Origin of the sequence: Psychrobacter sp. VH5 (assembly GCF_050572635.1) — a bacterium.
Taxonomy (GTDB): domain Bacteria; phylum Pseudomonadota; class Gammaproteobacteria; order Pseudomonadales; family Moraxellaceae; genus Psychrobacter; species Psychrobacter celer.
In genome coordinates, this window is the sequence record NZ_CP192145.1 from 2825901 (window position 1) to 2883571 (window position 57671).

Annotated in this window: 50 protein-coding genes and 1 tRNA gene (2 of these 51 cut by a window edge); 16 read left to right on the forward strand and 35 right to left on the reverse strand. The window is 47.4% G+C overall.

The window, feature by feature from the left end; all coding sequences use genetic code 11:
* The 13 genes from rpoB to ACNFVB_RS11840 all read right to left on the reverse strand — a co-directional run.
* A protein-coding gene (rpoB, locus tag ACNFVB_RS11780; protein ID WP_289055272.1) for a DNA-directed RNA polymerase subunit beta crosses the window boundary here: on the reverse strand, positions 1 to 1018 show its start. It extends 3101 nt beyond the left edge of the window; 1018 of the gene's 4119 nt are visible here — the first part of the coding sequence; the start codon lies at positions 1016 to 1018; its stop codon lies off the left edge, out of view.
* 628 nt (positions 1019 to 1646) lie between these two features.
* Positions 1647 to 2021 carry a 50S ribosomal protein L7/L12 gene (gene rplL / locus ACNFVB_RS11785; RefSeq protein WP_105244189.1) on the reverse strand — a complete coding sequence of 125 codons (375 nt, stop codon included), beginning with the start codon at positions 2019 to 2021 and terminating at the stop codon, positions 1647 to 1649.
* A 126-nt stretch (positions 2022 to 2147) separates the two neighbouring features.
* The gene (rplJ, locus tag ACNFVB_RS11790; RefSeq protein WP_334221434.1) at positions 2148 to 2675 is read right to left on the reverse strand and encodes a 50S ribosomal protein L10; all 528 of its coding nucleotides are present in this window, start codon (positions 2673 to 2675) and stop codon (positions 2148 to 2150) included.
* Positions 2676 to 3103: 428 nt separating this feature from the next.
* The gene (rplA, locus tag ACNFVB_RS11795) at positions 3104 to 3805 is read right to left on the reverse strand and encodes a 50S ribosomal protein L1 (RefSeq protein WP_105244191.1); all 702 of its coding nucleotides are present in this window, start codon (positions 3803 to 3805) and stop codon (positions 3104 to 3106) included.
* Positions 3806 to 4237 (reverse strand): 50S ribosomal protein L11, encoded by a 432-nt coding sequence (gene rplK, locus ACNFVB_RS11800; protein ID WP_105244192.1) that lies wholly within the window; start codon positions 4235 to 4237, stop codon positions 3806 to 3808. It abuts the gene before it with no gap.
* Positions 4238 to 4325: 88 nt separating this feature from the next.
* Positions 4326 to 4856, reverse strand: a complete 531-nt coding sequence (gene nusG / locus ACNFVB_RS11805; protein WP_201584062.1) for a transcription termination/antitermination protein NusG — start codon at positions 4854 to 4856, stop codon at positions 4326 to 4328.
* A gap of 69 nt (positions 4857 to 4925) precedes the next feature.
* Positions 4926 to 5414, reverse strand: coding sequence for a preprotein translocase subunit SecE (secE, locus tag ACNFVB_RS11810; RefSeq protein WP_100750084.1), 489 nt, complete (start codon positions 5412 to 5414; stop codon positions 4926 to 4928).
* Between the two features lie 51 nt (positions 5415 to 5465).
* Positions 5466 to 5541 (reverse strand) — tRNA-Trp (locus ACNFVB_RS11815).
* Positions 5542 to 5955: 414 nt separating this feature from the next.
* Positions 5956 to 7146, reverse strand: coding sequence for an elongation factor Tu (gene tuf / locus ACNFVB_RS11820; protein WP_430737622.1), 1191 nt, complete (start codon positions 7144 to 7146; stop codon positions 5956 to 5958).
* Positions 7147 to 7382: 236 nt separating this feature from the next.
* Positions 7383 to 9509, reverse strand: coding sequence for an elongation factor G (gene fusA, locus ACNFVB_RS11825; protein ID WP_288998208.1), 2127 nt, complete (start codon positions 9507 to 9509; stop codon positions 7383 to 7385).
* 342 nt (positions 9510 to 9851) lie between these two features.
* Positions 9852 to 10325: a 30S ribosomal protein S7 gene (gene rpsG / locus ACNFVB_RS11830; protein ID WP_105244196.1), complete on the reverse strand. Its 474-nt coding sequence runs from the start codon at positions 10323 to 10325 to the stop codon at positions 9852 to 9854.
* A gap of 206 nt (positions 10326 to 10531) precedes the next feature.
* Entirely contained in the window at positions 10532 to 10906 is a 375-nt protein-coding gene (gene rpsL, locus ACNFVB_RS11835; RefSeq protein WP_201573638.1) for a 30S ribosomal protein S12, read from the reverse strand.
* Positions 10907 to 11382: 476 nt separating this feature from the next.
* Entirely contained in the window at positions 11383 to 12573 is a 1191-nt protein-coding gene (locus tag ACNFVB_RS11840) for an EcsC family protein (protein WP_430737623.1), read from the reverse strand.
* A gap of 497 nt (positions 12574 to 13070) precedes the next feature.
* Here ACNFVB_RS11840 and ACNFVB_RS11845 point away from each other — a divergent pair, with 497 nt between their 5' ends.
* Both ACNFVB_RS11845 and ACNFVB_RS11850 read left to right on the forward strand, forming a co-directional pair.
* Positions 13071 to 14306, forward strand: coding sequence for a beta-ketoacyl synthase N-terminal-like domain-containing protein (locus tag ACNFVB_RS11845; RefSeq protein WP_430737624.1), 1236 nt, complete (start codon positions 13071 to 13073; stop codon positions 14304 to 14306).
* Between the two features lie 3 nt (positions 14307 to 14309).
* Positions 14310 to 15953, forward strand: coding sequence for an anthranilate synthase component I family protein (locus tag ACNFVB_RS11850; RefSeq protein WP_430737625.1), 1644 nt, complete (start codon positions 14310 to 14312; stop codon positions 15951 to 15953).
* Between the two features lie 64 nt (positions 15954 to 16017).
* Here ACNFVB_RS11850 and hisC read toward each other — a convergent pair whose 3' ends face one another.
* From hisC to ACNFVB_RS11890, 8 genes are all read right to left on the reverse strand, one after another.
* Entirely contained in the window at positions 16018 to 17160 is a 1143-nt protein-coding gene (gene hisC / locus ACNFVB_RS11855) for a histidinol-phosphate transaminase (protein ID WP_430737626.1), read from the reverse strand.
* 110 nt (positions 17161 to 17270) lie between these two features.
* Entirely contained in the window at positions 17271 to 18566 is a 1296-nt protein-coding gene (gene hisD / locus ACNFVB_RS11860; RefSeq protein ID WP_430737627.1) for a histidinol dehydrogenase, read from the reverse strand.
* Between the two features lie 456 nt (positions 18567 to 19022).
* A complete protein-coding gene (gene hisG / locus ACNFVB_RS11865; RefSeq protein ID WP_075102594.1) occupies positions 19023 to 19715 on the reverse strand; it encodes an ATP phosphoribosyltransferase in 693 nt (230 codons plus the stop codon).
* Between the two features lie 198 nt (positions 19716 to 19913).
* Positions 19914 to 21191 carry a UDP-N-acetylglucosamine 1-carboxyvinyltransferase gene (gene murA, locus ACNFVB_RS11870; protein ID WP_105244203.1) on the reverse strand — a complete coding sequence of 426 codons (1278 nt, stop codon included), beginning with the start codon at positions 21189 to 21191 and terminating at the stop codon, positions 19914 to 19916.
* Positions 21192 to 21345: 154 nt separating this feature from the next.
* Positions 21346 to 21597 carry a BolA family protein gene (locus ACNFVB_RS11875; protein ID WP_100749029.1) on the reverse strand — a complete coding sequence of 84 codons (252 nt, stop codon included), beginning with the start codon at positions 21595 to 21597 and terminating at the stop codon, positions 21346 to 21348.
* 157 nt (positions 21598 to 21754) lie between these two features.
* Positions 21755 to 22768 (reverse strand): alpha/beta hydrolase, encoded by a 1014-nt coding sequence (locus ACNFVB_RS11880; protein ID WP_430737628.1) that lies wholly within the window; start codon positions 22766 to 22768, stop codon positions 21755 to 21757.
* A 398-nt stretch (positions 22769 to 23166) separates the two neighbouring features.
* Positions 23167 to 24027, reverse strand: coding sequence for a BON domain-containing protein (locus ACNFVB_RS11885; RefSeq protein WP_430737629.1), 861 nt, complete (start codon positions 24025 to 24027; stop codon positions 23167 to 23169).
* 264 nt (positions 24028 to 24291) lie between these two features.
* Complete coding sequence (locus ACNFVB_RS11890; protein WP_105244206.1) at positions 24292 to 24777, reverse strand: YraN family protein; 486 nt, start codon at positions 24775 to 24777, stop codon at positions 24292 to 24294.
* A 177-nt stretch (positions 24778 to 24954) separates the two neighbouring features.
* Between ACNFVB_RS11890 and rsmI the strand changes: the two genes are divergently transcribed.
* Both rsmI and ACNFVB_RS11900 read left to right on the forward strand, forming a co-directional pair.
* Positions 24955 to 25854: a 16S rRNA (cytidine(1402)-2'-O)-methyltransferase gene (rsmI, locus tag ACNFVB_RS11895; protein WP_430737630.1), complete on the forward strand. Its 900-nt coding sequence runs from the start codon at positions 24955 to 24957 to the stop codon at positions 25852 to 25854.
* Between the two features lie 58 nt (positions 25855 to 25912).
* Entirely contained in the window at positions 25913 to 26932 is a 1020-nt protein-coding gene (locus ACNFVB_RS11900) for an adenosine kinase (protein ID WP_430737631.1), read from the forward strand.
* A gap of 282 nt (positions 26933 to 27214) precedes the next feature.
* Here the strand turns inward: ACNFVB_RS11900 and ACNFVB_RS11905 are convergent, their stop codons facing one another.
* Together ACNFVB_RS11905 and nfuA are read right to left on the reverse strand one after the other, a co-directional pair.
* A complete protein-coding gene (locus ACNFVB_RS11905; RefSeq protein ID WP_430737632.1) occupies positions 27215 to 28525 on the reverse strand; it encodes an O-acetylhomoserine aminocarboxypropyltransferase/cysteine synthase family protein in 1311 nt (436 codons plus the stop codon).
* A 299-nt stretch (positions 28526 to 28824) separates the two neighbouring features.
* Positions 28825 to 29508 carry a Fe-S biogenesis protein NfuA gene (gene nfuA / locus ACNFVB_RS11910; protein WP_075102549.1) on the reverse strand — a complete coding sequence of 228 codons (684 nt, stop codon included), beginning with the start codon at positions 29506 to 29508 and terminating at the stop codon, positions 28825 to 28827.
* A gap of 812 nt (positions 29509 to 30320) precedes the next feature.
* Between nfuA and ACNFVB_RS11915 the strand changes: the two genes are divergently transcribed.
* The 4 genes from ACNFVB_RS11915 to ACNFVB_RS11930 all read left to right on the forward strand — a co-directional run bounded on the left by ACNFVB_RS11915 (position 30321) and on the right by ACNFVB_RS11930 (position 34918).
* Entirely contained in the window at positions 30321 to 31298 is a 978-nt protein-coding gene (locus ACNFVB_RS11915) for an alpha/beta fold hydrolase (protein ID WP_430737633.1), read from the forward strand.
* Between the two features lie 217 nt (positions 31299 to 31515).
* Positions 31516 to 32562: a bifunctional nicotinamide-nucleotide adenylyltransferase/Nudix hydroxylase gene (locus ACNFVB_RS11920; protein ID WP_430737634.1), complete on the forward strand. Its 1047-nt coding sequence runs from the start codon at positions 31516 to 31518 to the stop codon at positions 32560 to 32562.
* Positions 32563 to 32714: 152 nt separating this feature from the next.
* Positions 32715 to 34109: a nicotinate phosphoribosyltransferase gene (locus ACNFVB_RS11925; protein ID WP_430737635.1), complete on the forward strand. Its 1395-nt coding sequence runs from the start codon at positions 32715 to 32717 to the stop codon at positions 34107 to 34109.
* On the forward strand, positions 34103 to 34918 hold the full coding sequence (locus ACNFVB_RS11930; protein ID WP_430737636.1) for an SGNH/GDSL hydrolase family protein: 816 nt from the start codon (positions 34103 to 34105) through the stop codon (positions 34916 to 34918). Before ACNFVB_RS11925 ends, ACNFVB_RS11930 begins: the two co-directional genes overlap by 7 nt.
* 90 nt (positions 34919 to 35008) lie before the next feature.
* Here ACNFVB_RS11930 and ACNFVB_RS11935 read toward each other — a convergent pair whose 3' ends face one another.
* The gene (locus ACNFVB_RS11935) at positions 35009 to 35287 is read right to left on the reverse strand and encodes a type B 50S ribosomal protein L31 (RefSeq protein ID WP_075102544.1); all 279 of its coding nucleotides are present in this window, start codon (positions 35285 to 35287) and stop codon (positions 35009 to 35011) included.
* A 430-nt stretch (positions 35288 to 35717) separates the two neighbouring features.
* Between ACNFVB_RS11935 and ACNFVB_RS11940 the strand changes: the two genes are divergently transcribed.
* Both ACNFVB_RS11940 and ACNFVB_RS11945 read left to right on the forward strand, forming a co-directional pair.
* Positions 35718 to 36806 (forward strand): GNAT family N-acetyltransferase, encoded by a 1089-nt coding sequence (locus ACNFVB_RS11940; protein ID WP_430737637.1) that lies wholly within the window; start codon positions 35718 to 35720, stop codon positions 36804 to 36806.
* A gap of 879 nt (positions 36807 to 37685) precedes the next feature.
* Positions 37686 to 39209, forward strand: coding sequence for an FAD-dependent oxidoreductase (locus ACNFVB_RS11945; protein WP_430738531.1), 1524 nt, complete (start codon positions 37686 to 37688; stop codon positions 39207 to 39209).
* 342 nt (positions 39210 to 39551) lie between these two features.
* Here the strand turns inward: ACNFVB_RS11945 and ACNFVB_RS11950 are convergent, their stop codons facing one another.
* Entirely contained in the window at positions 39552 to 40235 is a 684-nt protein-coding gene (locus ACNFVB_RS11950; RefSeq protein ID WP_430737638.1) for a TIGR00730 family Rossman fold protein, read from the reverse strand.
* 317 nt (positions 40236 to 40552) lie between these two features.
* On the opposite strand from ACNFVB_RS11950, the gene ACNFVB_RS11955 reads away from it, so the two are divergent.
* Positions 40553 to 41464, forward strand: coding sequence for an alpha/beta hydrolase family protein (locus tag ACNFVB_RS11955; RefSeq protein ID WP_430737639.1), 912 nt, complete (start codon positions 40553 to 40555; stop codon positions 41462 to 41464).
* Between the two features lie 19 nt (positions 41465 to 41483).
* On the opposite strand, the gene ACNFVB_RS11960 is transcribed toward ACNFVB_RS11955, so the two are convergent.
* Positions 41484 to 42191 carry a putative quorum-sensing-regulated virulence factor gene (locus ACNFVB_RS11960; protein WP_227526344.1) on the reverse strand — a complete coding sequence of 236 codons (708 nt, stop codon included), beginning with the start codon at positions 42189 to 42191 and terminating at the stop codon, positions 41484 to 41486.
* A gap of 201 nt (positions 42192 to 42392) precedes the next feature.
* Between ACNFVB_RS11960 and ACNFVB_RS11965 the strand changes: the two genes are divergently transcribed.
* A complete protein-coding gene (locus ACNFVB_RS11965; protein WP_430737640.1) occupies positions 42393 to 43013 on the forward strand; it encodes a M23 family metallopeptidase in 621 nt (206 codons plus the stop codon).
* Positions 43014 to 43078: 65 nt separating this feature from the next.
* Here ACNFVB_RS11965 and phoR read toward each other — a convergent pair whose 3' ends face one another.
* The 3 genes from phoR to dtd form a co-directional block, all read right to left on the reverse strand.
* A complete protein-coding gene (gene phoR, locus ACNFVB_RS11970; protein WP_430737641.1) occupies positions 43079 to 44170 on the reverse strand; it encodes a phosphate regulon sensor histidine kinase PhoR in 1092 nt (363 codons plus the stop codon).
* A 170-nt stretch (positions 44171 to 44340) separates the two neighbouring features.
* Positions 44341 to 45045 carry a phosphate regulon transcriptional regulator PhoB gene (gene phoB / locus ACNFVB_RS11975; protein WP_105244217.1) on the reverse strand — a complete coding sequence of 235 codons (705 nt, stop codon included), beginning with the start codon at positions 45043 to 45045 and terminating at the stop codon, positions 44341 to 44343.
* 187 nt (positions 45046 to 45232) lie between these two features.
* A complete protein-coding gene (gene dtd / locus ACNFVB_RS11980; protein WP_192992906.1) occupies positions 45233 to 45688 on the reverse strand; it encodes a D-aminoacyl-tRNA deacylase in 456 nt (151 codons plus the stop codon).
* 112 nt (positions 45689 to 45800) lie between these two features.
* Here dtd and asd point away from each other — a divergent pair, with 112 nt between their 5' ends.
* Complete coding sequence (gene asd / locus ACNFVB_RS11985) at positions 45801 to 46655, forward strand: archaetidylserine decarboxylase (protein ID WP_430738532.1); 855 nt, start codon at positions 45801 to 45803, stop codon at positions 46653 to 46655.
* Positions 46656 to 46766: 111 nt separating this feature from the next.
* Here the strand turns inward: asd and ACNFVB_RS11990 are convergent, their stop codons facing one another.
* The 6 genes from ACNFVB_RS11990 to fadB form a co-directional block, all read right to left on the reverse strand.
* Complete coding sequence (locus tag ACNFVB_RS11990; protein ID WP_430737642.1) at positions 46767 to 47369, reverse strand: DUF1287 domain-containing protein; 603 nt, start codon at positions 47367 to 47369, stop codon at positions 46767 to 46769.
* A 64-nt stretch (positions 47370 to 47433) separates the two neighbouring features.
* Entirely contained in the window at positions 47434 to 48009 is a 576-nt protein-coding gene (locus ACNFVB_RS11995) for an isochorismatase family protein (protein ID WP_192992908.1), read from the reverse strand.
* A 251-nt stretch (positions 48010 to 48260) separates the two neighbouring features.
* A complete protein-coding gene (locus tag ACNFVB_RS12000) occupies positions 48261 to 49964 on the reverse strand; it encodes a rhomboid family intramembrane serine protease (RefSeq protein WP_430737643.1) in 1704 nt (567 codons plus the stop codon).
* 49 nt (positions 49965 to 50013) lie between these two features.
* A complete protein-coding gene (locus tag ACNFVB_RS12005) occupies positions 50014 to 50919 on the reverse strand; it encodes a hypothetical protein (protein ID WP_430737644.1) in 906 nt (301 codons plus the stop codon).
* A gap of 205 nt (positions 50920 to 51124) precedes the next feature.
* A complete protein-coding gene (gene fadA / locus ACNFVB_RS12010; RefSeq protein WP_334222346.1) occupies positions 51125 to 52297 on the reverse strand; it encodes an acetyl-CoA C-acyltransferase FadA in 1173 nt (390 codons plus the stop codon).
* A 233-nt stretch (positions 52298 to 52530) separates the two neighbouring features.
* On the reverse strand, positions 52531 to 54690 hold the full coding sequence (gene fadB, locus ACNFVB_RS12015; protein WP_430737645.1) for a fatty acid oxidation complex subunit alpha FadB: 2160 nt from the start codon (positions 54688 to 54690) through the stop codon (positions 52531 to 52533).
* Positions 54691 to 55436: 746 nt separating this feature from the next.
* Between fadB and ACNFVB_RS12020 the strand changes: the two genes are divergently transcribed.
* The 3 genes in view from ACNFVB_RS12020 to ACNFVB_RS12030 are tightly spaced (at most 40 nt apart) and all read left to right on the forward strand, a layout consistent with a single transcriptional unit that may run on beyond the window.
* The gene (locus ACNFVB_RS12020) at positions 55437 to 56498 is read left to right on the forward strand and encodes a polyprenyl synthetase family protein (protein WP_430738533.1); all 1062 of its coding nucleotides are present in this window, start codon (positions 55437 to 55439) and stop codon (positions 56496 to 56498) included.
* Positions 56499 to 56538: 40 nt separating this feature from the next.
* Positions 56539 to 57357, forward strand: a complete 819-nt coding sequence (locus tag ACNFVB_RS12025; RefSeq protein WP_430737646.1) for a DUF72 domain-containing protein — start codon at positions 56539 to 56541, stop codon at positions 57355 to 57357.
* Between the two features lie 34 nt (positions 57358 to 57391).
* Positions 57392 to 57671, forward strand: the 5' portion of a protein-coding gene (locus ACNFVB_RS12030; RefSeq protein WP_430737647.1) for a PIN domain-containing protein. 848 nt of this gene lie beyond the right edge of the window; the window shows 280 of its 1128 coding nt (coding positions 1–280); it begins with the start codon at positions 57392 to 57394; its stop codon lies off the right edge, out of view.

The window sequence follows — 57671 nt, forward strand, 5'->3', positions numbered from 1 at the left end:
CATCACTGGCTTCGAACGCACTGAGTTTGACCAACAATTCATGATCGATGAGCGTATTGGCATGAGCAATCACTTCACCATTGACCACGATATCTTCAGCCAAGATGCGCTCGTATAGATATTCATCAGGCACAGCAATTTTCGTCATACCCGCTTGCTCTAACTGACGGATACGGCGAGCATTGATACGTTTGCCCTGCTCGACGATGACATCACCATCAGGTGACACGATATCGAACTGCGCCATCTCGCCGCGTAGACGATCAGCAACCAGATCAATCTCAAACTGCTCTTCACCCTTATAGACTTTTACTTTATCAAAGAACAAATCTAAGATTTCAGAGGTCGTCAAACCAAGCGCACGTAAGATAATAGACGCAAGTAACTTACGACGACGGTCAATACGAGCAAAAACTAAGTCTTTAGCATCAAACTCAAAGTCAAGCCATGAGCCGCGATAAGGGATGATACGAGCGTTGTAAAGCACCTTACCACTTGAGTGCGACTTACCTTTATCATGATCAAAGAACACACCAGGCGAGCGGTGCAACTGTGATACGATGACACGCTCAGTACCGTTGATAATAAAGGTACCGTTATCAGTCATCAGTGGCATCTCGCCCATATAGACGCTTTGCTCACGGATGTCTTTGATCGCCGCTTTACTGTCTTTGTCTTTGCTGTCTTTGTCCTTGATAATCAAACGGATCTTGACACGTATCGGTGCTGCAAACGTTGAGCCACGTAAGATACACTCACGCTCATCAAACTCAGGCTCGCCTAAGTAATATTCAACGAATTGTAGCTCTGCATTACCAGAATGACTCTCAATCGGAAAAATAGATGAAAAGGCAGCTTGCAGACCAGTATTCTCACGAGCTTTCGGCTTTTTGTGCTCTTGCAAAAATTGCTCATAAGAATCTACTTGAATAGACAGTAAATAGGGAATGTCCATTACAGTGGGCAATTCAGCAAAACTTTTGCGAATACGCTTTTTTTCAGTATAAGAATATGCCATCGAGAGTCCTTACAGTAAACGTGGAAACAAATTAAAAGCGTGGCATGCGTGCATAAATACTATGCAAACATAGCAACGTAAACGTTAATATAAAACAGGTGTTCGTGTTCAGTTTATATCTTTTGTTAATGACTACTTTACTACCAGTGTCGGCTTAGCACCCTCATCAAGTTTTGTCATCAGCATCTAGGTATTTTACCTAGACCATCCAGCCAAAACCCCATCAGCTGTCACTCATCAAAACCAATATCGTCGCTGATATCTACCGTCTACAAGCCTACATACTGACAGTACAACCATGCAAAATGAATAACCTAAGATAAACAGCTTATTAGAACTAATAATATTAGGGATAACTATAACTTTTAGAATCAGTGTAAACTATAGCGTTAATGGAAAAGCATGCAGACACAAAAAAACGCCAAACATCTCAAGACGTTTAGCTCATATCACTGATTTTAAAAACTGGCATGTGTGCTTGCATGTATATCGTCTGTCCTTTTGATGGGTATCCACCGTGATGTTGCATACGTATGTTGGCAGACACAAAAGGTCAAGCTACGAATTATAGTAAAAAAAAGCTGGCAATGCAATGCATTACCAGCTTTTTTTTCGTACAGTGTTAAACTTATTTTAGTTCAACAGTTGCACCAGCTTCTTCAAGTTTCTTTTTCAACTCTTCAGCTTCGTCTTTAGATGCGCCTTCTTTGATTGGTGCTGGAGCACTTTCAACTAAATCTTTTGCTTCTTTTAGGCCAAGACCAGTTGCTTCACGTACGGCTTTGATAACGCCAACTTTCTTGTCGCCGAAGCTAGCAAGAACAACGTCAAACTCGTCTTTTTCTTCAGCAGCAGCAGCGCCACCAGCGGCAGCAGCAGGTGCAGCAGCAGCAACAGCAGCAGTTACACCGAATTTTTCTTCCATATCGCTGATTAGCTCAACGATGTCCATTACTGACATTTCAGCGATTGCGTTTAACACATCTTCTTTAGATAGTGCCATGAGAACTCTCCGTTATCTGATAAAAATTAATTGATTTTAATATCGCTTTGGTTGTTTGCCAAATATATAAATAGAGTTGGCAATACAGTACAACCAGCGATGTCAAAGTTACGTTAAAACAAGCAATTAAGCAGCTTCTTTTGCGTCTTTGATTGCCGCTACAGTGCGAACGAACTTGCCAGGAACAGCGTTCATAGTCTGGACAAGCTTGGTCACTGGTGCGTTCATAGTTGCCATCAAGATAGAGATTGCTTCGTCGCGAGTTGGTAGCTTCGATACGCGCTCTAGCTCTTCTGGACCATAAACTTCACCACCGACTGATACTATTTTGGTCTCCAATGCTTTGTTTTCTTTGCTAAAGTCGAAAACGACTCTAGCAGCAGAACCCAAATCTTCCATAGAGAAAGCCAAAAGTAATGGACCAGTCATACGGTCTGACATGCTCTCAAACTTAGTGCCTTCAAAAGCGCGTTTTGCTAGGGTGTTTTTTACCACTTTCAAAACGACGCCTTTTTCACGGGCTTGTACGCGCAGCTTAGTAAGCTGTGCAACACCAAGACCGTGATATTCGGCAGCTACTGCTGAGTAAGCATTAGCAGCAACTTCAGACACTTCAGCCACAACTTGTTGTTTTTGTTCTAGCGTTAATGCCATAAGTTGACTCCTTTAATCTTATCAATCCGCTCAACTTTTAGTTAAAAACGATCAGCTAAGATTGACTTGATACGACACGTTATTCATAACTTCTAAAAATAGAGTTTATTCATAACGACTGATTACGGCACCGTTATCAGACTGACATCGAGTGATAGATTGGTATAAATACCGGTTTATCGGCTCTTATCAACAACTGGGTGGGTCACCGTCTGCGTAGGACAACTAAGATTTTCATCTGTCGTCGATTAACAAAAGCAGCTTACCGTCATCACTAGCTATCAAAAGACCACTTAATAATGACGTAAAACCGCTCTCTACCTACGGTCTTAGACAGCATAGCGTTTGCTACGCTGACCTAATTCTTTAAAACAATATGCACTCTTTATTCAAAATCGTTGAATATCGAGTAATTTTTATACAAAAAACTATTTAGCCACGCGATAAGGAACAGGATCAATAGTGATGCCTGGGCCCATGGTGCTAGACAAGGTGATTTTCTTAATGAATGTACCTTTAGACGTCGCAGGCTTAGCGCGCTTTAGATCTGAGATCAATGCTTGAACGTTTTGGGCAACTTGTTCAGTCGTGAAACCAACTTGACCGATAGTTGTGTGAATGATACCCGCTTTGTCAACACGATACTGTGCTTGACCCGCTTTGGTATTGGCCACAGCTTCCGCAACATTTGGCGTTACTGTACCAACTTTTGGGTTAGGCATTAGGCCACGTGGACCTAGGATAGTACCTAGTTGACCCACCACACGCATCGCATCTGGAGCTGCAATAACAACGTCAAAGTCCATGTTGCCGGCTTTAATGTCTTCTGCTAGGTCTTCAAACCCTACAACGTCTGCACCAGCTTCTTTGGCGGCTTCAGCAGCAGCGCCTTGAGCGAATACGGCAACGCGTTTGGTTTTACCAGTACCCGCAGGTAGGTTGGTAGCACCGCGAACGACTTGGTCAGATTTACGTGGGTCAACGCCCAAGTTTACTGCGATGTCGATAGACTCTTTGAACTTCAAAGGTGGCAAATCGTTTAGGATTTGAACCGCTTCTTCAAGAGTGTATAGCTTTTCGTTTTCAATGCGATCAGCGATTAGCTTTTGACGCTTAGTAAGTTTACTCATTTACACACCCTCCACGGTAATACCCATTGAACGAGCGGTACCAGCGATGGTACGAACAGCAGCGTCAAGATCAGCAGCAGTCAAATCTGCGTCTTTAGTTTTCACGATTTCTTCTAGTTGTGCACGATCAACTTTACCGACTTTTGCGGTGTTTGGCGTACCAGAACCTTTCGTGATACCAGCAGCTTTACGTAGTAAAAACGCAGCTGGTGGCGACTTCATGATAAAGGTAAAAGACTTATCGTTATATACCGTGATTTCTGTAGGAATCGGCAGACCTGGCTCTTGGTTAGAGGTCGCTGCGTTAAACTCTTTACAGAACGCCATGATGTTCACGCCTTTTTGACCCAAAGCTGGACCAATCGGTGGTGAAGGGTTTGCTTTACCTGCAGGCACTTGCAGTTTGATGTAACCATCAATCTTCTTAGCCATGATATTCTCCTAAATGGGTGATAGCGCCAAATCAACATGGTATAAACCTTGTCGAAAAACAGCTCCCCGGTTAATGAACTTTATAGGTTTAGTCTAATTTTTCAACTTTACTAAACTCAAGCTCGACCTGAGTCGGCCTATTAAATACGTTTACGGTCAGATGTAGTTTAGACTTTTCATAATCCACTTTTTCTACCAACCCTTTAAAGTCAGTAAATGGACCATCGATGACCAACAATTCTTCGCCTGGCTCAAAGAGCGTCTTAGGACGTGGGTCAGCTTCAGTCTGATTCAGACGGTTCAAAATACGATCCGCTTCTGCCTGCGTGATAGGTGCTGGCATCTCTGGTGTACCACCAACAAAGCCCATAATACGTGGACAGTCTTTGACGATGTGCCACGTGTTGTCATTCATTTCCATCTGGATCAATACATATCCTGGAAAGAATTTACGCTCACTCTTACGCTTTTTGCCGTCTTTCATTTCGACGACTTCTTCTGTAGGCACCAACACATCACCGAACGAATCAGCAAACTCACTGCGGTTGATACGATCAGTTAATGAACGCTGTACTTGCTTTTCATATCCTGAAAATGCTTGGACAATATACCAACGCATATCACGCTCCTGATCATTATAAATAAGTCGTTATCCGTCCATTTTGGTCTTGCCCACTAATACGTGTGACTAGCCAATAAAGATACCAACGAACCAATTAAAGAAGTTATCCAACAACCAAATAAAGAACCCAACAATCGCAATCACGACAAGCACTTGCCATGTGTATTGAAAGGTTTCGTCTTTACTCGGCCAGGTCACTCGGCGTAGCTCAACCGCAGCGTCTTTTAGTAAAATTTTAAAAGCGCGACCCTGATGGGTTAAGGCCAAACACACCAAAGCAACCACAACCAAAGCAACAATGATACCAATACGCACCCAGACATCGTTGGCTGGCTGCCAATAACCGGGTAAATACTGATTGACCAATGTTGCTGCAATTAATACTACTGCGGCTACAAGCCACAAAATCAAATCTTTGATTGAGCCTGTCTTAGCAACCTCGACCGCAGTGGTCTTATTGCCTGCTGAGACGTGCTTACCTTTAGTCAGCATCGAGCTCGCCGTCGCCTTGGCATCAGATAACTTATTCTCGAGGTTATCTTGATTATTGCTCATAAAGAACTCGCTTCGGAGATGGTGAGGTACAACAAAGATGTGATAAGAAGATGGCAGGCGATGTAGGACTCGAACCTACAACCCTCGGTTTTGGAGACCGATGCTCTACCAATTGAGCCAATCGCCTATGGGTGTAAAGGACAGCATTATACAATATTTAGCATAGAATGCAAGCCCTTAGCGGTAAAATTATCATTTTTACCAAGCTTTGCTCTTAGTCATTTTGCGGCTACATCAGTCTTACTTGAGTAAATAAATAAGTAAAAATCGATGTCCCAACTGACTTATTAAAAGCAGCGTTAATATAGCAAGCTCTCATAAAAAACACAATAGACTAAAAACAAAAAGAACGGTATTTTCACTTACTGCAGTTATTAATAGTTATAGCTTTAAAAAACATACTTTATGAAGTACCACCTTCCCTGCCCCTTTCCAATAAACCCCATAACCCTCTATAAGCGCCCAAAAAAAAGCCACCCTATAAAGGATGGCTTTTCACTACTCAATACTCGGTGTCAGCTTGCGCTGAGATCAGTATCGCTTAGTCTTTTACGTTAGCTACTACACCAGCACCTACAGTACGGCCACCTTCACGGATAGCGAAACGTAGGCCTTTGTCCATAGCGATTGGGTGGATAAGTTCTACGCTCATCTCAACGTTGTCACCAGGCATGACCATTTCTGTACCGTCTTGTAATTGGATTGCGCCAGTTACGTCAGTGGTACGGAAGTAGAACTGTGGACGGTAGCCGTTTAGGAACGGAGTATGACGACCACCTTCTTCTTTTGATAGTACGTATACTTCGGCGTCGAAGTTGGTGTGTGGGGTGATTGAACCTGGCTTGGCTAGTACTTGGCCACGTTGGACTTCTTCACGCTTGGTACCACGGAGTAGTACGCCACAGTTTTCGCCTGCACGACCTTCGTCTAGCAGTTTGCGGAACATCTCAACACCAGTACAGGTGGTTTTTTGGGTGTCTTTGATACCGACGATTTCGATTTCGTCACCAACTTTTACGATACCTGATTCAACACGGCCAGTTACAACGGTACCACGACCTGAGATTGAGAATACGTCTTCGATTGGCATTAGGAATGCTTTGTCGATGTCACGCTCTGGCTCTGGGATGTAGGTGTCTAGGGTGTTTAGTAGTTCTACGACTGCTGGTTCGCCGTATTTGCCGTCGTCGCCTTTTAGGGCTTGGGTGGCACTACCTTTCATGATTGGGGTGTCGTCGCCTGGGAAGTCGTAGTCGTTTAGGAGTTCACGTACTTCCATTTCGACGAGCTCTAGCAATTCTTCGTCGTCTACTAGGTCACATTTGTTCATGAAGACGATGATGTATGGTACGCCTACCTGACGTGATAGCAAGATGTGCTCACGAGTCTGTGGCATTGGGCCGTCAGTTGCTGATACGACTAGGATTGCGCCGTCCATTTGTGCGGCACCAGTGATCATGTTTTTGACATAATCGGCGTGACCTGGGCAGTCAACGTGGGCGTAGTGACGGGTGTCGGTGTCATACTCTACGTGTGAGGTGTTGATGGTGATGCCACGTGCTTTTTCTTCTGGGGCTGAGTCAATTGACGCGTAGTCTTTGGCTTCGCCGCCTGAGGTTTTTGCTGCTACGGTTGCGATAGCGGCGGTTAGGGTTGTTTTACCGTGGTCAACGTGTCCGATGGTGCCGACGTTGACGTGTGGCTTGTTGCGTTCAAACTTGGCCTTTGCCATGGGTAATTCCTCTTTTTTTGGGGTCGGCGCTTAACTGATATAAATATTAAATTTCATATAGATAAAAGCTAAAGCAGTAGAGACCACATTAAAATAATTGTTAAAAGGTTGCACATACTAATGTGCAGATATTATAAGAAAATCACGGCCAATAACAAGTCTTTTAACAAGTTATTGGCGGATTCTTCGCTGACAATATAAAGATATGCTTTATATTGTCATTTTATGAGCGTTATTTACTCGTCATCATCTTTAGAGTTGTACTTAGAGATGATAGATTCTGCAACTGATTTTGGAATCTCAGCATACTTCTGGAATTCCATTGAGTAAGTTGCACGGCCCTGTGACATTGAGCGCATTTGTGTGGCATAACCAAACATTTCTGCTAATGGTACTTCAGCACGAATTTGCTTGGTACCACCAGGCAAGTCTTCCATGCCTTGGACCATACCGCGGCGGCGGTTTAGATCGCCCATGATATCGCCCATATATTCTTCTGGTGTTTCAACTTCTACTTTCATCACAGGCTCAAGTAGTGCTGGGTCTGCTGCCAAGAAGCCTTTACGGAACGCGATTGAACCAGCCATTTTAAATGATAGCTCATCCGAGTCGACGTCATGGTAAGAACCATCGTACAAGGTCGCTTTTACGCCAACCACTGGGTAGCCTGCAAGTACGCCGTTTTGCATACGTTCTTGGATACCTTTGTCGACCGCACCGTGATACTCTTTTGGTACCACACCACCAACAACTTCTTCAGCGAATTCGTACTCAACATCACCTGCTGGATCAAGCGGCTCAAGACGTAGCCAAACGTGACCGAATTTACCACGACCACCAGTCTGACGTACAAACTTGCCTTCTTGTTCAACTGAGGTACGAATGGTCTCACGATAAGCAACCTGCGGCGCACCGATGTTTGCTTCTACGTTAAACTCACGCTTCATACGGTCAACCAAGATCTCAAGATGTAGCTCACCCATACCACTGATGATGGTCTGACCAGACTCTTCGTCTGTGCGAACGCGGAATGATGGATCTTCTTTGGCCAAACGACCTAGAGCAATTGACATTTTTTCTTGGTCAGCTTTGGTCTTTGGCTCAACTGCTAGAGAGATAACTGGATCTGGGAATTCCATACGCTCTAGCGTGATAACGTTGTTTTCGTCACAAAGCGTATCACCCGTGGTTACGTCTTTCATACCTACCAATGCGGCGATATCACCTGTACGGATTTCTTCTAGCTCTTGTTGAGAGTCTGCCATCATCTGTACGATACGGCCAACACGCTCACGCTTCATTTTTACTGGGTTATAAACGCTAGCGCCTTGCTTAACCACACCTGAGTAGACACGAACGAAGGTTAGGTTACCAACGAACTTGTCATTCATGATTTTGAATGCTAGTGCTGAGAACGGTGCATCATCAGAAGCTTCACGAGTCGCTTCAGTTTCATCTTTATCGTTCAAGATACCACTGATTGCTGGTACGTCGATTGGTGCAGGTAGATACTGAATAACCGCATCTAGCATCTTTTGTACACCTTTGTTTTTAAAGGCAGTACCACAAAGCATTGGGATGATTTCGTTGTCGATAGTCAACTGACGAAGTGCGCTGTGGATTTGCTCTTCAGTCAATTCACCATTTTCAAGATACTCATTCATCAATTCTTCTGAAGCTTCAGCAGCGTTTTCTACGAGATACTCACGGTATTCTTCTGCTTTGTCTTGTAGCTCAGCTGGAATCTCACGCTCTTCATACTGCATACCTTGAGATGCTTCGTCCCAATAAATAGCTTTCATGGTGACTAGATCGATAACGCCTTCAAAGTCATCTTCTTTCCCGATTGGGATAACCAATGGTACTGGCTTGCCGCCTAGACGCGTTTTGATTTGATCGATGACGCGATAAAAATCAGCACCAACACGGTCCATTTTGTTAACAAACGCAAGACGTGGTACTTTGTATTTGTTTGCCTGACGCCATACGGTCTCAGACTGTGGCTGAACGCCGCCTACTGCACAGTAAACCATGCAAGCGCCATCAAGAACACGCATAGAACGCTCAACTTCAATCGTGAAGTCAACGTGACCTGGGGTATCGATGATGTTGATACGGTGTTCGTCAAACTGTTTAGCCATACCTGACCAAAAACAAGTTGTTGCTGCTGAGGTAATAGTGATACCACGCTCTTGTTCTTGCTCCATCCAGTCCATAGTGGCTGCGCCATCATGTACTTCGCCAAGTTTGTGGCTAACACCGGTATAGAATAAAACACGCTCAGTAGTGGTCGTCTTACCAGCATCGATGTGCGCTGAGATACCAATATTGCGATAGCGCTTTAGGGGAGTTTTACGAGCCATAGTGTTTTCCTAGGGAAATTCGTGTATATAATAATGTGTTGTGTCTCTGCCTAATACTCTATGACAAAGCGGTGAGCTTCGTGATATTACTTACTGATTATTGAGCCTAATACGGACAACAAAAGAGCAAATACTAAGAATAGTGTGGCATCAAATTCGGGATGTTCTCTAGCAAAAACTGTATTTCTCAGAGAAACATCTTGATAGATGTCCGCCACCTCAGTCATTAATAAATAACATTTATATATGACGGAACGATGATGGCGGCAATCAGTAGAATAAACAACAATGTAGGACTAATGAGCATGAGCCATTAGTCTCAAGCTACTATTAAAAAGCAGCTTAGAAACGGTAATGCGAGAATGCTTTGTTAGCATCCGCCATGCGGTGAACTTCGTCACGCTTTTTCATAGCAGCGCCTTTACCGTCAGCAGCGTCATTCAATTCGCCTGCCAAACGTAAAGACATTGATTTTTCAGAACGCTTAGCAGCAGCTTCGGCTAACCAACGCATTGCCAAGGCAGTACGACGGGAGGGACGTACTTCCATTGGTACTTGATAGGTAGCACCACCCACACGGCGAGCTTTTACTTCGACCATTGGGCGTACGTTTTCTAAGACTTCTTCAAAGAAAGCTACTGGATCTTCGATATTACGTTTTGCACTAACTGTCTCAAGTGCACCATAAACGATACGCTCAGCAGTAGATTTTTTACCATGACTCATTACATGGTTGATGAATTTTGCAACAGTTTGGCTACCAAACTTAGGATCCGGTAGGATCTCACGGGCAGCAACGACGCGACGTCTTGGCATAATAAATTTCCTTGTCTTCAGGAGTGTCCAACATTCACAACATCATACTTGTCATCATAGAGCATAGTGATGAGTTGTCAGTTAGCCTTACTGCATGGTGGTATGTTTAAGGGTAAGTTACATCTTATCGATCTAATTACCATCGACACCGAACCCATGCACAGTTATTGGGTAGTACTAAAAGCTAAGCAAATAACGTTTAGTTATTAAGCTTTAGGCTTCTTAGCACCGTACTTAGAGCGACCTTGCTTACGGTCTTTAACGCCTGCGCAGTCAAGTGCACCGCGAACGGTGTGATAACGTACACCTGGTAGATCTTTTACACGACCACCACGGATAAGAACAACACTGTGCTCTTGTAGGTTATGACCTTCACCGCCGATGTAGCTTGATACTTCATAGCCTGAAGTCAAACGTACACGACATACTTTACGCATGGCAGAGTTTGGTTTTTTTGGCGTGGTAGTATATACGCGAGTACATACACCGCGGCGCTGTGGGCACGCTTCCAACGCAGGAACTTTTGACTTTTCCTTGATGGACTTGCGGCCTTTACGAATCAATTGGTTAGTTGTTGCCATAAGGCATCCTTCTCCCGTTTGGTATAAAACAAAAAAATGGGGAAACACGCCAACTATCTGACATAAATACCAGATTTTGACGCACCCATTTTTAGGACAGTGTATTATAAAGAGTTGTTGCTGCTATTTCAACCACTTATGAATGGTTTCACTTTACAATCTGTGGTAGATATGCATGCAGCTACTTACTATAACATTTTATCTATTTTTCGTTAACTATCATGCAGCGAGAACCGCTAAAGTGTTGGCTAAGCGCCTAACACAACATAGTCGTATGCAAACCAGTAAATGAGCAAAAAATAGACAAAGCAGGCAAGCAAATAAAGCTTGTATAAATAAATGGCGACATCGGCGCGTTTTTCAAGTGTGTGTGAAGCCTCCGCGCTAGGCTTAAACCTCGCTTAGAACCCGCTTAGAGGCCAAGGCCCGCCTGTTATCTCTCTAATGCGCCCCTAAGTAATATATGGCTGCTGCGCCTATTTATCAGCGGACGATTGCTCTGCAGACTTTTTATCAGCCTTTGTCCTGTCTGTCTTGTCGCTATTTTTTGCGTTTTTATCTACTGTGTCTTTATGCTCTTTGCTTTTAGTATCTTTATTTTCAGCGTCCTTCTTCGCTGACTCTTTTGCTGTGTCTGTGTTTTTTGCGTCTGTTTGCTCAGCCTGCTCATCTGTTTTTTGCGCATTATCGCCGGCTTTATCGACCTTAACTTCACTACTGCTGTCATCAGTGATAGCACGGTTTGCCAATTTGGCTTCTGGGGCAAAGGTTGCTTGCGCCACGCCTATGACCTCATCAATCAGCTGGCTGTTGTAACGCATACCGATAACGACAGCGGTAGCGGGCAGTAAGCGGCGCACCCATGACAAGTTAACCTGGTCTAAATCAATACCCACTTGACTGGCGACGCGGTCTACTTGCTCGGCATAAAAATTGACGTTTTTATTTTTTAAGCCGAGGTTTTTTAGCTCATTATGCAAGCCGTTGTTTTGTGCATTGTCTAGCAGCCCTTTACCAATGCCTATACCCGCCAGCAGCGCTTGTTTTTCTTGCATTTTACTCAGGTCGGCATTGGCAAGCAGCTCATAAGCCATCTTGATGCCTTGCGTGCCGGTCAGCGGTTTGTTGTATACAGCCGCCAGCTGATAAACGGTACGTAGAGAAACCAATAGCAACCATAAAGTGTCGGCAAGCAGTCCTGGCAATCCTGCCAAGCCTGTCAGACCGCCCATGGTCGCAAGTGCGCGGTTTTGGTTGGCGATATCTGTCGCTAAGGCATAACGCTGCTCGTCATCTAAGCTCTCGATATTGGCAAAGCGATGCTCATGAGGCAAATCAATCTGACTCCAGTTAAAAGCGAGCTTGGCCACTTGCGCAAATGCGCCATCAAGGGTCGATTGAAACAAGCTATTGGGCACCACTCTTTTGGCGTATTTACCATAAGTAGCAAAACGTGGGCCAAGCAACTGCTGAGTGGCCTTTAACGTCTGCTCACGAAACAGGTCTTGCTGATAGTCGTTGTCCCCTAAATTTACGGCTTTGTATTGACGCGGCTTGCTGGTTTTGGCATTCATGCCATCAATCACAGCGCCCATACGCTCTAAATTATTGCGGGTAAATGCGCCGATACTGCTGACGCCCTTCGAGAGAGTGCTACGCTTTGCCATCTGGTTGTCCTTAATATTATGATAAATCGTCATATATGATAAATAGTATTTGAAGATGTGTCATCTTAGTCAATTATCTGTCTGTCTGTCAGTGCCAACAATGTTATTGCCGTCACCAGTTTTGTATCTAAAAGTATAACGTGTTTATAACTGTTTTTGTCTCTTATGATGACAGATGAGCATGGGTTTAAGGGTTTAATAAGTGTACTGTTGGCCGCTTTTGCTGATAGCTGTAGCGCTATTTGGTGCTTGAGGCAGTTTTGTGATTATTTTGCACTTGTACAAAGATTTTGGGGCACTGATACGGTATCATATGCGCTGCCCTCAAGTGCTATACTCTCAAGCTTATCGTATCACTTACTTACTATTATTATCAGCACCATTATCTAGAGCCTGCTCATCTCAAAGATGAGTTTTAATAAAAACCCGCCCTAGACGGCCTATAAGTAAAATATAGGGACAGCAATTAAAAAATTATTACTCAGAAGGAATAGAATATGCGCCGCGTTGTTATCACTGGAGCAGGGATTGTCTCTTGTATCGGACATGATTTGGCCACTGTCACTGCTGCACTCAAACAAGGACAGTCTGGCATCACATTTAACGAGTCTTATGCTGAGCACGACTTTAAATCGCAGGTCAGCGGCAGTATTGATCAGTCGACGCTAGATACCAGTGGCATCGACCGTAAACTAAAACGTTTTTTTAGTGACGCCAGCCTTTATGCTTATGTCAGTGCATTGAGCGCCATCGAGCATGCAGGCTTGTCACTCGAGACCATCAATAGCAACCCGCGAGTTGGGGTGGTAGCAAGCTCGGGCGGTGCATCGACAGAAAACATCGTCAGTGCCATCGATGCGATGCGCGCCAAAGGTCTGCGCGGCGTCGGCGCGATGGCGGTACCAAAAACCATGGGCAGCTCGGTATCGGCCGCACTGGCCACAGGACTTAAAATCCAAGGGGTGTCTTACTCTCTTAGCTCAGCTTGTGCCACCTCGACACATTGTATTGGCCATGCCGCCGAGCTGATTCAACTTGGCAAAGCCGATGTGGTACTCGCTGGTGGTAGTGAGGCTGAGCACTGGACCCAGTCTTGTATGTTTGATGCCATGGGCGCGGTCAGTACTCAATATAATGACACACCAACCCTTGCCTCTAGAGCTTATGACAAAGACCGTGACGGCTTTGTCATCGCGGCAGGTGGCGCGATGGTGGTGGTCGAAAGCCTAGAACATGCCGAGGCACGCGGCGCCAATATCTTAGCAGAAATCGTTGGCTACGGTGCCAGCTCTGATGGCGCTGAGATGGTCGCCCCTAGCGGCGAAGGCGCAGTGCGCTGTATGCAACAAGCCTTGGCAGACGCGGGGCTAGAGAGCGTCGACTATATCAATACCCACGGCACCAGTACGCCACTGGGCGATATCACCGAGCTCAAAGCCATCGCGCAGGTGTTTGATGGTGATATCAGCAAAGTACCTGCGATCAGCTCTACCAAGTCGATGACTGGTCATAGTCTCGGCGCTGTCGGCGCGCAAGAGCTGATTTATTGCCTACTTATGCTACAAGAAGGCTTTATCGCCCCAAGCATCAATGTCAAAGCGCTAGACCCTGCTGCTAAAGGCTTTGATATCGTTACTGACAAGCGTGATGCATCACTTGAGACCATCATGAGCAACAGCTTTGGCTTTGGCGGTACCAATGCCACACTAATCATCAAAAAGTTTGACGCCTAAATAATGCCTGTAAACACTCATTCTACCAATCACATAAACCCTACCCCATCGCCAGCTACTCACCCTAGCTGGCGTTTTGGTGCGCTGGGTGCGGCTGAGCTGTTGCCAAAGCTGCAGCGCCACTTACTCAAGCAAGACGCTCAGGCCAACTGGCAACTGGTTTGGCTAAACAATGCTGGACGGCCAGTGATTGGCTTGCTGCCTAAAATGGCTTGGTCTGTCTATGCGACCACGCCCGAACCCAGACAGCCTGCCGCTTATACTATCGTTGGCCGCCGCCGTGGCGACAAGCATGCGGCCACTTACCGCTCCATGAGCTATGAAGCATGGCAAGAGGTGCTCATTGCCTATGGTCAAGCCCATCAGACCGACATAAATAGCCAAGCAGATCCTAGCGCGCCACCGAACTATCACCACGGGCTGATAGGATTTATCGGCTATGACATCGCAGCTCACGAGCTGAGCCCAGCGGGTGCTATCGAGCTGGCGGCGCAGCCCTGTGCGGTATTGGGGCATTACGACATATATCTGACGCCCTGCGATAGCGGTCATGGCTGGGCACTGCGTACTATAGGGCTATATACAGTAGCAGATGAGACGGACCCAACGCTTGACTCGCTGATATCCTGCTTAGACTCACTAGAGCAACAGCTATCTAAAGCAACTAATAGCATTGCAAAAACGCCTGCGCCATTATACCTACAGCCGCGCTGGCACCAACATGACTATCAAGCCGCTTTTGATAAAACCCAATACTACCTAGAGCAAGGCGACTGCTATCAGATCAACCTGACCCAAAAATGGACAGGACAGCTGTCGAGCGAGAGTAAATCTACTCAGACCACGAGTCTGATCGATTATTTGCCAGCGCTCCATCAAAACACCCAAGCGCCCTTTGCAGGGTACTTACAAACCCAGCCGCATGATGACGATAGGTTTGATAATAGCGACAATAGCCTCGATGCTCGTGACCCGCATAGCGTTAACGCTCAATTTGAGCTATTAAGCTGCTCGCCTGAGCTGTTTTTTACCTTTACCAAAGAACCTAATAGCGGCAAACATCATATCATCACCAAACCCATCAAAGGCACCATGCCACGCAGCACCAATCCCACACAAGATAATGCCTCTAAGCAGCAGCTGATCGATAGTGAAAAAGATCGCGCCGAAAACGTCATGATCGTCGACTTATTGCGTAACGACTTGGGCAAGTATGCCAAAATCGGTAGCGTCAAAGTGCCCAAGCTGTTTGCTATCGAGAGCTTTAGCAATGTCCATCATATGGTCAGCACCATTCGCGCCGAGCTAAAAGACGACACCCATCCGCTTACGGTATTGTTTGGCAGCTTGCCAGCAGGCTCTATCACCGGCACGCCCAAAAAACGCGCTGTCGAAATCATCTCTGAGTTGGAACAAGCACCGCGCGGCGCATACTGCGGTACCATGGGCTATATGAATTTTGATGGCAGTGGACAGTGGAATGTACTGATCCGCACGCTACAAGCGCGCCATGCGCCGCAGCAAGACACGCAGGTCAATTTATGGGCGGGCGGCGGTATCACGGTGGCCTCTGACTGCGATGCTGAGTATCAAGAGTGTCTGGATAAAGTGGGCAATCTATTGGACGTGCTGGCGAGAAAACCCTGACATAAAAAAGCCTGCACAGTATGATACTGACAGGCGTTATGATACTGACATGAGTTGACGCTACCTACTCAGCAGCGCTATCTATCGTATTGCTATCTGCATGCAATACCGTCAGCGCCGCTATCAATCTTTGGTGCTGCTCGGCGGTACCGACCGTGATACGTAGATACTCATTGATGCGCGGCTTATCAAAATGACGCACGATGATGCCTTGCTCACGTAGGGCGGCGGCGACCTCGCTGGCATTACCCTCTTTAGGACGCGCAAACACAAAGTTGGTATGCGAAGGCAACACCTCATAGTCCAATGCGTGTAAGCCTGCCGTCAACGACTCACGTAAATCAATCACTTGCTGACGCGTTTGCTCAAAATACTCTACATCTAACACACTCGCCGTCGCCCCAGCTTGCGCCAATTTATCGAGCGGATAGCTGTTAAAGCTGTTTTTCATGCGTGTTAAGGCTTCAATTAATGAGGCATTACCAAAGGCCATCCCAACGCGCAAACCTGCCAGTGAGCGCGATTTGGAAAACGTTTGGGTGACCAAAATATTATCACACTCGTTGATAAGACTCACAGCTGAAACCTCAGTCTCCAAACTACCCTCTTCTACTTGCGCAAAGTCGATATACGCCTCATCAATCACAATCACCGAGTTTGAATGCTCGCTTGCCAATTTACGAATATCCGCAAGCGATAATAGCAGTCCTGTCGGCGCATTGGGGTTGGCGATAATGATGCCACTACAAGGCTGACGATAAGCATCCGGATCGATACTAAAATCGTCTTCTAGCGCAATTTGCACCAGCTCTATACCAAAAGTATGGGCATACACTGGATAAAAACTATAGCCAATGTCAGGCGAGAGCACAGGGCGCTCTTTTAAGAAAAAACTGGCAAATACCAGCGCTAACACTTCATCTGAACCATTACCGACAAACACTTGATTGGCATCAAGGTCATATAGCTGAGCCAAAGCGGCGCGCAACTCATCAGACTCAGGCGCTGGATATAAGCGCAAATCATCCGCCTGCTGCGCTAAGACCTGAGCAATGGCCTCACCGACTTTAGGTGAGGGTGGAAACGGGTTTTCGTTGGTGTTTAATTTACATAAATTGTCGTGTTGCGGCTGCTCACCTGGTACATAAGGTGACAAGTTACGTGCTTTGGATGACCAAAGTCTGGTATCTATCTTTAACTCATTCATAAGTTATCCTACTATTAGCCACAAAGACTATCAAAGTTTACAGACCTAATATTTAAAAAAACTAACGCTTGCTCGTTGGCGTAAAAACATACGCCACTCTGACACGCCAATTATTGATAACGATAACGAGCTGAGCGCGCGTGGGCTTCTAAGTCCTCACGCTGCGCTAAAATATCTGCCGTTTCGGCCAAAGGCTTACTGCCCGCTTCGCTACAATAGATGATAGAGGATTTTTTTTGAAAATCATAAACACCAAGCGGTGAAGAAAAACGCGCCGTCCCCGATGTCGGTAGTACATGGTTGGGGCCTGCACAGTAATCACCGATGGCCTCAGGGGTGTGACGTCCCATAAAAATCGCCCCAGCATGACGAATATTAGCGAGCAAAGCATCAGGCTCATCGACCGACAGCTCTAAATGCTCAGGCGCCACGCGGTTGATCACTGCCATGCCCTCAGCACGGTCTTTGACCAAAATCAGCGCGCCGCGGTTTTGTAATGAGTCGCGCGCGATATCCGCTTTTGGTAGCTCGCTCAAGGCTTTTTCGATTTCAGCTGCCACCGCGTCGAGCTGCTCGCGACTGGTCGTTACAAAGATAGCTTGGGCGATACGGTCGTGCTCTGCTTGTGACAACAAATCCATCGCCAACCAGTCTGCGCGATCTTGCGCCTGCCCTTCTGCGTATACCAGCACCTCAGAGGGGCCAGCAATCATATCGATGCCCACTTGACCAAATACCGCGCGCTTGGCCGCAGCGACGTATTTATTACCAGGGCCGGTGATTTTGTCCACGGCTGGTATCGTCTCGGTACCATATGCCAACGCAGCAACCGCTTGGGCGCCGCCGATGGTAAAGACTCGGTCCACTTGTGCCAAGTGTGCCGCGGCCAGCACCAATGGATTGAGCACACCATTAGGTGCTGGCACGACCATGATAACGTCACTCACGCCAGCGACTTTGGCTGGGATGGCATTCATCAGAACCGATGAGGGATACGAGGCCAGACCACCTGGCACATAGATGCCGACACGATCCAGCGGGGTGATTTTTTGCCCCAAACGGTTGCCCAGCGCATCTTCATACTGCCAACTGTCTTGGACTTGGCGCTCATGGAAGCTCTGTATGCGCGCAGCTGCCGTGCTTATGGCGGTTTTCACCGTATCGTCTAATTGCTCAAAGGCCTCAGCAAGTGCTTCCTTAGATAGCTCTAGCTCTTGCATGGTAGTCGCTGGATGCTGGTCAAATTGCTGAGTCAATGCCAGTACCACGCTATCACCCTGATGACGCACTTGCGCGATGATATCATCAACAGTCGTTAACAAATCGGCATCATTGACCGTCTCAAAAGCAAGCAACTCGGTCAACTGGCTATCAAAATCGGCATCTTGGGTACTTAACTGGCGCATGAGCTAATCCTATATCTGAGCATGTATGCTACGGAACATTAACGAGTAAAAACAAGCGAGTCTGATACTGTGATACGTATCTGTGGCTAGGGCGTGTCCTCATTTTAAAAATGGCGATAAAAATGAGATAAATCGCCGTCAAACAAGGAAAATAGCGCAGATAATATTGAGATATTAGTCAGCTATTTGACACCGTTTGGCCAGATTTAACCATTTTTAGCCCATTTAGATGGCTATCGATTGAATTGAGGACACGCCCTAGAGTCCGGTTTAGATTATACTGGGCTTTTATGTTTTGACAAACCCATACAATAAAACCAGTTTAGCACGCTATGCTTATCATAGAGCGCCAAACTGGTTTAAAAATTTGCATCACTGTACTTAATATTACCAATGAAGCACATTGTCTTTGCAAGTATGGATGAGTGACACACCAATGCATCAAGCACTGAGCTGTTAAGCACTCGCAATGCTGTCTTTAAAGCTGTCCAAAATTGGCTCAAGCAAGGCAAACTTACGCTTGTAACTGACTTGATTGACAATAAGGCGTGACGATACATCGCAGATATGGTCACGGGCTTCAAGGCCGTTGGCACGCAAGGTGTTCCCTGTATCAACCACATCAACGATAAGGTCTCCGAGTCCGACCAGCGGTGCCAGCTCCATCGAGCCGTATAGTTTGATCACATCGACCTGCTGGCCTTGGCTGGCAAAATACGCCCGAGCCACATTGACGTACTTGGTGGCGATACGCAGACGACGATTGGGCAATGGCGCGTCTTTTACGCCTGCGGTCATCAATTTGCACTGGGCAATCTGCAAATCCAGCAGCTCATACACATGGTTGGCACCGTGCTCAAGCAGTACATCTTTACCCGCCACACCAAAATCCGCAGCGCCATGCTCGACATAGGTCGGTACATCACTGGCACGCAAGATTAAGACGCGTACATTGGGGTTTGAGGTTGGAAAAATAAGCTTACGCGAGGCTTCAGGGTCTTCTAACAACTCAACGCCCGCTGCGCGCAGCAAAGGCATGGTCTCTTCTAAAATACGGCCTTTAGATAAGGCCAGCGTTAAGCCTGAAAATTCCTCATTGACTTGGTTTAATAAACCATCATTTGATTGGCGGGTGCTTGCTTCGGTCATAATGACATCGTGTCCATGTACAGTTGGCATCCCCGATAGCGGGGCGTGAATTTATCATTGCTAAGCGATGGGGTAAACCTTCATGCGCCAATCATTGAAGTGCTTGACGCATAAGGGCTTACTGAGTCGTTCAGTGTCTGACTGACTTAAGGCATGGTTTTATGTAGTTGCTGACAAAAACCAGCAAAAAACTGCCGCCTAGTCGTTGCTGTTGTTGCTATTGATACGTTCGATATTGACGCCGAGCGCACGCAGTTTGCTTTCTACGTTTTCATAGCCGCGATCGATATGGTAAATACGATCGATCAAGCTCTCACCTTCGGCGGTCGCCGCGGCCATCACCAAGGACATCGATGCGCGTAAATCGGTCGCCATCACGGGCGCGGCGGTAAAGTTTTCGACGCCCGTAACTACGGCAGTATGACCGTCCACCTGAATGGATGCGCCCAAACGATTGAGCTCTGGCACGTGCATATAGCGGTTTTCGAAGATATTTTCGATAAAGGTACTGGTGCCATCGGCCAGACAGCTAATCGCCATGAGCTGCGCCTGCATATCTGTTGGAAAACCAGGATGCGGCTGAGTGCGAATATTGACAGGTCTTGGTCGACCCGTCATTTGCGCGCGAATCCAGTCATCACCTGTGGTAATCACCGCGCCCATATCTTCAAACTTCTCTAGCACAGGGGTCAATAACAGCGCAGAGGTGTTTTTGGCCAATACATCACCGCGAGTCATCAGCGCGCCTGCCAGATAAGAGCCTGTCTCGATACGATCCGCCACTACTGAATACTCACAACCATGCAGACGCTCAACGCCTTCGATGGTCATGGTCGAGGTACCGATGCCGCTTATCTTGGCACCCATCGCGACCAGCATGTTGGCCAAATCCACCACTTCTGGCTCCAGCGCGCAGTTGCCAAGCACTGTAGTACCTTTAGCAAGGGCAGCCGCCATGATGACGTTTTCAGTGCCGCCGACCGTGATCATATCAAACGAGAAGTTACAGCCGATTAGTTTGCCGCCTTTTGGCGCTTGCGCTTTGACATAGCCGTTTTCGACGCTAATAGTAGCGCCCATGGCTTCAAAGGCTTTGAGATGCTGATCGACAGGGCGCGAGCCAATCGCGCAGCCACCTGGCAATGAGACTTCTGCTTCGCCAAAACGTGCCAGCAACGGCCCCAATACCAAAATCGATGCGCGCATGGTCTTGACCAGATCATAGGGCGCATAAAAATTATCGATGGTTTTGGTATCGCACGTGACCGTATCACCTTGTTTTTGAATGTGGATGCCCATACCACCGATCAATGCAATCAGGGTACGCACATCTTGTAGCGATGGCACATTATGTAATGTCGTTGGGGTCTCAGCCAATATCATGGCCGCAAGTAACGGCAGCGCGGCATTTTTGGCGCCTGAAATCGTAACTTCCCCTGCAATACGACTACTACCCGTGATTAAAAATTGATCCATAAAAGTGGCAACCTAGCGATGAGTATAAAAAGATGAATATAAAAAATAAAAACCAAACCACCAAAACCCGCGATTTAGACAATAAATGAAGCAGCAGGCTTGAGGCGTCTAATTAACAGGCTTAAGCATAACGTCTCATCATAAAGAGTGACGTTTAGCCTTTTGATTGAGCGTCCCACTCAGCGGGCGTCAATGCTTGAATATTGAGCGCATGAATATCTCCGCTGGCAATCTTGTCATTAACCAGCGCATATACCGCTTGCTGACGCTGAACGCTGCGTTTGCCTTCAAAGCTGGCATCGACCACGCGCACATCAAACTTATTGCCTTGATTGGCCGCTTGAATAAAAGCGTCTGGAAAATGAGTCTGTAAAAATGCAATCAAGTCGTCAGCGTTCATGCTCATAAATCTCTCTGCCTTAAATATAAAATAGGGTATAAATATAAAGTGAAGACATTATAACAAGAGTTTGGCTATCTTACAGTATTGTCTTGCTTTACCATGCTTTATGATGCAGTAGCGACCAATCAGTCGTGCCCACAATGCCTTTCACCCTTTATCGTTATTTAAGGGCGTCATCTAGGTGGCTAAGCACTTGCGCGCGTACGTCATTGACCCAGCGTAGCGGCGGTGCCATCGCCCCAATACTGGTCGCATGGCTGGCACCTGCTATTTCACCGTTTTTGACAGAAACGCCAGCTGCTTTTAGTGCTTGCGTCATCTTGATGGTATTGCTGTCGTGGACGATGTCGTCTTTTTCGGCCGTCAATAATAAATAAGGCGGCTGCTTTCCTTTGATATGACGATCGGGCATCACCTCATCTGGCGTGGCAGCGGCGGCAAAGGCCGATGCGCTATCAAACTTACGAAAGTCATAACTATATGGCCCCGCGATGCCGACGACCGTCCCTACAGCGCTTGGCTTGATATGATAAGGGGCCAAAAACTCCTCGTTGGCGACCGCTGCCACGGCGTTGAACGCTCCAGCCGAGTGCCCAATCACCGCCACACGAGCAGGGTCAGCATACAAGCTGGCCGCGTTGTTTAGGCTCCAAGCGATCGCCTGCGCAGTGTCTTTGACATAAGCGGGATAGACATGCTCAGGCGCCTTACGGTAATTGATCACCGCTGTGACATAGCCTGCCTGCGCCAAACTCTGGCCGACAAAGGCGTATTGCTCTTTGCTCCCGCTCTCCCATGAGCCGCCATGGACAAACACCACCATCGGATAACGATCACTGATCGCGCTTTGTGCCGTCATGGCACGGGTCAACGGCTTGGGGTAATAAATATCTAAATCCTGTAAGGGCTGATCGCCGTACAAGATGTCTTTGCTGACCCCAACACCGCCGCCTGAGGTAATTCCATTGACGAGAGTCAAGGGTGATAATGCCTGCGCGCTTTGGCTTGCCAGCACCGCGCCGCCAATTGCCAACAACGCCGCGCCCGTCACTTTTAGCACCCTCTTACTTGCCGCTTGAGTATCAGCGCTTTTTGTATTCATCTTGTGACTGTGTTGGCGCTTGTGGCCATCATCATGGTCATGATGCCGCTTGCGTGTTTTGATATCCTTCATCGCCAGTATCCTTTATTTATCACCAATTATTTATCGCTCGCCACGTACCATCAGTCGCTTACCGCGGATTATTTATAGCCATCCATATAGTCACTCATCTAGCCATTCATTTACAGAGTAATCAGTTTACTGGCTGCCAAAAGATTTCTCGTGTTTTTGCTGTTACTCGTGTTTAGGCTTCTTGTCATCAGCGGCGGCTATATCAGCGCCGAATACAATCGAGGCACTGGCTCATGATGAAATGAGGTATAGTTAGCTGAATGTAAAACTGTTATGGCTTTAAACGCGCTACTGGTATAAATTTTACTTGCGTGCTGCGTTCCCAGAGGCTGCGCAACCTACGTTTAAAAATAGCATCCCAGTAGCGCTATGACATTTTTAGAGTGTATCGACTATATTTACGGGTTTTGATAAATATCGATATTCTCACTAACAGAAGCCTCACTAGCAGAGGAGTCGATAGGCGAACCCTCTTCAGTCACCACTATAGGCGTGGTGGCTCGGGCTGGGCTGGGTGCGACTGCACTACCCGGCTCATCAGCAACGCGCGCGGCAGCCGAGCGCTGCACAACTGGCGCTAACACCGGATTGGCCAGATTGTCCTCATACATAATATCGTCTTCACTAATCTTTACCCCTCTATCGTCGACAACGGTCGTCAATAGCACAAGCTCGGTCACTCCTACGGTGTCGTTGGCGATATCGATTAAGTGGCTTTGCTGCGTCGGTGTCACACGTCCCATGACATAGACCACGCCGTTGTTGCTCACCACCTTGATTTGGGAGGCTTTGACGCCGTTACTTGTCGCGACTTTTGCCAGCATTTTTGAGGTGATATAACCATCATGGACAGTCGAGCTATAGCCCTTTGAGGCACTGACGGTCAGCTCATTATAGACACGTCGCACGTCTGGCATGGAGCTGACGACGTTTTCTATCTCCGTCTTGATCGCAGCACTTGGCACCTCACCGGTCAGCAGTACTTCACTATTAAAGCTATCGATACTCATGCGGCTGGTTTGCTGCAAGTCTTCTTTTAGGCCATAAACATTGATTTTGGCAGTGTGTTCGATGCTACGATCCAGCAGGCGCTGCGGAATGGTACGCTCAGTCATGGGCACACCATAAGTCCCTTGTGTACTGTTGGTCAGATAATTGGTGGTACAACCCGTACTAATGACGCTTGCCAGCAGCACAGCACCTATCGTCATGCGGTATGATGAGCCAAACATAGCAGTGCGCAAGTGCATCCGTGTCATGATTTACCTCTTAGAGCCTGATGAAATAAGTAAGATATTGGCGATGATTGATGAGCAAGGCATGCCATCGCTTTTTTATTGAGCTACTTTACTCAATTTTTTGGGTGAGCGCTTAGGCTTTTGGTAACGATAACTCAACCGACAAGCACCTTGGCATCGCTCGCGCACGCTCAGACTCATTAATACAATAAGAATCAACACCAAGCGCGCCAAGTGCACTCAGTAATTATGCTCAGTCATATAAGTAAAAAAGCCAAGCCCGCCTTACCAAGCATTTGCCATAAACGCGCCTATCAGCCACTGCGGCGACTCAGACATGTGGGCTTCTGCGAGTTTGTGCTTGCCTGCGGTATCATAAGCAATGACATCAAACCGGCAATCAAAATCTCTATACTCAGGGTGCTGCTGCAAAAAATAGCGCGCCGCCTTGATGAGTTTGTTTTGCTTGGATTTGGTGACGCTCAGCAGCGCATCGCCAAACCCTGATTGGCGCCGTTGACGCACTTCGACAAACACTAGGGTCGACCATGCCGCGCCCGTCTCTAGCATGACCAAGTCAAGCTCGCCGATTTTGGGTTGTTGCCAGTTTTGTGCAATCAGCGTCAAGCCTTGCGCCTGCAAAAACGCACAAGCGCGCTGCTCAAACAAGCTGCCTTGACGCTGCTTGGGCGAGCTAAGGCGTAAGGGTTTGTGATGGGTCATAAGAGCAAGATACCTGCTGAACATTTCAGAATTATCATAGCACAACATGATAAACTAACCACTTTTGCGCCTTGTCTATATATTTGGTCTGTCACCATGGCCTGCATTCATGGGGTTGTTACGGTCTTTATTATGATTATGATGTTGTGTTAAAGACCACACACCAAACGCCAAGATAGAGCGTGGCGCTATATTGTATGCCCGACTTTTATAACAGAGGTTTTCATGTCCATCCCTACCGCGATGCCAGCTTGTTTATATATCGTTGCCACGCCGATTGGTAATCTGAGCGACATGACGCCGCATGCCATCGATGTCTTAAAACAAGTGGCCATCATTGCCTGTGAAGACACCCGCACCTCCGGCAAACTGCTATCGCACTTTGGTATCCATACCAAAGACAACAGTAGCGAGGCTGACGCGCCCAAAGCGCATAATAAGCTATGGGCCTATCATGAGCACAACAGCGCCATCCAAACGCCAAAGATTATCGAGATGATCCAGCAAGGCCATTCCGTCGCTTTGATCAGTGATGCTGGCACACCACTGGTCAGTGACCCAGGCTATCAGTTGGTACAAGCGGCGCATGCCGCTGGCGTGAGAGTATCACCTGTGGTGGGTGCATCGGCTGCCATTGGCGCGTTATCGGTCGCAGGGCTGCCATCAGATCGCTTTAGCTTTATTGGGTTTTTGCCTGCCAAAACTCACGGTCGCCAAAAACAACTGACCGCCTTAACGACACGCACCGAAACCTTGATATTTTATGAAGCGCCGCACCGCATTCTGGCAAGCTTAGCGGACATGGCGGCGATATTTGGCGCTGATCGTGAAGTGGCGTTTTGCCGTGAGCTGACCAAAACCTTTGAGACTGTGCACAAAAGCACGCTTGGCAACTTGATTGAGTTTGTCAAAGCCGATGACAATCAGCAGCGCGGCGAAATCGTCTTGGTAGTCGCAGGTGATCATATCACACAAGACGCCGACGACATCAGTGTGCACGATGCGTTACTACAACGCCTACTGGAGGATTTATCGGTCAAAAAAGCCGCCGCCTTGGCCGCTGATATCACTGGCTTGAAAAAAAACGCGCTCTATCAGCGCCTGCTTGAGCTACAAGCGAAATAGCTTGTGGTTATAAAAAATACTATACCAACAAATTAATCATTGAGTGAGGAGAGAGCAAATGTACGATGTAATGGCGATAGGCAACGCCCTGGTGGACCACGAGTACCTACTGTCCGATGCTGCCCTAGAAGAGACGGATCTGACCAAAGGCAATATGACGCTGGCGGCTATCGAGGAGCAGCAGCAGCTACTGGCGTATTTCAAACTGGCAGAAATCGCACCCTCAAAACAAGCTGGTGGCGGCTCAGCGGCCAATACCATGTACACCTTTGCCAGCCTCGGTGGCAAGCCGTTTTATGCTTGCCGCGTCGGTGATGATGCTCAAGGTGAGTTTTACCTAAAAGACTTGCACACTGCAGGCGTCGCTACTTCAAAAAAATCCGTACATACAGGCGGCGTCACAGGCTCTTGTGTGGTAGCGGTGACCGAAGATGGCGAGCGTACCATGCAAACCTATCTTGGAACCTCAAGCGACATCACAGCAGAAAATGTCGACTTTGACGCGCTGACGCAAGCCGACTGGCTATATCTAGAAGGCTATCTGGCGATGACTGAGAGCATCCAACCTGCGATGACCAAACTGCGCCAGCAAGCAGGTCTTCATAACGCCAAAATCGCGGTGAGCTTCGCCGACCCTGCGGTGGTGAAGTTTGCCAAAGACGGCCTACTCAATATGCTCGGCAATAAAGTTGCAGTGATATTCTGTAATAGCGAAGAGGCCAAGCTATTTACTGACAAAAAACAAATCAAAGCCGCCGCCCGCGCGCTCCTTGAGTATTGCCAGACCGCAGTCGTCACCGATGGCGCGAATGGCGCAATCATCGCTCATAAGTCAGATGACCACTCAGAGCTGGAGATTTATGAAGTCGCCACGCCAGCGGTGGCCAATGTCATCGACACCAATGGCGCAGGTGATAACTACGCGGGCGCTTTTTTATATGCGCTATCGCAACACTATAGCCTGCCTGAGTGTGGTCGTCTGGCAAGCGCTGTCGCCGCCCAAGTCATTCAGCAATTTGGCCCGCGCCTTGCCTCCCAAGACTATAAAGAGATTGCGCAGCGCGTATTATCCGCTTAATAAGCATATAGGGCGTGTCCCTAATTCAAGCGTTTATGACTAAATGGGCTAAAAATGGCTAAATCTTTGGCAAACGGTGTCAAATAGCTGGCCAATATCTTGATATTACCTGCGCTATTTTCCTTGTTTGCCTGCGATTTATCTCATTTTTATCACCATTTTTAAAATAAGGACACGCCCTAGTCTAAGCGATATTTCGTGCCAAATAAAAGCCCATATCTTATCGATATGGGCTTTTTTGTGACGTATAAATAGCGTACGGATATGACCAGTATGACGATATTAAGCCGCAGCCAATGCTTGTGCCAGATCGGCTTTGATGTCGTCGATATGCTCGATACCGATAGAGAGACGCACCATGTCAGCACTGACCCCAGCGTTGGCAAGCTCTTGCTCATTGAGCTGGCGATGGGTGGTAGTCGCTGGGTGACACGCCAACGATTTGGCATCACCGATATTGACCAAGCGCGTGATCATCTGCAGCGCATCGATAAAGCGGGCGCCAGCCTCCAGCCCGCCTTTTACCCCAAAGGTTAAAATAGCAGAAGGCGTGCCTTTCATGTATTTTTTGGCCAGCTCGTGCTCAGGGTGGTCCGATAGACCTGCGTACTTAACCCAAGCGACTTTGTCATGGTCGCGCAGATACTCAGCGACGGCCTGGGCATTTTGTACATGGCGCTCCATACGTAGGCTGAGCGTCTCCATACCTTGCAAAATACCAAAGGCATTTAATGGGCTGATTGCTGCCCCAGTGTTGCGTAGCGGTGCCACACGGGCACGAGCGATAAACGCCGCAGCGCCGACGTCTTTGACAAAGTTGACACCGTGATAGCTCTCATCTGGGGTATTGAGCAGCGGGAAACGCTCAGGATAGTCGCCCCAAGGGAACGTGCCACTATCGACAATCGCGCCGCCGATCGAGGTGCCCGTACCGCTCATGTACTTGGTCAATGAATGAATGACAATATCCGCGCCAAACTCAAACGGGCGGCAGAGCGCAGGCGTCGCCACCGTACTATCGATTACCACAGGCACGCCATACTCGTGAGCGATATCACTTAGCGCTTGGATATCTACGATATTGCCCAGCGGATTGCCGATACTCTCAGCAAACACCATTTTGGTCTTATCATCGATAAGATCGCGAATTGCTTCTGGCTCTTTGTGGTCAAAAAAACGTACTTCAATGCCTTGACGCGGTAGCGCATGGGCAAACAAATTATAAGTACCGCCATATAGCGTCGATACCGCAACGATATTATCACCCGCTTCACAAATCGTCTGAATGGTATACGTGATGGCCGCCATACCTGACGCCACCGCCAGCGCTCCGATACCGCCTTCTAATGCAGCCACCCGCTCTTCTAGTACCGCATTGGTTGGGTTCATGATACGGGTATAGATATTGCCTGCGACCTTGAGATCAAACAAGTCAGCACCGTGCTGGGTGTTGTCAAACGCGTATGAGCTGGTGTGATAAATAGGTACGGCGACCGCTTTGGTCGTTGGCTCAACTTGGTATCCGGCATGGATGGCCAAGGTTTCAAGACGCGGTGTATTTTGGTTTTGCTGGTCTGGTTGTCCGTCACTCATACTGTGCTCCTGTGTAGGTATTTATGATTCAATAAGGATATCATGATAAAAAATGTCAAATCGTTATCTTTACGCCGCTGTCGCTAAACGCCATCTACAAAAACGATAGGCATAAAAAAAGCTGAGTTAATCATAACTCAACTTCTTTATGAAAAGAATAGCAAATCATTCATCTCTTAATGACAAAAACTCATAAGCAACCATACTATTTGATCTAAGTAGCTTTGTTTAAGTAACTTTATTTAAGATTTAAGTAGCGTTGTCTAAGCTGAATGATTTGAGCAACTTTGCCGCGCCGATTATTTATAATACGCATTTTCAGTACGGCTGTGGTCGGTTTCGTCAACCACTTGCGTCAGCTCAGGAATCTGCTGCTTAAGCTGGACTTCGACACCTTGGCGTAAGGTCATATCCACCGCTGAGCAGCCCTGACAGCCACCACCGAACTTGAGCACGGCTGTCAGACCAACGCCTTCTTCGTCGATCAGCTCTAGCAAGTCCACCATACCGCCGTGCGCGGCCAAGCCTGGGTTAATCTCTGATTGCAAGATATAGTTGATACGCTCTTCGACACTGGCATCAGCACCGACCTTTGGTACTTTTGAGTTTGGCGCACGGAAGGTGAGCTGCCCACCAAAACGGTCTTTATTATAATCAATCACCGCATCTTCTAAGTACGGCACTGAAGCCGCCTCAATAAACGCCGAAAAATCGTCATACGTGAGCACCAAATCCGCGCTGTCTTCTTCGCCTGGCTGATTGTACGCCATGCAGCACTCGGCGCGCGGCGTACCTGGATGCTCAACAAAAATACGGACACCGATACCGTCGGTGTCTTGCTTAGCCAACAAATCGGCCAAATAACCTTGCGCCGACTCTGTGATAGTGATGTTACTTTTTACGTCCGCTTGCTCAGTATCTAGCGCTGACTCATAGTCTGCTGACTGATCCAACTGATTAGCAGCTTGATTGTGCTCACTCATAATGTTTCCTATGTGTTATGACACAAACGCGATACCTGTCGTGGCTACTGTGTCGTGAATGTAGAGTGTGTAACGATAAGGGGGTACCAACTGCACCGATTTATCATCTGATGGGCGTGTCTGTCACGGGTTGCTCACGCCGACCAAGGCTTTGTGGCACTTATACTCATTATTATAGCGTATTCAGGCGACAATTCCGACTGCCCCACTGTGAATTAACACCGCTTGCAGACAGCCTTGCCCTGTATCTAATCGTTGATATGCTCTCCTTTATATAAAGACGACTCTCATATTTATCAAGCAGCACCTCCGAGGTTGTTTCTCAACGCTTGACGCTTTGGCCTCTGATGCTCTAATTCTTGATGCTCTAATTCCTAGCGCCTTATTTCTGATGCCTTTATTAGGGCGTGTTGAACATTCGCAAATAGGCACTGCTGATCGCTAAAATTGTTCCAGACAAGGCACAAAGCGACGATAATGCAGATGCCTTAGCGAGATTTGTAACGCAGTATGGGGCAATTTTAGCATCAGCCCGCAGGGACAGGACTCTTTTTTGCCGCTTCATCGTTAAAAATAAGCACTTAGAATGACTAAACTTATTATTTTTAACATCGAATCGCCTAAAAAATAGTCGCTGTCAGTGCCATGGTCGAATGTTCAACACGCCCTATTTATCGCTCAATTTGCTTCATTCATATACTCATTTGGCTAGGTTGGTCACAAAACGGCCATCAAAGACTCATCAATTATGGTATAACTAAGCGGCAGTTATAGGGATATTGTGATAAAAACTGAGGGTAAAAGAGCGCTTTATGATGACACGGACGCGGCATATCGTGACGACCAAGGACGGCGAGCAAATAGCCGTTTGGCGGGTAGCAAACAGTATCAAACAACACGCGGACGCAACGGCTGGCGCACCTTGCGCCCCTGACACAAGCGTCAAGGCACAAAATATATTTTTGACCCATGGCACCTTTTCAGACAAACAAACCTGTCTAAAAATCGCCGAGTATCTGGCCGGTCTGGGCCATCAGTGCTACATCATGGAGTGGCGCGGCCATGGCGACAGCCCAGCGCCTAAAGAAGCGTTTGATTTTGAGACCGTCGCAACCTATGATTATGAGGCGACTTTTCGCTACTTTTTTGATGAATTACAACTCAATAATCTACACTGCGTCACCCATAGCGGCGGCGGCTTGGGCCTGACGATGTTTTTGATTCAATATCCAGATTATATCGATAAAATCAACAGCGCCACTATGTTTGCCTGTCAAGCGTTTGGGGCGGCCGCCAGCCCTATCAGCTACGCCAAGATACTTGCCGCCAAGCTTGTGACAAAAGCGGTCGGTTATATCCCTGCCAAAAAGCTCAAACTGGGGCCGATCAACGAAAGCTATCACACCATGAACCAGTGGTTTGATTGGAACTTGCAACAAAACTTTAATAGCAGCCGCAAACAGTTTGCCGACAATGCCCCTTTTGATTATCGACAGCACATGCCGATGGTTACGATGCCTATCTATGCCATCAGTGCCAAGGGTGATAACTTCATCTCCCCAACCGCTGGCTGTCGGCGGTTTTTTGATGCCCTTAACCGCGCTACTAATAGCAGCCCTTCTTCTGCCCCCACCTCTACTAATAATAACGCTACCAATATCTTTCGAGAGTATGCGCGCAGCTATGGTGATTTAGACGATTATACCCATAGCCGCATTATGATTAGCCGTCATGCAGCGACAGAGATTTGGCCAACAGTCGCCGCTTGGATCGAACAGCACGCCAGATGACTTGATCGTTATAGCGCCAGATGATCACCACCGTAAAGGCGTTAGCGTCTGCTCGCTCCTTTTTTGGTAAATCAGCAAACCCATACTCAGCAAACCCATACACGGTATAAAACATCTTTGCACTTGTCAGTGGCGCTGCTGCTGTGTCAGTATTGGCAGTATGGTTTTTAGCCTTTATTTTTATTAATGACATATCAATGGCAGGACAGTGGCACATATGGGTGATTCAGTAGAGCAGCAAACAGATAAGCGCAGACACTATCATTATCTGGTCTTTATCGGACGTTTTCAGCCTTTTCATCGAGGGCATAAAGCAGTCGTCGACGAGGCGCTACAGCGCGCTGATGAAGTGATTATGCTGATTGGCTCAGCCAACCTACCACGCAGCCTACGCAATCCTTTTAGCGTCGCTGAGCGTGCCGCGATGATTAAGGGCGCGTACTCATCTGCTGATGCCGCGCGCATCCACTGCGTGGGGTTAGATGATGCACTATATAATGACACGCGCTGGCTTCAATACGTACAAGCCGGTGTCAAATCTGTCACAGGTGATTTGCAAAGTGATATCGGCCTGATAGGCCACTCAAAAGACAGCTCATCGTATTATCTATCATTGTTTCCCAACTGGGATTCTGTCTCCGTTCCCAATTATCACAACCTATCAGCCACGCCTATCCGCGACAGCTATCTGATGGGGGCAACGCCAATACCTGAGCGTACGCCTGAGTCCACCCGTCAAGTGCTCGATGATTTCAAAAAAACTGAAGACTATCAACAGCTGCACGAAGAAGCCGATTTTATCGATAAATATAAAAGACAATGGCAGGCTGCGCCCTATCCGCCCACCTTTATGACTGCTGATGCGCTGATTGTACAATCAGGCCATATCTTATTGGTAGAACGCCGCAGCATGCCAGGACGTGGGCTTTGGGCGTTGCCCGGTGGGTTTGTGAACCCAAAAGAGACCTTGTTTGATGCCTGTATCCGTGAGCTACGCGAGGAGACACGGCTCAAAGTCCCTGAGCCAGTATTACGCGGCTCTTGCCATAGTCAGCATACCTTTGACGATCCGTACCGCTCCGCGCGCGGTCGTACGATTACCCAAGCGTTTTATTTTCAGCTAAAAAACGACCCGAAAGGCTTGCCCAAAGTCAAAGGCGGCGACGATGCGGCCAAGGCTTTTTGGCTACCGCTGGCTGAGCTGGACGCCACCATGATGTTTGAAGACCACTATGCGATCATTACCAAAATGGTAGGGCTATAATAGGCAAACAGCGCGCTGAGTCTTTATGATTATTGTGTTAAAAGCAGGCTAAGTAACGTTTTTATGCCGGCACCGATAGACGGTAACGGCTCACCGCCGCAGCTGTCATATAACAAGGCAGCCGCGGTATCTCAACGCAGAGGAGTTCTGTGATGTACACTAGCAATCTGAGCAACTTAATCTTAAATAGCGACAGCTACAAGACCTCACATTGGATGCAATACCCAAGCGGTAGTGAGTATCTGTCAAGCTACATTGAGGCGCGTAAAGGCAACTACGACGTGGTGTTTTTTGGTCTGCAAGCTTTTATCAAAGAGTACCTTAGCACCCCTATCACCTATCAAGATATCGATGAAGCCGAAATGGTCATTCAAGCGCATGGCTTGACGTTTAACCGTGCAGGCTGGGAGCGTTTGGTCGATAAACACGGTGGCTACCTGCCACTACGTATCGAGGCCGTCCCTGAAGGCAGCATCATCCCTGTCTCAAACGTCGTCTGCCAAGTCATCAATACCGATCCTGAGTTTTACTGGCTACCAAGCTATATCGAGACCGCACTGCTACGCGCTATTTGGTACCCCTCCACCGTCGCTAGCGTCTCGCATTACTGTAAAGGCATTATTCGTCAGGCCCTAGAAAAGTCTGCCGACAATAGCGACTCGCTTACGTTTCGGCTGCATGATTTTGGCGCGCGCGGTGCCTCTAGCCAAGAATCAGTCGCTTTAGGCAGTTTGGCGCATTTAGTAAACTTTGCAGGGACTGACTCAATGACGGCGCTGGTCGCCGCCAGCCGTTGGTATCGGATGGATAAAGACATGCCAGCGTTTTCGATTCCGGCCGCCGAGCACAGTACCATGACCGCTTGGGGCCGCGATGGCGAGACAGCTGCCTTTGCCAATATGCTTACGCAGTTTGGCGGCGCGGGCAAAAGTGTCTCTGTGGTCTCTGACAGCTATGATTTATGGAACGCCATAGATAATATCTGGGGCGGCCGCCTCAAAGACGAGGTTCAAAACATGGGCGGCACGCTGGTCATCAGACCAGACAGCGGCGAGCCTGCCAAAGTGGTACGCGAAGCTTTAGAGCGCTTGGCTGTGAAGTTTGGCACCACCATCAATAGTAAAGGCTATAAGGTATTGCCAGATTATGTGCGTATCATCCAAGGTGATGGTATCAGCCCAAACACTTTGGGCAGCATCATCGATGTGGTGCTAAAGGCTGGGTTTAGCGCGGATAACATCACCTTTGGGATGGGCGGCGGATTATTGCAGCAAGTCAACCGCGACACCATGAGCTGGGCGATGAAAGCCAGCGCCATTTGTATCGATGGCCTTTGGAAGGATATCTATAAAGACCCTGTGACCAGTCGCTCAAAACGCTCAAAAAAAGGCCGCTTGGCGTTGATCAATCAGACCCAAGGCCAACCAAAAACCATCAAACTCGACGACTTATCGACTGCTGACAACCTACTACGCGATGTGTATGTCGACGGTAAGCTGTTGATCGACGACAGCCTGACCACCATTCGGGAGCGTGCAGGATGGTAGCTTCTCTAAACTTATCCAAAAAAGATATGCTGCTTGCGCCAATTTATCTGTATCAAGGTATCAAGGTCAAACGTGATACGGTACGCCTCCCTGAGCCTACCGGTGAGAGATGCGGCCGGGTCACTCTAGTGTCAGCGACTAAGACGCTCGCCCAAGCATCGAAGCCTGCGCTACAGTTGATGATCGTCGGCGACTCCGCAGCAGCAGGGGTCGGGACGTTGACACAGCAAGAAGCGCTGGCAGGCAAGCTAATCCCCATTCTGCAGCAACAGCCAATTATTCATAGCCAGTTTGCTGAGATTGTCTGGTCGTTGCAGGCGACGACGGGGCACACCAGCTTTGATATTTTGCGGCGATTGTATGTGCTGTCTGCGCCCAGCGAGCCTGTTGATATCATGGTTTTGAGCGTCGGGGTCAATGACACCACAGCGAACGTCTCCCCCGACCAGTGGCAACAGCAACTCGAGCAGATCATCACCATTGCTCAGCGCAAATTTGGCGCGCGCAAGATTGTCTTCTCAAGCCTACCACCGATGGCGCAAATGCCAGCACTACCCGCGCCGCTCAACGCCTTTATCGGTGCCAAAGCCATGGCACTCGACAAGGTGTTGCAAAACGTGTGTCAGGCTCAGGGCGGTGTACACTACATGGCCGCTGACTTTGCGATGATGGCCGAAATGCACAGCGGCAGTAGCCCCATTGATAGCGCGGCGATGTTTGCCAGTGATGGCTTTCACCCCAGCAGCTTGACTTATGGCTTGTGGGCGCAGCAGCTGGCGGCGCTAATCGCACAGCTCCTTGAGCGCTAACAGATGCTGGCTGATTTGACATAAAAAAACCGCTGATTATTCAGCGGTTTTTTTATACTGCGCCATATAACATGACGCGATAAGCGCATATTACTCAGCAGAGTCAGCCGCTTTTTTGCTACGGCCACCGAATGCACCAAAGCGTTTGTTAAAGCTAGCAACACGGCCTTCAGTAGAGGTTTTACGCTGCTCGCCTGTATAGAATGGGTGCGATGCACTTGAGATATCAAGTGGGAAGTATGGGTATTCTTTACCTTCGTACTCACGAGTGGCTTTTGTGCTGACCGTTGAGCGAGTCAAGAAAAACACATCAGCGTTGGTGTCGTGAAACAAAACTTCTTGGTAGTTAGGATGGATATCTTTACGCATAATAATCTCTCTATGTCCGATGTATGTATCAGGCGGCTTGATGAGCAATCAAACACATGCTGGCATACGTAACTGAGGCACTAAGGACATGTCTAAGAGTGGCAACTGCATCACTGGCTTATTCCAGCACCCAACACCACGCCTCTGTTCACTTAGCCTTTCCCCAGCGGGAAAATCAAACCGCGATTTTAACGGTTTTTGGCATTTGATGCAAGAGCGTGTCCCAACTTTGCGCGGCATCTTTTACCCCCACTAGAGCCGTGCTGGCACTTCTACGCCGCTCCCTGCTAAATTAAAAACCTGTGCTCATACTTTTATATTCAATATATTACATAAAAGCCTTTCTCTTCTTGTTTACCCCTTGGTTTGTTGATATATTCGTACATACGGATTTATGAATATATCAACAAACCTCTGAGGGAGCAGAAGGATGGATACCGTACAGATAGATTTTCTTAATATCGATCAACAGTGGGACAAAAAGATAAAACACTGTCATTTTGATATATATCATTTATCAGGCTGGGTGGCGGCTTCGGCGATAGTCGATAAAGGCACACCGATGGGACTGATGGCCACCTATAAAAACAAACAACTTTTTTTGCCCATTATCATCCGCAAAATAGACTCAGCATACTGGGATGCAACCACCACTTACGGCTATGGTGGCCCACTGATGGACAAGTCGCTTAGTGATGCGGAGGCAGATTATATGCTGCAAGCAGTGAAGGAGCGGCTTTTTGCTAAAGGCTGCGTGTCGTTATTTATGCGCCTGCACCCTATTATCAATAAAGACTGGATACCGACGGTTGGTAAGGCTTTGACTCATGGCCTTACACTGATGTCTGATCTGAGTCAGTCTGAGGCCGCGCACTGGAGCGAGACGCAAAACCGTCATCGCCGAGGCATCAAAAAAGCCATCAAGCATAATGTCGTGACCAAAATTGAGCGGTTGACCAAAGCCAGTGCGCTGGTGTTTTCTACCATTTATAAAGAAACCATGGCGCATGTGCAGGCCGATCAATACTATTTTTTTGATGACGATTACTTTTTTAATCTGCTAGAAAACCTACAAGACCGGATACTACTCATCACCGCCTATCAAGACGATACGCCGATTGCGTCTGCTATTTATACCCTCTGCCGAGAGTCTGGCATCATGCAGTTTCACCTCGGCGGCACGTGCGGTGCCTACTCTCATCTGCAGCCCTCCAAGCTAATTACTCATACCGCCCGCAGTTGGGGTAGAGAAAATAACTATCAAATTCTCCACTTAGGCGGCGGTGTGGGCGGGGCGCTGGATTCTTTATACGAGTACAAAAAAGGCTTTAGCTCACAAGAGTTGCTGTTTAAAACCTATAGGCTCATCATCAACCCAGATAAGTATGCCAAGCTGGTAGCTGCGCGTAGCCTGACCCCAGATGAGTCAGATTCAGACTTTTTCCCCTTATATAGAAAACCTGCCACCACTGTGCCTGCGGTAAAAACCGCACCAGCTGAAGCGCTCGCAGATATATAGAGCGCCCTTGTCACGTCCGTCTTTTATACGACCATCATCTTAATCACCATCACCCTAACCGTCATAAGCCAACACAAAAAGCAGCCACCATCATGGCTGTTCTTGACTAGGGCATATCTTTATTTTAAAAATGTGGATAAAAGTAAGACACATTGCTGTCAAATAAAAAAAGTGAGTACCGGTAGCGCTGTCGCTGTTTTAAAGTTTGTTCAGTATATATAGTTAGCTGAATGTAAAACTGTTATGGATTTAAACGCGCTACTGGTATAAATTTTACTTGCGTGCTGCGTTCCCAGAGGCTGCGCAAAATTCATCCCAGTAGCGCTATGACATTTTTAGAGTGTATCAACTATAGCGCAGGCTAAAAACGCGGCATTTTTCTTAATGTGTACTGTTACAAAAGCCGGATTATTTTACAAAAGTCAACGCTACTTGCAGCGGTCACCCTTTATCGTTTGAGCTAATTTTTATTCTAAAACCACCAGACTGCCTACCTTTTATACCACGGCGCCTTATCGCTTTATACAGGCTTTGGGTTGTCTTGCTCTCGGCTCTACTGACAAAACTCATGCATGTACTTACGTATTTGTCATCTTATGCTCGCCTCAACTTTCGTAAAATATCCCCTATATTAAAACAGCTTTATACGAATGATCAGCATTGACTAACAATGACGATAAGATGTTGAAGTTGGCGATAGGCGCACGCATATCAAAAGCGACCGACCCTATAATTAATAAGTGCAGCCTAAGCGCGGCTCAGGCTATTAAGGATATGACAACGACAATGACACAATCCGTTTATCACAACACCAATTCTAGCCATAGCGGCATACCAGCCAATACAGCCACTGATGAAGCATCGGCGAAGACGGCGGACATGCCGCGACCGGCAAAGCGTGTGGGTATCTTAGGCGGCGGCACGGCAGGCGCGACGATTGCCATTCGCCTGGCTGCATTGGGGCTTGAGACGTATGTGTTTGAAAAAAAACAATCTCTCATCGACGGCCCACCGATGTGCCACTTGCATGCCGGCGGCAACTTGTATCGCGAAATCCCTGACGAAGACTGCGTCGCCTTACTCAAGCAGTGTATCGATATTTTGCGCTTATACCCTTACACCATCGATGTGCGCCCCACCGTGTTTGCCGTCCCAACACGCGATGAGGGCTTGCCTGAGGATTTGTTACCACGCCTTGATATTTTGACAGACGCCTATCGCGAGCTGATCGCGCAGGACCCAAACAATAAAGTCTTGGGCGAGCCTGAGGACTACTATCAGCTCTATAACCATGAGCAGTTGCTGGCGCTGGCCGAGCGTGAGCAAGTCGCCATTCCTCGCAGCGTCGATGAGTGGATGATACCAGTTGCCAAGTATCTGGATTTAAACAAAGTCAAGTTCCCGCTTATCGTCGTCCAAGAGTACGGCTGGAATATCTTTCGCCTCGCCGCGTCAACACAGCTGGCATTGGCAGAGTATGAACACGCTCATGTGTTTACCGATACGACGGTGACACAGGTCATGCCTGTCGATTGTGAAAACTGTACAAACGCCGATCACCATGTGACCAAATGGCGCATCGACTACCAATCAGCAAGCAGCTCGACAGAGGCGGTGCAAAAAGACGCTATCGAGGTCGACTACCTGATCAATGCGTGCGGATTTCGTACGGGCATCATCGATGATATGGTCGGTGTCGCCGTCACCCGTATGGTCGAATTTAAGTCCTCCTATATCACCCACTGGGGCGAAGCTGGTGGTCAGATACCCGAGATCATCGTCTACGGCAATCGCGGCACCCCTGAGGGGATGGCGCAGCTGACGCCTTATCCTGATGGTTATTTCCAGATTCATGGCATGAGTCATGCCATTACTTTGTTTGATGATGGGTTGGTGGCGTCGAATACTGACAGCGCCCAGCCCAAGCTACCGCAGCAGTACGTACACTACATCGAGGATGGCTGGGACAAAGCGCCGCTACAAGCGCGTAGCCAACAAGCCATCGAGTATGTGGCGCAGTTTGTACCGACCTTTCATAGTGCTCGTAGCGTTGGCAATGCCCTATATGGTGGGCAGCAAATCCCTGGAGAAGACGATACTTTGCGCGTCGCTGACGTCAGCTTGTACGCCGATATCCGCTATGCCCGTGCAGAAAACGTCAAAGCCTCCTCGACCTTGATTGCAGCGGATCAAATCGTCAATGAGCTGGCTGAGCTGGGTTTGGTGACAACAGATACGCCCGCAAACCGTCACCGCTATGCTCATAAATGGCCATATCTGGCGCACAACGATAGCTTGACCATCGATAGTGTGGCTCGCGAGCTGGCTGAGCAGCGCGGTTTTCCGGTGGCCATGGCGGGAGTAAACCATGGTATCCGTGAGGCCATACTGTCTAGCTTATGAGGCATCGCTTATCTTGGCTTATTTTTGCTTCTATAGTCGATACACTCTAAAAATATCATAGCGCTACTGGGATGCTATTTTTAAACGTAGGTTGCGCAGCCTCTGGGAACGCAGCACGCAAGTAAAATTTATACCAGTAGCGCGTTTAAATCCATAACAGTTTTACATTCAGCTAACTATATCCCGCTCACAGCGCAGACGAGGCAAAACTCCGACTCAATAATTCAATAAAAAAAGCGCAGACCACCGATATTAGATGGTCTGCGCTTTTTGGCCTCTGAGCGTCTTGCTCTCTGAGAGCTTTAATCTCTGAGTTTGGCAGTCTGTGAGACTTTGCACATTTTAGCTGTCGCTGCCCGCCATTTTTTCGGTATCGACAGCATCGTCGATGGTGACCACCGTCTTTAGCATCTCAATCGCTTCACCGATGGTATTACACACCACCAGACGCGCCAAATCTTCTTGCTTCATAAACCCTTGCTCAGCGGTATAGGCCAAGTGCTCTATCATCCGGTCATAAAACCCATTGATATTCAGAATAATCATGGGTTTTTCGTGCTGATAAAGCTGACGCCATGTGGCAATCTCCATGATCTCCTCGAGCGTGCCAAGCCCACCTGGTAAGGTGATAAAAGCATCGGCATACTCTGCCATGACGGTTTTGCGCGTATGCATGGTGTCGGTCAAATGTAGGCGCGTCAACTGATTGTGAGCGATTTCGTGTTTGAGCATAAAGGTTGGAATCACACCGACCGCTTGAGCGCCGCCGTTGACGACCTCATCCGCCACCGCCCCCATCAGCCCGATGCTAGCACCGCCATAGACCAGACCCATGCCGTTTTTTGCCAGCGCAAGTCCCAGCTCGCGAGCGGCTTGCTCATACACCTCATGATTACCTAGGCGCGAGCCGCAATACACCGCAACCAACGGCATGGTCAGTGAGGATTTATCAACGGCTTTTTCGATATTGGTGATATCTTGACTGGTGATGACTTCATAAGTGTCGTTATTGATTTTCATTTGCATAGTGCTTCCTTAATTTTTATATTATTGTTTTTAGGTGAGTGCTCAGTTGACTGATGACGATAAAAATGTGACAAAGCGCCGCTCCAGTCATAGCGTATAGAACTTACAAGTCATCATTGCCCGCCTCAGCTACCCTCATTTATCTTAACATAAGCGGTGCTGTTACATGAGCTTGATATCATCAAAGCTGCGCATCAGAGTTTCATAACGGACTGACCATCACGCCGTTAGAGCCAGCAGAGCTGCCCAAACCTTGTAGCCGCCACAACCATAAAACACCAGCCCCCACACTATAGATCAGACCATAAGGCCAACTCATGGAAGAACCGCAAAACTCCCTACCAACAGACAGTCATGTCATAAAAACCGATGCCCTGAGTATCATGACTGAACGCAATCAGCCGCTAGCCGCGACAGTATATCGCCCGCAACATACAACAAAAGCGGCGGTCATGATAGCGCCTGCCACTGGTATTAAACGTCAGTTTTATCACCATTTTGCCACTTATTTGGCCACGTGCGGTTTTGGTGTATTGACCTTTGACAACGAAGGTATCGGCGAGTCGTTAAGCACTGAGCTGTCCAAATGTGACGCCTCATTGATCAGTTGGGGGCGTCATGACCTGCCAGCCGTGCTTGATGCCCTGCAAGATGAGTTTGCCGATACCACATATCATATCATCGGTCACAGTGCCGGCGGTCAGCTGATTGGCTTGATGCCAAACTATCAGACCGTACAGTCTGTATTCAATGTCGCCTGCTCGTCAGGGCAAATCAAAAACATGGACATGCCCTATAAGCTCAAGGCCATGGGTTTTATGGATGCTTTTATTCCACTTAGTAACTTGGTATTAGGCTATACACCAGCGGATAAAATCGGTATGGGCGAGCCATTACCACGCGGCGTTGCTCGACAGTGGCGCGAGTGGTGCAATGGCGCAGGCTATATCAAAACCGCCTTTGGTCACAGCATACATACTCATTTTTACGATGAGCTTAGCATGCCCGCTTTGTGGTTAGGGTTTAGCGACGATGATATCGCCAACAGCGACAATATAGACGACATGATACGTGTGTTTACCAAGATGCTGGTCAAAAAGCGTTTTTATACCCCGCAAGATTTTGGTTTAAGTCATATCGGTCATATGCGCTATTTTAGTCGCCGCACCCATGCAAAAGCCCCAGCACTATGGCAAATGGCGGTGGACTGGTTGGAGCAGCAGCGTTAGAGCATGGCTTTTTAAGGCGTCAATCTTTTTGCGCATCTTCTGCTTTGACACGTTGACGTAGAGCAGAGTACAGCGACGGCTGCAAATTATGGATATTACCTAGCATCCACTTGATATAGCCAATGGGGACTTCGGTGATAAGTCGGCCTTTATATTTGCCAAATGGCATCCTACTGGCAGGATTGGCTTGATTGGCGATGGCATGAGCCGCGGCAAAGTCTGTCGGCGCGATTTGTAAACGCGTGCAGCATGCTTGATACAGCAAATAACACATACGGGCGTCACCCAGCGCATCATGGGCGGCGCAGGTCAGCTCACTCGCTGCAGACTTACCCAGCAGTTGCTCGATACATTTAGACTGACCGTAGTAGCGCCATTCTGGGAAGGCCACACGGGCGAGCCGCACCGTACAGATCAGCTTGGTAGTCGGACGGCCTATCACGCGCCAGTCAAAGCGCACATTATGGCCGATGAGGTAGGTGGGCAAATCAAACGCTTGTAGATCAAAACGCTCAAGACCCGCCACATCATCGTCGGTGATACCGTGTACTTTGATGACCACCGGTGAGATGGCACGGCCACTATTAAAGTACTTCATCCACTCAAACCCCGTCGCTACGTTGATGGTAGCAACCTGAATCGGTCTTGGGTCACGGCCTTGATCGGTTTCGGTATCGATAACCAAAGCAGTATCAGTCAGACTTGGCATATTGAGGCAATCAGTCATAAAGCTCGCTGTAGCACGTTGGATATCCATAATCGATAACAGTCTGTTTTATCCAGCGCAAACAACGCACGGTATCCCACAGACTGCCTTGTTGTTTATGGGGCTAAAAGCCAAAGATAACAAGCAGATATAACAATGCGATACAAACCCGCTAGCGCAGGTCTCTTATAATATCTATGACCATACTGACAAAGGATCGCTATGATTGCCGATGGCAACAAGCCACCACCAAGGCCCAATCCACCACCGCGGCCTAGGTTTTTTCGCCGCCTACTCAAGCTGCTGATTAAAGCAGCAGTATTGTTGATGTTATTGTTTGTATTAGACAGATTATGGCCCAGCATCAGCCAGCAAGCCCAATCCTTTGTCATCGCCAAATGGCAACAGCTCAGCTTATTGCAGCAAGATCTGCCAACAGAAAACAGCCTGCCCTCGCCACTGCCTCAGCAAAACCTAAGCGACACGTGGGGCGCAGCGCGCAGTCAAGGCCGCACACACGAAGGGATCGATATATTTGCCGCGCGAGGCACACCGATACAAGCGACGACAGCAGGCATCGTCAGTAAGGTTGGCGAAAACACCCTAGGCGGGCGTGTGGTGGTCATCGTCGGTCCTGGCGGCGCTGGCCACTACTATGCGCACTTAGAGGAGTATGCCGATATCGCCCCCAATGACTGGGTCGATGTGGGTGATATCATCGGCTATGTCGGCGATAGCGGCAACGCCAAGGGCACACCGCCGCACGTACATTATGGGATTTATATCCAAGGCAATGCGGTCAACCCCTACCCGCTTTTGCAAAAATCCGAGCCTGCCCGGTAGCCTGTCATGATAAGCACGACGATTGCTTGCGTATCCATCTGACATTGGCTAATAACCATCAAACCTCAGCTAATGGCAGCAGAGCGCACGTAATTTGGCGGAAACACCGCACTAAATGTCGAGCCGCTGCCTTCTACCGACTTGATTTGTAGGTTGGTTTCATGCTGGTATAAGACGTGTTTGACGATAGCCAGCCCTAAGCCTGTGCCACCTGTGGCACGGCTACGACCCTTGTCGATACGATAAAAACGCTCTGTCAGGCGGGCAATGTGCTGCGGCGCAATACCGATGCCATTGTCCTCGACGGCGAAACGGCAACCCTCTGCTGTTTTGGTCCAGCTGACGGTGATATCGCCACCTTTTGGCGTGTATTTAATCGCATTGATCACCAGATTGGATAAGGCACTGGTCAGATATATCTCTGAGCCGTACAGCCCATCATAGGTATCTATCTGTAGATGGATGCTATGACCGTACTCTTGATTGTAGGCCTGTGCATCATCATAGATATGAGTCAGCAGCTTGATCATATCGATATAATGCAGCTCATGAGCCTCTTCGATTTCGATACGCGATAGCAGCAATAAATCATTGACGATTCTATTCATGCGCGCTGTCTGCTGGGTCATCAGCTCAAAGCCGCGCTTCCAGTGCGGCGGCATGTCTGGCTGATCCGAAAAGTTCTCTAAATACCCCATCATCACGGTCAGCGGCGTACGCAGCTCATGCGAAACGTTGGCCACAAAGTCGCGGCGCATCTCTTCTAGATGATGCAGACGCGTCACATCGTAGATGATCAATAGCTTTTCGTCGGCAAATGGGGTCAGCTCACACTTTAAATAGCGCTCAGGCGCGCGCCATGACTTTATATGTACGCCTTCGTCAGCCAGCGTCGGCGCTTGATAGTACTGACGAAACTCAGATGCGTCAATAAAGTCAAAAATACATCGGCCTTTATCTGCTGCCTGCAATAATAGTAAATCTTCAGCGGCCTGATTCCACCACTCCAGACCATCACTGTCATTGAGTAAAATCACCGCATCGCGCAGCGCCCGCAGCGCACTTCTTATTTTTTTTAATTGATCGGTGGTGTTTTGTAGCGCTATCGGCTCTGAGATATCTTGTTCGGTACATTGCTTTGACATTATGTTACTCATCCATTTTTCGTGACCTATTTTTTTGCCCTACTTGTTATCTCGTTATCATTATGATGATTATCCCTATCTGCTAATTGGCCCTTACTGATAATCACTTACTGATAATTATGGTGATTATAGCTGGACTGGCAACAGAATTGCGGTGGCTATTTTGAGAGTATGAGCGCCGATCATTTGGCCTCAACAACGCTTGAGAAGCGATAACCAGTACCGCGCACCGTTTGTATCAGCTTATCGCAGTCATGAGGGCGCAGCAGTTTGCGTAGGCGTTTGATATGCACATCGATGGTTCTGTCTTCGATATAGACATTGCCGCCCCACACTTGATCAAGCAGCTGGGTGCGCGTATAGGCACGCTCAGGATGGCTCATAAAAAACGCCAACAACCGATATTCGGTCGGTCCGACATCGATGATTTGCCCAGACGCCATGACTCGCTGGCTTTTGGGGTCGAGGCTTAACTTTCCTATCTCAATATTCTTGTCGGCGCTCAAAGCATTGCTACGGCGCAACACCGCTTTGATCCTTGAGATCAGCTCGCGCGTCGAAAAAGGCTTGGTCATATAATCATCTGCACCCGCATCCAGACCGTGCACCTTGCTGTCCTCTTCGCTTTTGGCTGTCAGCATGATGACGGGTATCTCAGCGAGTAGCTCATCACTTTTGAGCATACGACAAAAATCAATGCCGCTTTTGTCCCCAGGCAGCATCCAATCTAGCAAAATCAGCGCTGGCCGATGGTCGACCACTTGTTGGTGCGCCTCTGGTACGTCCGTTGCCTGCAAGCTATCAAAACCAGCCATCTCTAGCGTCATTACGACCATCTCGCGGATTGCAGGTTCGTCTTCAACAATCAAAATTTGCTCATTATACATAGGGTATTCTCAGTGATAAGGGACAAAACAGACGTATAAAAAAGAGCGATAATCACTCGCCACTGCTTGCCTATTAAACGCGGTAATTGTGACAGTTTGATGACATTTGTCATTTAAGCGGCTGCTATAGACCAAGCCACTTCCCTTAAACAGATGGCACTCACCATCATGATTCACATTTGATGCTTTAGCTCACGTCTAATATAAAATTCAGTGGCCCATCATTGATACTCGCAACCTGCATGTCTGCGCCAAACTGACCCGTCGCTACCTGAGGGTGCTGACTATTGGCATAGTCGACTAGCTGAGCAAACAGCACGCTCGCTGCCTCTGGTGGCATGGCACCGCCAAAATCAGGACGCCGGCCTTTGTCGGTCTTCGCCATCAGGGTGAACTGTGATATCAGCAGCAGCCCGCCAGCGACTTGCTGGACGTTTTTGTCCAGTTTGCCATATTTGGTAGGGTCATCGTCGTTTTCAAAAATACGATAGCCAAGGATTTTATCAATCATTCGCTTGGCCGTTTGTAGGTCGTCTTCAGGCCCCAAACCGATATATGCCAGCACGCCGCGCTCGATACGCCCGACACAATCCCCATCGACGCTGACGCTCGCACCATGTACCCGCTGTATCAATGCTTTCATTTATGCTCCCCTTTACCAATTATGCTCATACAAACTTAGGCTGTCCATGATAAAATATCATCATTTATTTGCCTATTTATTACTCTCTCACCTTTATTTTGGTCGCCGTATTATGAATGTATTCACCACCTTGCAGCAGCTTGTCCCGCAACAAAAGCTCAGTAAAATCGCTGGCCGTTTGGCTGCCAGTCGCCATCCCTATGTCAAGCGCACCTTTATTCGTAGCTTTGCAAAAGCCTATCATATCAGCTTGGATGAGTATGAGCGCCAAAACTTAGGTGCTTATGAGAGCTTTAATGACTTTTTTACTCGTGAGTTAAAAGCAGACGCGCGTCCTATCGATGCCACGCCGCAGGGGATTGTCAGCCCAGCTGACGGCATCATCTCGCAGCTCGGTCAGATTGACGATCATAAGCTTTTGCAGGCCAAAGGGCGCTACTATGATATCGGCCAACTGCTGGCTGATAGCGAAGATGGGCATTATTTTGCCGATGGCAGTTTTGCCACAGTCTATCTGGCACCCAGCAATTATCACCGCGTGCATATGCCATTTGCTGGTACCTTGACCAAAACCCGCTATGTGCCGGGCACACTGTTTTCTGTCAACAACACCACGGCTGCCAACATACCTGACTTGTTTGCGCGAAATGAGCGTTTGGTGTGCCTGTTTGATACCGCCTACGGCAAAGCTGCGGTCGTGATGGTCGGTGCGATGATTGTCGCGGGTATCGAGACAGTCGCCACTGGCAAAATCAGCCGTACCGACGATATTCAAGAGGCCGAGCACGATATGAAGCTTGAAAAAGGCGATGAGCTTGGACGTTTTTATTTAGGTTCAACAGCAATAGTAGTGTTGCCAAAAGGCGCAGAAGCAGCATGGCAAGACAGCCTGCAAGCCAATAGTGTGGTAAAAATGGGACAGCTGCTAGGCTTAGCAAACCCTATTAATATTGAAGAAACTGTGTAAGCTACAAAGCAAACTCTAAAAAGCTAAGCAATAAAAAGGGCCAATAGTATCATTCATACTATTAGCCCTTTGTGTAACCAGACTGTGAGAACTGATAGCGAGAATGGAAAACTAATAGCGAAAGTGCTTGGTAATAGGATAAGCAAACAGAATATTTTCTTCTTGCGTCCCACGGCCAATATTATGAATAATAAGCGGCGTGCCGTCGGCGGCCTTATTATCGGAGACGATACCGATATGGGGTAAGTTACTATTTGGCAGCCGCCACGTCACAATATCACCAGCTTTAAAACTGTCTTTATCCGTAATCGATAGCGCCTGCCCGTGATGCTCAAAGTAAACTTCAAGGTTGGGCACACGGCGATGATCAATGTTTTTATCGGTTGATTTTAGACCCCAATGCTTCGGATACGTTGACCAGTTCGATTTCATGTCATGATTGACCAACTGCTGCAAATCGATGTTTTGCAAGCGATACGCACGTACTATCACGTCAGTGCAGACGCCGGTCTCTATTGGCACATCTCCGCGAGGAAACGCCAACTTGCGATACGCAGGATCGTAGCTGACAGTGACACCGATTTGCTTTTTGGCATCCAGCGCCAGCTTATTACCACTACTAATAGGACTGGCAGCAACGGTTGGTTGTATGAGCATGACTGATAATAAAACTGCTAGAAGACTCTTTGAACCGTAGCGCTTGTTCCTATTCATTCATTCTGCCTTGTTCTGATGGATATTTGGGTCATGTCATAGTGATCGAGATATTCATTAGATACTATTTAATTAAGTTGCTAATGGTTTTAAACGCCGGATCTTGACTACTGCGGCACAGCTCAAACAAGATAGACTCAACCGTGCTGATCACTCCACCTGCGCGGCGAATACGGCGAATGGCTTGTTTTTTGTCATACGGAAATCTAGAACCGACAGCGTCCCCGATGATGACCGGCTGCATACCGTTGTCTAATAAATCAAGCGCCGTTTGCATGACGCATACATGCGCCTCTGCCCCAAACAGCAACACAATACTGCGGTTTTGCTGCGCCAAATGGTGCCATGACTCATCGTTATCACACGCACTAAAGGTCACTTTTTCAAAGCTTTTGGCATTGTTATCTGCAAGCACCTCACGAATCTCAGGTAAGGTATCGCCAAGGCCTTTTTTATACTGCTCGTTGAGCATGATAGGGATATCAAGCGCCTGCAACCCCTTAATCAGTGTCACGGTTTTTTTGACGATATTTTCATGATCATAGATATGCGGGGTGAGTCGCTCTTGGACATCGATCAGCATCGCTTGGGTATTTTCGCGGGCGATACGATACGTGCGGTCGGTAATCATGGTAGACATAGTACACTCCTTGTACGACTGACAATGATAGCTATATTATAGTGCTGGCTTATAGATTTTATTCATTTCATACGCTTGTTCGCTTCACTGTTATTTAGTCATAGATTTGTAGGGGCGTCAATGCAGATAATTTTTATTAACAATTATGAACAGGATATTAGGCTTGATTCATACTGTTTAGCTGGGGCGTATCATTAATCTGAGCATAAAACTTTAAATGGGTTAGTCTTTTAATAATGAACACCCCATTACTACATGTAATGACGTCTAGCATTACGTAATAAAGACTGCTTTTGAGTTATGACCATGACCACACCGAGAACAATACCAAAACATAAGGTTAGAAGATAATACACCATATAGCTCAGCGTATTTATGAATGCAAAAAACATGCTGTTTAAAGTAATGATTAATATCGCAGCGATAGTACCGCCAAACAGCTCTCGATATTTTTTATTAAAAATCTTAAAGGCCACCAACGGTATCGCGATACCAAATAAGCCAAATATAGCACCCCAAATACCTGCCATGTCCATATCAAAATATAGTAGCCCTAAAATATTAGAAAAAATACCACATATAAAAAATATCATTAAAAAACGTAAAGAACCCAATACTTTTTCTAAAATATAACCTGTCGCAAAAAGCATTCCTAGACTCATTACTAAATGCATAATTCCTACATGCACAAAAAGTGCTGTGACTACCCGCCAATATTTGCCAGCTTGCAGCGCGTCTATCGTCAACCCACCTACACTATTTACCTGTCTAGATAAAGGGTCAATGATATCCATACCCATGAATACGGTCATTATAAATGCACCGATACAGCTCAGTATCAACACCAACGTCGCAGGCCGCTCTTTATTACTTCTAAAACAAACTACTAGGCTTTTTGATACATCACTTACTGGTGCTCGTTTTTTTACAGGCTTTTGTTTTTGTATATGTTTTTGCCTAGCTTTCTTTTCTTGATTATCAAACTCTGCTGCGAGAATGAGCAACAAGCACAGCACCATACCAATAAAAAATGAGCCAAACCCCCAAACGAAATCACGATCTAAACTGTCAGCGAATATATTTGATTCAGGGACTAACACTAAGGCTGGTAAATTAGACTGCTTATTAGCTGTAGAAATCGTGTATAAGTAAGCACTTCTATCATTTGATGACTTTAGCTTTCTAAAAAAGTTGATATTAGAGAAATCTTCGGCGGCATACTTATGGCGCGACTCGTTAATAAACGCTGAGTATTGACGGTCTTTGATGTTTTGCTCTTCTCGATTGTCGTAGCTTGTATAGTAGCTAGAACCTAGCCAGACATTCTCAGCGCCTATAAATGGCGTAACAACGTAATAATAAATATGCAGTGTTGAGTCAAAGTATCGTCTATTGGCTACTCGTGTCTCTATATAAGCAATTCTCTCTGACTTTAGTGGTTCAAAATCGTCCACTCTGAAGTATTTTTGTTTTGGATAATGACGAATATCATTCAAGCTGGCTACTTCAATAACCTTGTAAGCAGCCTTAGACAAATAGTTTTGGCTAATCAAAAGCGGTATCACTAATGCTAAAACCATCGTTATAAAAAAGTAGCCTGAACTACTACGTTTAACCCACTTTAAGGTCAAATGCTCGTACCTCGGCCACATCCAAATACCTACGACTGAAATAGATAAAAGGAGCGGAATGCCAAAATTCCAGTAGCCTTCCTTTAAAGGCAGAATATCTAGATAAATATCAAGCAACCAGCGTAAAGCCCCAAAAAGCAGAATGGTCAAGATACTAAGACCTAAATATGGTAAGAATACTTGCTTTAGTTTTAGCTTGATCGATTCTTTAGCACTTAGGCTTTGTGTTCGCTTTTGCTTGGCGCTTTTGCTTACTCTCTTTTTGTTTCTGCTTCTGTTTTTATCCTTATACCTGTACTGGCTTTGCTTGTTATTATCTCGCATGTACCATTACCACTTGTTTAGATTAAATAACACCCTAAATAGACGATGCTCAATATGATTTTTTCTTCATATTTTTTAAGAACGTTTTATCAACTTCAGCCCGTAAAATCATTGCCAAGCAAATAGCCATACCAATTATCAAAAATCTAATAGCTTTTATCAGCTCTTCAGTAGCAGCCTCTGAGAGTGTGCCAGCTCTAGCAACCAATATTAAAGGCTCACATTCGACTTGTTGACACGTTGACTTGATAGCTTGTAAGTAACCAGCTTGAAGGTCTGAGTTTTTTAATTTTTCAAAATAATCAATTGATGATAAGTCCGAATTTATGTACTCAGGAATTTTGGAGTTGATAAAATCATTAATTTGCTGATGTTGGTCTTGTTCTGAAAGATTATTGTCAATATCTGTTGAGAATCGTTCTCCCAGCCAAATATTTTCACTAGCTAAAAAAGGTAGTGCTATATATAAATATACTCTTAAGATAGTCTTAGACTTGCTAGGTACTCTCGTATCTATACTAAACTTAACTTCTTGCTTACTAACAGGAAAGGTAGTTATCTGAAAATAAGTTTGTTTTGGATAGCGTCGAACCTCCTCGACATGGCTCACCTCAATCGTATCGTGAGACACTTTAGATAAATAGGCTTGACTCGTAACTATTGTAGGAAATAAAGACAGTATCATTATAAAATAAAATACATTTGAGCTCTTCTCTTCAAATAATTTAAAACGCAATAGCTTTATTTTGGGTCTCATGTAGGTAAAGACGATAGCGCTGCTTAGTATTAGCGCAATTATTCCGTCCCAGAAAGTGTCCTTTAATGGCCAAATATTTAGGTGAATGTCTAATATCCAGCGTATTACACAATAAAGAAAGATAGTTGACAGACTTGACCATAAAAAAGGGAAGAATACTAGCTTAAGCTTTATGCTAGTGAGCGCTTTATCCAACATAATTTAATACCATCCATCTAACCCTTATTAGTCTCATTGCCAAGAACACCTTTTTACCATTAGCACTTACTACCGGTAAAATTTTATTCTTTATAAGCACAAAAAAATGCCCCTAACATAGCGTTAGAGGCAACCATTATACAAGACGAAAGTCAAACTAATAAACAAATATCAGCTTTATTCATACCTAGACATTAGGTGAAAATTAAACACGCTCAATCACAGTCGCGATACCTTGACCAAGACCGATACACATGGTTGCAAGACCAAGCTCGGTGTCAGACTGCTCCATAGCGTTTAGCAAGGTAACCGTGATACGAGCACCAGAACAACCTAGTGGATGACCCAGTGCAATCGCGCCACCATTGATGTTGACGATATCTTGCTTGTCCGTCAGGTTCAAGGCTTTGAGTACAGATAGACCTTGGGCGGCAAAGGCTTCGTTTAGCTCGATGGTCTGCATGTCATCGATGCTCATGCCAGCGCGCTTTAAGGCTTTGTTGGTCGCAGGTACCGGACCGTAGCCCATGATAGCCGCATCACAACCAGCGACAGCCATACTACGAATACGAGCGCGAGGCTTTAGACCAAGATCTTTGGCTTTTTGCGCGCTCATGACCAGCATCGCTGCGGCACCATCAGAGAGTGCAGATGACGTCGCGGCAGTTACTGTACCGCCTTTAGGGTCAAAGGCTGGGCGCAGTTTTTGCATTTGCTCCATGGTCGCATCAGGGCGAATCACTTCATCGACGGTACATAGCTGCAGACGGCCATCTGCATCATGACCTTCGATGCCGATGATTTCATTGTCAAAACGGCCTTCAGTGGTCGCAGCCCATGCACGGCGATGTGACTCAAGACCAAAGGCGTCTTGTTCCTCACGCGTGATGTTGTTCATACGGCCTAGCATCTCAGCGGTCAAACCCATCATGTTTGACGCTTTTGCATAATGCTTGGAGGCTGCTGGGTTGAGATCGATGCCATGCATCATACCAACGTGACCCATGTGCTCAACACCGCCGATGATAAAGGTATCACCTTGGCCGGTCATAATTTGCGCAGCTGCGGTGTGCAGAGCTTGCATAGAAGAGCCGCACAGACGGTTGACCGTTTGGCCGCCAGCGGTTTTTGGAATACCTGCCAATAGACCGATATTGCGACCGATGTTCATGCCTTGCTCTAGTGTCTGGTTGACACAACCCCAGATGATGTCTTCGACATCGTTGGTGTCAAAATCGTTGCGCTCTACCAAAGCACGCACCAATTCTGCTGACAGATTATCAGCACGAACATGGCGGAACATACCGTTTTTAGATCTTCCCATCGCCGAGCGTACGCCATCTACGATGACCACATCTTTTGGACTTAAAGTTGTCATACTATCTTCCTTTTCAATTTTTATTGTCAGTGTTGTCGATTTAATCGGGCTCTATAGCCATCTATCACACGTTCCGTACATCAGTACGACAACTATCTGAATACTGTCGCGCTGGATATTATCGCGGCAGGCCAGACCTGATAAAACCGACCAAAACGGTGCGTCTGCTATTTTTTTATCACCGATAACGATGTCAGCAAACGCACCCCACTTATCCTAATACGGTATGCTCGTTACGCTGTGGCGTAAAAAGTCTCGCCAGCGGCTGCCATGTCGCGAATCTTTTGCGGCGCTTCATAGGCTTTGCCAAGGTGTGCGTATTTTTCGCATAGTGCCAAGTAGTTATCGAGACCCATTTGGTCGATATAGCGACAAGGACCACCGCGGAACGGCGGGAAACCAACGCCCATAATCATCGCCATATCCGCCTCACTTGGCGTGCTGACGATGTTGTCTTCTAGGCAGCGTACGGTCTCATTACAGAAAGCAAGCATGGTGCGGTCGATGATGGTTTGATCATCAAACTCTTTTTTGTCGCTATCTGTCGTGGCTTTAAGTAGCTCATAAGTGGCATCGTCAGCGACTTTCTTTGGCTTACCGCGCTTGTCGGTTTCGTACTTATAGAAACCAACGCCATTTTTCTGACCTAGGCGCTCGTTTTCATATAGATGCTCGATCGCCCCTTTATAATCAGGCTTCATGCGGTCAGGGAATCCTTCTGCCATCACTTCTGCGCCGTGCACACCTGTGTCTAGACCGACGACGTCGATGAGATAAGCAGGACCCATCGGCCAGCCGAATTTTTCCATGACTTTATCGACATGGGTAAAGTCCGCGCCTTGCTTAAGTAATAAGTCAAAAGCACCAAAGTATGGGAATAGGACACGGTTCACTAAGAAACCTGGGCAGTCGTTGACGACGACAGGCACTTTACCCATTTTAGTTGCGAGCGCAACCGTGGTGGCAATCGCTTCTTCAGATGATTTCTCACCGCGGATCACCTCTACCAGTGGCATACGGTGTACTGGGTTAAAGAAGTGCATACCGACGAAGTTTTCTGGGCGCTCAAGCACTTCTGCTAAATGCGTAATAGAGATCGTTGAAGTATTCGAAGCCAAAATCGCGTCTTCTTTGACTAAGCCTTCGACTTCTTTGAGTACCGCGTGCTTCACTTTTGGATTTTCTACTACGGCTTCGATAACGATATCCGTCTCAGCAAAATCACCATAGTTCAAAGTCGGACGGATACGGCTTAGCGTTTCGCCCATTTTCGCTGGGGTCATCTTGCCGCGCTCGACCATTTTGCCAAGTAGCTTGCTGGCCTCGCCCATACCCAAATCTAACTGCTCAGATTTGATGTCTTTCATGATGATTGGTAAGCCTTTACTAGCGGCTTGATACGCGATACCACCGCCCATGATGCCTGCACCTAATACTGCGGCTTCATTGATTTCATGCGCTTGTTTGCTGTGTTTTTTGGCCAGTTTCTTGACCAACTGATCATTTAAGAACAGACCGACTAAGCTCTCAGCCTGCGGGGTTTTTGCCGCTTTGGCAAAACCAGCTGCTTCGACTTCGATCGCTTTGTCACGTGGCAAATTGACGTGCTTTTCGATCGCTTCGATCGCGAGCGCTGGCGCTGGATACTGCTTAGGATTGGCTTTTGAGAAGATCATGCCTTTGGCGCTATTGAACGCCATTGCTTGCTCAAGCTGGTTTAATTTAACAGGATTTAGCTTCTCTTCACGCTTGGCTTGCCAGTCAAGCTCACCTGAGATACATTTTTTGACTAGGTCAATCGCAGCGTCTTGCAGATCATCAGCAGGGACGGTCGCATCTACCAGACCAAGATTTAGCGCCTCTAGTGGTTTTTTTGGTTTACCAGTAGCGATTAGCTCAAGCGCATTGTCGATACCGATGACACGCGTACTACGTACCGTACCGCCGAAGCCTGGGAAGATACCGAGCTGCGTCTCTGGCAGCCCGATGATGGCTTTTTCGCTCATGACGCGATATTCACACACCAAGGTCATCTCACAACCACCGCCTAGCGCTGCGCCATTGATAGCCGCTACTTTTGGAAATGGCAGATCTTCAAAACGGTTAAAGGTCTCATTGATACTCACCACCCAGTCTTTGATCTCGTTTTCTGGGTTTTTAAATGAGCCAACAAACTCTGTGATGTCAGCGCCCGCGATAAACACGCCTTTGCTTGAAGTGACAATAAGGCCTTTGACATCGTCGGCTTTTTCTAGTGCGCTCACCGCTTCACCAAACTGTTTGTTGGTCTCGGCATCAAACTTGTTCACGCTCTCATTTTCGGCGTTGTATTGCATGTTGGCGATGCCATCTTCTAGCATTGTCACCGTGATGCGATTTCCTTGGTATACCATTTGAAACTCCTTGCTATATAACGAAAGCTACGTTTTGGATTACAATCAATAGCCAGTTACTGTTAGTAAAATGGGTAATAGCACTGTGCGCCGCCTTCAAGACAAACATCGTCTTGACGACAAACCACTAGCGGGCGCACAGTGAAGATATCTTTATTATCCAGCGCTCATAGTAATGTACTTATTTTTACGTCGCTTGTACAACATCGTTTGGCGCTTTGTTTATATATTACAGGTATCTACTACGGCTGTCGGTGCTGATTGGGGAGCGCCATCGCATGTAGATGCAGCGATGACGGTTTGGGCAGTCCGGCTCACTCACGCCGGCGACTGCCTTTATCAGCCCATTTCCACGGCAATTAGTGTAGGGGATTATGCCCCTCACTGTCACAAGCTAATACCATACTCACAAGTCACTCTTAAGTCGAGACTCGCCTTTACCTAGTGGCTAACGTGCTTTAAGTGACCAGTTGTATACTCAGTGGACAGTCGCCTCATCACAACACATTCAATCACTAAATAACACGGGCAATACGTAACGAGGATTAGTTGCAGGGCGTACTGCATTACATATGGCATTGTCTCTTGTGTTTTTTAGCGTGTTTTTTGACAAAAAACTGCCAAAAATTTGGCGCGGATATTACGTGCTTCATAAGCAGGGCCTGCTATCATGCTACACTATCGCTATTTTTCTCGTTTCTCTTATAAATGGTTGGATTATGACTGTTTCTCCTACTTCTGGCTTTATGTCTTTTTTGCGTATAAATGACGGCGCGCATGATAATGCTGATCACCATATCAATAATAAAACCAAGCAGTTTCATCAGATTGTGCGCACGCAGATTGCCAAAGATATCGAGGTGTTATTTGCGTATGCCAAGCTGCCAAGCCCGCTGCTGGATGCCTGCCAATATGTGATGACGGGGCAAGGTAAGCTGGTGCGTCCGCTACTGGTCGCTAGCGCCTTTGCCAGCGTGAATGATGACCGCTGGCAAAGCGAGGCGCAGCCTATCAGCCCAGATATCTCTGAGACCATGACGCAAGGCAACACGGCAAACCCTCTATTAGAAAGCCTGTTAGAAAACGACTCCGATTATGATATGGCGCGCCGGGCGGCATTGGCCGTCGAGCTGTTGCATACCTATTCATTGGTACATGATGACTTGCCCTGTATGGACGATGACGCGCTGCGCCGTGGGCAGCCAACCGCGCATATCGTCTTTACCGAGGCAACTGCCCTACTAGCAGGGGACGTGCTCCAAACCCTCGCCTTTGAGGTACTGACCGCAGAGCTGCCGACTTTTGCGCCATTTGATGCCGCGATTGCCAGTCAGCTGCTCGCGGTATTTGCGCCGCGTGCTCGCCGTATGGTCTCAGGGCAAACGCTGGATCTCAATGCCGAAGCCAACCCCGATATTACCCAAAGCCAATTAGAAGCCGTTCACCGTGATAAAACCGGCGCGCTCATCGAAGCGGCGATGCTGATGGGCGGGATTTGTGCTGGTTCGACCGCGCAAGAGCGCATGGCGCTACAAGAGTGCGCCCAGCATATTGGTCTGGCTTTTCAAGTCCAAGACGATATCTTGGATGTCACCACCAGCACCGACACCCTTGGTAAACCTGCTGGCAGCGATGAAAAACTGGATAAATCCACTTATGTCAAACTGATGGGGGTTGAGCAGGCGACCAGCTATGCGCAGTCGCTGTTTAATGACGGACGCGCCGCCATCTTGCGTGAGTTGAGCGGCAGTAAGGACACCAACGCCTTATTGGCACTCATCGAATGGCTATGGTCACGTAAAAAATAAGCTGAGCAATAAACATTAAAAACAATAAAGGGTGGTCAACATGGACGGTACCCCGACACCGCGCATCTACCTTGGCACCGGCGGCTATAGCGATACCGACTTGCTTGGTACGCTATATCCTGAAGGCACCAAAAAGACAGACTTTTTGCGCGAATATGCTCGTCAATACGGCGCGGTCGAGATCAATAGCACCTTTTACGCGCCCATCGGCCAAAAAGCCTTTGCTGGTATGATCGATAAGGCCTATGTACAAGCCGATAGCGAGTTGAAGTTTGCCGTCAAGCTGCATCAAGACTTTACCCATGCGCGCAAAGGCACAAGCGAGCATGCACAAGCATTTTTAAACGCCCTATCCCCACTCATCGAAGCCGATGCGCTCGCGCCCCTACTATTGCAATTCCCCCATGGCTTTGATCGTACTCGTGAGCATCGGCTATATCTGGCCAATCTGGTCAGCTGGTTTGGCGATTATCCGCTAGCAGTCGAGTTTCGTCATAACGCATGGCACACCCCGCAAGTGGTCGATAGCTTTAAACAGCAAGGTCTCATTTGGGGTAGCGTCGATTATCCTAAAGTCAGCGGTCTACCGCCATCACGATTGATATTCACCGAGCGCACCGGCTACCTACGCATGCATGGCAATAATCTGAACTGGTGGGATGCCATGAGCGCCAGCGATCGCCATGATTATCGCTATAGCGAGGCGGAGATGCAGGACTGGGCGCAAGCCATTAATAATCAGCGCCAGCACTTTGATACGCTCTATATCTTTTTTCAAAACACCGTCAATGCGCATGCGTATTATAATACTGCGATGTTACGTGAGGCGTTGGGTAAGTTTGGGTTTGAGGTCCTTTAACATTGAATACATTAAACAAATTTGAGGTCAAAAAATGAGTTCTGATGATGATAAGGTGTACGATGCAATCCTAGTAGATACGTCTATTTTTGATAGATATGGTTTGAGATTGGAAAAAGGTCTACTAGGGAAATTAAAACAGTTTAAAGATAGTGATATAGATTACCTTTTGCCTGATGTCATAAAAGGTGAAATTAAAAGTCACTTAGAAAAGAAAGTTAAAAGTTCTCGTGCATCTTTGGAGAAAGCTCTTAACGATGCTGAAGACCATCTATTTTTTGATGATAGTAAACTTAATAGCGCAAAATCAACTT

Coding starts and splice junctions, on each gene's coding strand:
- rplL (WP_105244189.1), bottom strand. CDS start 2,021: ATGGCACTATCTAAAGAAGATGTGTTAAACGCAATCGCTGAAATGTCA.
- rplJ (WP_334221434.1), bottom strand. CDS start 2,675: ATGGCATTAACGCTAGAACAAAAACAACAAGTTGTGGCTGAAGTGTCT.
- rplA (WP_105244191.1), bottom strand. CDS start 3,805: ATGAGTAAACTTACTAAGCGTCAAAAGCTAATCGCTGATCGCATTGAA.
- rplK (WP_105244192.1), bottom strand. CDS start 4,237: ATGGCTAAGAAGATTGATGGTTACATCAAACTGCAAGTGCCTGCAGGT.
- nusG (WP_201584062.1), bottom strand. CDS start 4,856: ATGCGTTGGTATATTGTCCAAGCATTTTCAGGATATGAAAAGCAAGTA.
- secE (WP_100750084.1), bottom strand. CDS start 5,414: ATGAGCAATAATCAAGATAACCTCGAGAATAAGTTATCTGATGCCAAG.
- tuf (WP_430737622.1), bottom strand. CDS start 7,146: ATGGCAAAGGCCAAGTTTGAACGCAACAAGCCACACGTCAACGTCGGC.
- fusA (WP_288998208.1), bottom strand. CDS start 9,509: ATGGCTCGTAAAACTCCCCTAAAGCGCTATCGCAATATTGGTATCTCA.
- rpsG (WP_105244196.1), bottom strand. CDS start 10,325: ATGCCAAGACGTCGCGTCGTTGCTGCCCGTGAGATCCTACCGGATCCT.
- rpsL (WP_201573638.1), bottom strand. CDS start 10,906: ATGGCAACAACTAACCAATTGATTCGTAAAGGCCGCAAGTCCATCAAG.
- ACNFVB_RS11840 (WP_430737623.1), bottom strand. CDS start 12,573: ATGGCAAAGCGTAGCACTCTCTCGAAGGGCGTCAGCAGTATCGGCGCA.
- ACNFVB_RS11845 (WP_430737624.1), top strand. CDS start 13,071: ATGCGCCGCGTTGTTATCACTGGAGCAGGGATTGTCTCTTGTATCGGA.
- ACNFVB_RS11850 (WP_430737625.1), top strand. CDS start 14,310: ATGCCTGTAAACACTCATTCTACCAATCACATAAACCCTACCCCATCG.
- hisC (WP_430737626.1), bottom strand. CDS start 17,160: ATGAATGAGTTAAAGATAGATACCAGACTTTGGTCATCCAAAGCACGT.
- hisD (WP_430737627.1), bottom strand. CDS start 18,566: ATGCGCCAGTTAAGTACCCAAGATGCCGATTTTGATAGCCAGTTGACC.
- hisG (WP_075102594.1), bottom strand. CDS start 19,715: ATGACCGAAGCAAGCACCCGCCAATCAAATGATGGTTTATTAAACCAA.
- murA (WP_105244203.1), bottom strand. CDS start 21,191: ATGGATCAATTTTTAATCACGGGTAGTAGTCGTATTGCAGGGGAAGTT.
- ACNFVB_RS11875 (WP_100749029.1), bottom strand. CDS start 21,597: ATGAGCATGAACGCTGACGACTTGATTGCATTTTTACAGACTCATTTT.
- ACNFVB_RS11880 (WP_430737628.1), bottom strand. CDS start 22,768: ATGAAGGATATCAAAACACGCAAGCGGCATCATGACCATGATGATGGC.
- ACNFVB_RS11885 (WP_430737629.1), bottom strand. CDS start 24,027: ATGACACGGATGCACTTGCGCACTGCTATGTTTGGCTCATCATACCGC.
- ACNFVB_RS11890 (WP_105244206.1), bottom strand. CDS start 24,777: ATGTTGTGCTATGATAATTCTGAAATGTTCAGCAGGTATCTTGCTCTT.
- rsmI (WP_430737630.1), top strand. CDS start 24,955: ATGTCCATCCCTACCGCGATGCCAGCTTGTTTATATATCGTTGCCACG.
- ACNFVB_RS11900 (WP_430737631.1), top strand. CDS start 25,913: ATGTACGATGTAATGGCGATAGGCAACGCCCTGGTGGACCACGAGTAC.
- ACNFVB_RS11905 (WP_430737632.1), bottom strand. CDS start 28,525: ATGAGTGACGGACAACCAGACCAGCAAAACCAAAATACACCGCGTCTT.
- nfuA (WP_075102549.1), bottom strand. CDS start 29,508: ATGAGTGAGCACAATCAAGCTGCTAATCAGTTGGATCAGTCAGCAGAC.
- ACNFVB_RS11915 (WP_430737633.1), top strand. CDS start 30,321: ATGATGACACGGACGCGGCATATCGTGACGACCAAGGACGGCGAGCAA.
- ACNFVB_RS11920 (WP_430737634.1), top strand. CDS start 31,516: ATGGGTGATTCAGTAGAGCAGCAAACAGATAAGCGCAGACACTATCAT.
- ACNFVB_RS11925 (WP_430737635.1), top strand. CDS start 32,715: ATGTACACTAGCAATCTGAGCAACTTAATCTTAAATAGCGACAGCTAC.
- ACNFVB_RS11930 (WP_430737636.1), top strand. CDS start 34,103: ATGGTAGCTTCTCTAAACTTATCCAAAAAAGATATGCTGCTTGCGCCA.
- ACNFVB_RS11935 (WP_075102544.1), bottom strand. CDS start 35,287: ATGCGTAAAGATATCCATCCTAACTACCAAGAAGTTTTGTTTCACGAC.
- ACNFVB_RS11940 (WP_430737637.1), top strand. CDS start 35,718: ATGGATACCGTACAGATAGATTTTCTTAATATCGATCAACAGTGGGAC.
- ACNFVB_RS11945 (WP_430738531.1), top strand. CDS start 37,686: ATGCCGCGACCGGCAAAGCGTGTGGGTATCTTAGGCGGCGGCACGGCA.
- ACNFVB_RS11950 (WP_430737638.1), bottom strand. CDS start 40,235: ATGCAAATGAAAATCAATAACGACACTTATGAAGTCATCACCAGTCAA.
- ACNFVB_RS11955 (WP_430737639.1), top strand. CDS start 40,553: ATGGAAGAACCGCAAAACTCCCTACCAACAGACAGTCATGTCATAAAA.
- ACNFVB_RS11960 (WP_227526344.1), bottom strand. CDS start 42,191: ATGACTGATTGCCTCAATATGCCAAGTCTGACTGATACTGCTTTGGTT.
- ACNFVB_RS11965 (WP_430737640.1), top strand. CDS start 42,393: ATGATTGCCGATGGCAACAAGCCACCACCAAGGCCCAATCCACCACCG.
- phoR (WP_430737641.1), bottom strand. CDS start 44,170: ATGAGTAACATAATGTCAAAGCAATGTACCGAACAAGATATCTCAGAG.
- phoB (WP_105244217.1), bottom strand. CDS start 45,045: ATGTATAATGAGCAAATTTTGATTGTTGAAGACGAACCTGCAATCCGC.
- dtd (WP_192992906.1), bottom strand. CDS start 45,688: ATGAAAGCATTGATACAGCGGGTACATGGTGCGAGCGTCAGCGTCGAT.
- asd (WP_430738532.1), top strand. CDS start 45,801: ATGAATGTATTCACCACCTTGCAGCAGCTTGTCCCGCAACAAAAGCTC.
- ACNFVB_RS11990 (WP_430737642.1), bottom strand. CDS start 47,369: ATGAATAGGAACAAGCGCTACGGTTCAAAGAGTCTTCTAGCAGTTTTA.
- ACNFVB_RS11995 (WP_192992908.1), bottom strand. CDS start 48,009: ATGTCTACCATGATTACCGACCGCACGTATCGTATCGCCCGCGAAAAT.
- ACNFVB_RS12000 (WP_430737643.1), bottom strand. CDS start 49,964: ATGCGAGATAATAACAAGCAAAGCCAGTACAGGTATAAGGATAAAAAC.
- ACNFVB_RS12005 (WP_430737644.1), bottom strand. CDS start 50,919: ATGTTGGATAAAGCGCTCACTAGCATAAAGCTTAAGCTAGTATTCTTC.
- fadA (WP_334222346.1), bottom strand. CDS start 52,297: ATGACAACTTTAAGTCCAAAAGATGTGGTCATCGTAGATGGCGTACGC.
- fadB (WP_430737645.1), bottom strand. CDS start 54,690: ATGGTATACCAAGGAAATCGCATCACGGTGACAATGCTAGAAGATGGC.
- ACNFVB_RS12020 (WP_430738533.1), top strand. CDS start 55,437: ATGTCTTTTTTGCGTATAAATGACGGCGCGCATGATAATGCTGATCAC.
- ACNFVB_RS12025 (WP_430737646.1), top strand. CDS start 56,539: ATGGACGGTACCCCGACACCGCGCATCTACCTTGGCACCGGCGGCTAT.